Origin of the sequence: Nocardia sp. NBC_00881, assembly GCF_045207455.1 — a bacterium.
GTDB lineage: Bacteria > Actinomycetota > Actinomycetes > Mycobacteriales > Mycobacteriaceae > Nocardia.
In genome coordinates this window covers 1-57,671 of record NZ_CP108798.1, presented here as the reverse complement: position 1 = coordinate 57,671, position 57,671 = coordinate 1, and the positions used below count along the sequence as shown (strand labels likewise).

Sequence of the window (57,671 nt, the reverse complement as noted above, 5' to 3'; positions counted from 1 at the left end):
CTCGACGTGACCAGTCCGCGGCCTGCACGGCAACGCGCTCGTGTCAGCGCCCTGTCATCGAGGCCGCAGCTACCGAATTCGGCCTTCCCGGCGTTGTGTCTTGGTGGACGGTAAGGAGGTCTTCGCCTGCCACGGCGTGACGAGCGTCGACAACTCGCTGCCGGTCGTCGACGAGGAGACCTTGTACCCCGCGCTCCCGCACAAGGTCAGCCGAGGCGCCCCATCATCGGCTACTCGAGACTGACGGTGAAGCCGCTCCCAGCCAGGATTCGGTCCGGACGCCTGGAGTGAGATGGCCCCTCGATGCGGCTGCCCGCCAGTGTGTTCGGTGCGGCTTGCGCCGAGCCGGTCTGCGACGCCCGGACTTGGCCTAAGCATGATCGCAGTGCCCACCCGGCTGCCGGGGCGCACGGGCTACCCGGCGTGCACCGGGGCGGTGCCACCGAGGTTGGTGTCCTTCGTCTCCTCCGCCCACGCCAGGCAAGCGACGAAGCCGACGACGGTCAACGCGGCGCCGATCAGCATGGTCGGACCGACACCGATCTCATCCAGCGAGACCGGCAGCAGGAACGTTCCGACGGCCGCACCGATGCGGCTGATGCCGGTGGAGATTCCGATCGCGGTGGCCCGGACCTCGGTGGGAAACAGTTCGCTCGGGTACGTCCAGTCCAGGACGTTCGGTCCGCCGGAAAACAATGCGTACAGGCAGAAGCAGATCACAATGACGACGATCGGGGCCGTGGGCGCGATGCCGAGCACTGCCAGCGGGATTGCCATCAGGCCGAAGGACCACACGATCAACGGGCGCCGTCCCCAGCTGTCGACCCACCGCAGCGCCGGCACACAGCCGATCAGAAATAGCAGGCTGATCAGCGCGGACCCGACATACGCCATGACACCCTCGTTCAAGCCGAACGCCTGGAGGATCACCGGGCCAAACGTGTAGATCGCGAACAGAGGGGTCACCTGGCACAGGAAGAAGAGGCCGCAGAACGTAATGCGGCGCAGGTTTCGGCCCCGGAATACCGTCCGCAGCGAGGCGCGCTGCTCAGGGTTGCCAGCCGCGATGACCTCCGCTGCGACGGCCGCGTCGGCATCGACGGTGTCGCCGAAAACCTTGCTGATCACCCGACGCGCCGCGTCTTTGCGGTCACGCTGGACCAGCCACCGCGGCGATTCCGGGGTGCCTATCCGCATCAGCAGGACGACCACGCCAGGAATCGCCGAACTGACGAGGATCCACCGCCACAGGTCGTCGCCCCCGAAGTGGATGATGGCCAGTCCCACCACGTAGGCGGCGGTGGCTCCGACGTACCAGAACACGATCAATGCGCCGAGCATGCGGCCGCGGTTGTGTCTGGGCAGCCATTCGGCCAGCAGCGAGGTGGCGATGGGGTAGTCGGCGCCGATGGCTAGACCGATAACGAATCGGAGCACGAGGACCTGCCAACTGGTCGCCGCAAACGCGGACAACAGCGATGCTCCGACGAGCACCACCACGTCCAGGATGTACATGACTTCACGGCCGATCTTGTCGGTGATAGGGCCGAAAACCGCCGCCCCGACCAAGATTCCGACGAGGGCCGCCGCCCCGATCGCGCTGAGCATGAACACGCTCAGGTGTAGATCGTCCGTCATCCCCGCTACGGCGACGCTGACGATGCTCAAGACGTACCCGTCGAGGAACGGCCCGCCCGCACAGCGATACATCAGGCGGCGGTGAAATGAGGTCACCGGCGCATCATCGAGGCTGGTCACGGTGGCTGCCGGAGCGGTCGTCGTCATTGCGAATCCCTTATCGCTAGCGACACTCGGAGAATGAGCGAAGCTGAAGAGTGCCTGTAGAAATGTCTGATGTGCCCGGCTAACACATCAGCGTTCTGTGACTGTATTTCAGTCATTCGGGGCCGGTCAAGGGTGCGCTGAAAAGGATCGGGCACGACCACTGGGGCTTGACCCCACCGCATCTTCGACTTATCTTTTGATATATCAGTTGTCGACATACTGACCTGCGATGCGGTCACATTCACCACAGCGGTGGTGTTCGGCGCTGCTCCGGCCCCGTGACGCTGCGATGTCGTCGTCCGAAACGCGGCAGCCGTAGCTGGGGCACACCTGTGAAATCTAGGAGGACCATCATGGGGTCACCGCGCGTAGTGATCATCGGAGCAGGCATCGTCGGTGCCAACCTGGCTGACGAGCTGACCGCCCGAGGCTGGGATCAGATCACCGTCGTGGACCAGGGGCCGCTGCCCCTGACCGGAGGATCGACCTCCCATGCGCCCGGCTTGGTCTTCCAGACGAACGCATCGAAGACAATGACCGAGTTCGCCCGGTACACAGTCGAGAAGTTCGTCGGCATGGACGTCGACGGCGAATGGTGCTTCAGCAGGCTGGGCGGCCTCGAGGTGGCCACCACCCTCGAACGTCTGGCCGACCTGCACCGCAAGCAAGGCTGGGCGACGTCATGGGGGATCGAGGGGACCGTCCTCGATCCACAGGAATGTGTGAAGCTGCATCCGCTCATCGACGAGAGCCAGATACTCGGGGGACTCTACGTACCGACCGACGGACTCGCGAAGGCGTCGCGTGCCGTTGTCGCTCTTGCCCGGCGCTCAGAGGCTCGGGGTGCGGTTTTCCGGGGGCTGACCAAAGTCACCGGCATCGAACAGGGTAATGGGCGAGTCACCGGAGTGGCCACATCGAACGGAGTCATTCCGGCAGACATCGTCGTTTCGTGCGCGGGCTTCTGGGGGCCGAACATCGGCGCGATGGTCGGCATGAACGTGCCGCTGCTTCCGCTGGCCCACCAGTACGCCAAGACAGATCAGATCCCCGAGCTCGTGGGCCGCAATAGTGAACTCGCCGAGGCCGGCTTCCCGATTCTTCGCCACCAGGACCACGATCTCTACTACCGCGAGCACGGCGATCGTCTCGGAATCGGAACCTACGCCCATCGCCCGATGCCGGTCAGCCTGCGCGATCTCGAGGAAAGCGATGCGGTCTCCGCCTGCGACATGCCCTCGATGCTGCCGTTCACCGGAGAGGACTTCGCCCCGTCGTGGGAGCAGAGCAGGCGTCTTCTTCCCAGTCTCGAGTCCGCCAAGATCGACACCGGTTTCAACGGCGTCTTCTCGTTCACGCCCGATGGCGGACCACTCGTCGGTGAGTCCGCCGACGTGGCGGGATTCTGGATCGCGGAAGCCGTGTGGGTCACGCACTCTGCCGGCGTAGCTCGCGCGGTGGCCCAACTCCTCGTGGACGGGAGAAGCGAGATCGAGCTGCACGGCTGCGACGTGCACCGCTTCGAGGAGATTCAGCTGGCACCCGACTATGTCAGCGAGACCTCGCAGCAGAACTTCGTCGAAATCTATGACGTGCTGCATCCACTGCAGCCACGCGTTTCACCGCGGAACCTGCGCGTGAGCCCCTTCCATGCTCGCCAGAGGGAACTCGGCGCGGTCTTCCTCGAAAGCGGCGGGTGGGAGCGCCCCCACTGGTTCGAGGCCAATGCCAGTCTGCTCGAGTACCTTCCGGAGGAGTGGACGCCCCCCGCTCGCGATGCGTGGTCTGCGAAGTTCCACTCCCCGATCGCCGCAGTCGAGGCTTGGCGTACCCGCACGGCGGTCGCTATGTATGACATGACCCCGCTCAGGCGCCTCGAGATCAGCGGGCGTGGCGCCTCGAGTCTCTTGGATCACCTGACGACCGGAAAGATGGACAAGTCCATCGGGTCGGTGACGTACACGCTGGCGCTCGACCACGCCGGTGGGGTGCGCAGCGACCTCACCGTCACGAGGCTGTCCGCTGACACCTTTCAGGTCGGTGCCAACGGAAACCTCGACCTCGACTATTTCCGTCGCCAGATGCCCGGCGACGGCAGCGTGCAGATCCGCGACATCACCGGCGGCACTTGCTGTATAGGCCTGTGGGGCCCGCGGGCCCGCGATCTGGTGCAGGCGCTCAGTAGTGACGACTTCTCGAACGAGAGTTTCAAGTACTTCCGGTCGAAGAATGCCCGTATCGCCGGCGTCCCGGTCACCGCCATGCGTTTGTCGTACGTCGGCGAGCTGGGCTGGGAGCTGTACACCTCGGCCGACAACGGTCTTCGACTGTGGGACGTGCTCTGGCAGGAAGGCCATCAGTACGGCGTGATCGCCGCAGGCCGAGCAGCATTCAACAGCCTGCGCATGGAGAAGGGTTACCGCGCGTGGGGCACCGATATGACCACCGAACACAACCCCTACGAGGCGGGCCTCGGCTTCGCCGTTCGTCGGCAGAAGGAAGAGTTCGTCGGCCGCATGGCGCTCGAGGGTGTCGGTGACGCGACGGTTACCCGGCGCCTGGCCTGCCTGCGGGTCGATGATGGCCGGTCCGTCGTGCTCGGACAGGAGCCGGTCTTCCTGGACGGCCGCCCGGCCGGCTATGTCACCAGCGCCGCGTTCGGCCACACGGTCGGCGCACCTATCGCCTACGCCTGGCTGCCTGCGTCCGCAGCACCCGGAACACCAGTCGAGATCCAGTATTTCGACCGGCGCGTCGCCGCGACGGTGGTGGCCGAACCGTTGGTCGACCCCGAGATGAAGCGCATCAAAGCCTGACCGCTCGGGTCCCACTCCCAACTGTCAGTTGCTTACCCGATCGCGGCCGGACCGCACGTGTGCGAGGTTCGGCAGGTGCGCCGACAGCTGTGGCGTGACCCAGGCGACCGTTCACAAAGCCCCGCTTTCGACCGTCAGAAGGAAGCCATGAGAGCTCAGCAGATCCCGACGGATCGCCGGTATACCGCCGGCCATAGTTGGTTGGCCCTCGCCCCGGGCGATCACCTCGCCGACTACCCGATTCGCTGCGGCGTAGCCAAGGCCGCAGTAGAGGGCGTCGACGTCGTCGCGTTGGACCTGCCCGCGGTCCGCAGCACAGTGATGATCGGCGCACCATGCGCGCTGATCTGGACCTCGGCGCGAAGCGCGATCACACTGGCCGCACCGATTACCGGCCTGGTCACGTTGGCGAACACCGCGGTCGTCGACGATCCGCGGCTGGTGGCCGCCGATCCGTTCCACGCCGGATGGCTTTTCGCCGTTCTTCCCACACTGACAGCGTCGACCGCGGGGTTACTCACCGCGGCCCAGTACGCCAACGGACTCGGTGCGGCGACATGACCTGCCGGACGCGCACCCGCCCGTGGCCATTCACGCGCCGATCTTCGCTCGGATCGTGACATGACCGTCAGCGGCGGACGCTGTCGCCCGAGGCCGGGTGCCCGACCTCGGGCGCGACAGGCCTCGAGCGCCGATCATCGCGGCCCCCACCGCTCCCCTCACACCACGGCGCGGACGGCCTGTTCGAACCCGAGGACGTGCGCGAGGGCGAGCTCGGAGGCGGCGGCATCGTCGCCGTCGACGATGGCGTGCAGCAGCTCGACGTGCTCACGCACATGCCCGGTGACATCGGGCAGCCGATCGAGGAACAGGCACCAGATCCGGGTGGCGTGGGCGTCCTGGCACACAAGGACGTCCTCGAGGTAAGGATTGCCGGCCGCCCGGTAGATCTCGCGGTGGACGCGTACGTCCTCCCGGAGTACCTGTCGGCGGTCGCCGCCGCGCTCGAGCCGAGCAATCGCTGCGGCGAGTTCCGACAGCCGGGCGCGTGCGTCGGGTGGTGCAGTCCGGGCCGCCCGCGCGGCCGCCACCGGTTCGAGCTGCTTGCGAATCTCGGAGATATGCGCGAGATCGGTGATGTCGACGGTCGTGGCGAACGTTCCGCGGCGCGGGTACGCCACAACCAGCCGGTCACGCTCGAGTCTCTTGAGCGCTTCGCGCACAGGTGTGCGGCCGAAACCGAGCTCGCTGGCCAAGCGGTCGTCGTTGATCGGCTCGCTCGGCCGAATGTCCAGCAGGACCAGTCGCTCGAGGATGAGCTCGTACGCACGGTCTGCATTGGAGGCGAGAGGTTGCCTAACCACCGTCGCCTGCGTTTGGACGCTCACGTTCCTCTTTCTCCGGGCTTGTCGGGATGGGGTTCATGGAGACCCTTGACCTTTGTGTACCAAGAATCATACTCTATCCACCAACTGATATATCAGTTGGCTTCAGCTGAGCGGGCGGAGGCTTCAGTTGGCGGCTGCGCAGCCACTCGGACCGTCCACATATCCGCTCCACCACCTGACGGAGGCCACACGATGAGAACCAAGGCCCCGGGCGCGCACCTGCCCGAGCATCCCGACTTCCTCTGGCGTAACCCTGAGCCGAAACGGTCCTACGATGTCGTGATCGTCGGCGGCGGCGGGCATGGGCTCGCGACCGCCCACTATCTCGCGAAGAACCACGGGATCACGAAGGTGGCGGTCCTGGAGAAGGGCTGGCTCGCGGGCGGCAACATGGCCCGCAACACCACACTGATCCGCTCGAACTACCTGTGGGACGAGAGCGCGCGAATTTACGAACACTCCCTGAAACTGTGGGAGAACCTCGAAGACGACCTCGGCTACCCCATCCTGTTCAGCCAGCGCGGCGTGCTCAACCTGGCGCACAGCCTGCAGGACGTCCGCGACGGCGTCCGCCGGGTGGAGGCCAACAAGCTCAACGGCATCGACGCGCAGTGGGTCGAGCCCGACGAGATCAAGAAACTCTGCTCGATCGTCAATATCTCGTCCGATATCCGCTACCCGGTGCTCGGTGCGACTTACCAACCCCGCGCTGGCATCGCCAAGCACGACTACGTCGCCTGGGGCTTCGCCCGCCGCGCCGATCAGGCGGGCATCGACATCATCCAGGGTTGCGAGGTCACAGGCTTCGTCACCGACGGTGACCGGGTGACCGGCGTGCGGACCTCCCGCGGAGATATCGCCGCCGGGCAGGTCGCGCTCTGCGCGGCCGGCCACACAGCGGTGCTCACCGACATGCTCGGGATCCGAGTTCCGGTGCAGAGCCACCCGCTGCAGGCGCTGGTCTCCGAGCTACTCGAGCCCGTGCATCCCACCATCGTCATGTCCAACGCCATCCACGTCTACGTTTCGCAGGCGCACAAGGGTGAACTCGTGATGGGTGCGGGTATCGACTCGTACAACGGCTATGGCCAGCGGGGCGCATTCCACATCATCGAACGCCAAATGGCGGCGGCCGTCGAACTCTTCCCGGTCTTCGCCCGCGCGCACTTACTGCGAACCTGGGGCGGAATCGTCGACGTCACGCCTGACGCCTCCCCTATCGTCGGCCGAACGCCATACCGCAACGTGTATCTCAACTGCGGCTGGGGCACGGGCGGGTTCAAGGCGACACCCGGCGTCGGCTGGTGCCTGGCCGACACCATTGCCCGCGACGAGATCCACCCCTACACAGCACCGTTCAGCCTGGACCGTTTCATCACGGGTGCACTTGTGGACGAGCATGGCGCCGCCGCCGTGGCGCACTGATCTAGGAGCGGCAATGCAACTCATCGAATGCCCGTGGTGCGGGCCCCGCGAAGAAACCGAGTTCCATTACGGCGGCCAGGCGCATGTCGCCTACCCGCAGGACCCGGCGTCCCTCTCCGACGAAGAATGGGCGCACTACATCTTCTTCCGGGCAAATCCGAAGGGGCCCTTCGCCGAACGGTGGAGCCACACCGCCGGGTGCCGACGCTGGTTCAACGCCGTGCGTGACACCGCCACCTACCGATTCCACGGCGTATACCGCCTGGACGAGCCGAAGCCGACGATCTCGTGAACGCATCGCATCGCACCCCGGCCGGCGGTCGCATCGACCGCGACACCACCTACGAATTCACCTTCGACGGCCGCGCCTACACCGGACACCCGGGTGACACGCTCGCCTCAGCGCTGCTCGCTCACGGCGTGCACAACGTCGCCAGTAGCGTGAACCTCGGTCGCCCCCGGGGAATCGCGGGGGCCTGGGCAGAGGACACCGGCGGCACGGTCCAGATCGAGGAACCGTTCCCCGAACCGATGCTGCTCGCGACCACCATCGAGTTGTTCGACGGCCTGGTCGCCCGCGGCATCCCTGGACAGGGCAGGCTCGCCACCATCCCGGATGTGGCAAAGTACGACGCCCAGCATGTCCATGCCGACCTCTTGGTCGTCGGTGCCGGTCCGGCCGGGCTGACGGCGGCGCTGACCGCCGCCCGGGCGGGCGCCCGGGTCGTCCTGGTCGACGAGCAATCCGAGGCGGGCGGCTCCCTGCTCGGTAGCACCGACACCATCGACGGCGTCCCCGCGCTCGACTGGATCGCATCCGCGGTTTCCGAACTGGCCACCTACCCGGACATGTTGCACCTGCAGCGCACCACCGCATTCGGACATTACGACGACGGCTTCGTGCTCGCGCTCGAGCGACGCACCGATCACCGCGGGTACGAGGCGCCGGCACACGTCTCGCGGCAGCGGGTGTGGCGGATCCGCGCGCGGCACGTACTCCTCGCGGCCGGTGCCCACGAACGGCCCGTCGTGTTCACCGACAACGACCGCCCCGGCATCATGCTGGCGCACAGCGCGCGCACCTTCTTGCACCGCTACGGTGTCAAAGTCGGAGAGCAGGCGGTCGTCTTCACCACCAACGACAGCGCCTATCTCGCCGCGATCGACCTGCACGACGCCGGCGTTCGCATCGACGCCATCATCGAGGCCCGCGACCGGGCGCCGCAACGCTGGCAGCGAGAATGCGACGAGCGGGGGATCACGATCCGCACCGGATCCGTGGTTTGTGGCACCCGCGGTACCAACCGCATCACCCATGCCGTCGTGTCAACGCGCTCCCACCGCGACACCTGGCCCGATCTTCCGCTCGCGTGCGACGTGCTGCTGGTCAGCGGTGGCTGGAACCCGGCGGTACATCTGTTCAGCCAGGCCCGCGGCACACTGCGCTACGACAACGTACTCGGCGCGTTCCTGCCCGATGAGCAACTCCCCGGTGTCTCGGTCGCCGGCTCCGCCAACGGGATCTTCGCCCTGTCGGGATGTTTGCGGGAGGGCCAGAGGACAGCTGCCGCAGCGGTTCTCGAACTCGGATTCTCCCCCACGTCACCGTCGAGCGCGGCGACCGACGAGGATGATGAGGAGCAGACAGCACCCTTGGTGCTCTGGCGCGTCCCCGATGCCGCAGGCGAACAGAGCGCGTTCGTAGACGTGCAGCGTGACGCGACTGTCGCCGACCTCGCTCGGGCGATCGGCGCGGGAATGCGGTCGATGGAGCACATCAAGCGTTACACCACCATCGGCACCGCGCACGACCAAGGCAAGACCTCCGGGGTCATCTCCTCCGGCATCGCCTCCGAACTTCTCGGCGTTCCGATCGAGGAGCTGGGCACCACCACCTTCCGCCCGCCCTACACCCCGGTCCCGTTCGCTGCGCTCGCAGGCCAGGATCGGGGCATGCTGTTCGACCCGGAACGCGTCACCGCCATACACGACTGGCACGTCGCCCGCGGTGCGGTGTTCGAGGACGTCGGGCAGTGGAAGCGGCCGCGGTACTACCCGCGTCCCGGCGAGAACATGGACAACGCCGTTTTGCGCGAGTGCGCGGCCGTGCGCGGCGGAGTCGGCATTCTCGACGGCTCCACCCTCGGCAAGATCGACGTGCAGGGTCCGGATGCCGGCGAGCTGCTGGACATGATCTACACGAACATGATGAGCAGCCTCGCGGTCGGCAGGATCCGGTACGGCGTCATGTGCGGGGTCGACGGCATGGTTATCGACGACGGGACCGTCATGCGCCTGGCCGAGGACCGATTTCTCGTGTTCACGACTACCGGCGGGGCCGCGAAGATCCTCGACTGGATGGAGGAGTGGACCCAGACCGAATGGCCCCATCTGAAGGTCTGCCTGACTTCCGTCACCGAGCACTGGTCGACCTTCCCCGTCGTCGGGCCGCGCTCCCGTGACGTGGTCGGTGCCGTCTTCCCCGACCTCGATGTCTCCAATGAGGCGTTTCCGTTCATGACATGGCGGGACACCAGCCTCGGCGACATCCCGGTCCGGATCGCGCGGATCAGCTTCTCCGGCGAGCTGGCCTTCGAAGTCAATGTCAACAGCTGGTACGCGCTCGCGGTGTGGTCCCGCCTGCTCGAGGCCGGCCGAACCCGAGGAATTACCCCATACGGGACCGAGACCATGCACGTGCTGCGCGCGGAGAAGGGGTACCCGATCGTCGGGCAGGACACCGACGGAACGGTCACCCCACACGATCTGGGCATGGCATGGGCCGTGTCGAAGAAGAAGCCGGACTTCGTCGGCAAGCGCTCGTTCAGCCGCGTCGAGAACAACAACCCGCGACGCAAACAGTTGGTCGGGCTGCTGCCCATCGACCGGCAGACCATGCTGCCCGAGGGCTCGCAGATCATCGAGTTCTGCGAGAACGGGGTCCTTCCACCGCCGCCGGTCCCGATGCTGGGTCACGTCACCTCCAGTTATCGCAGCGCCGAGCTCGATCGGCCCTTCGCCCTCGCGCTGCTCGAGGCCGGGCGCTCCCGTATCGGGGAAACCCTGCACATCCCCGTCCAAGGCGCTCTGGTCCCGGTGCAGGTCACCGGATCCGTCCTGATCGACCCAGAAGGAGCACGCCGCGATGGCTGACACCCTCGCCCCCGTCAGTCCCCTGCAGGGTTGGGAGCACAAGATCTCGGCGCTACCCGAGTCCCTCCGTCTGAGCGAGGAGCCCTTCGTCGCCATGGTCGACCTGCGCATCGATGCGCCCGCCGCGGCCGCGCCGGTGTGCGGGGTCGACCTGCCGACCGTGTCGTCCACCTTCGCGCGCTCCGGCGACACCACCGTGATCTGGCTGGGGCCCAATGAATGGCTGGTCACCGACACCTTCCGCACGGGCCGAGCCCTCGAGGCCGAGCTGCGGGCCGCCGTCGCCCCGCATGGCGGCGCAGCGGTGGACGTGTCAGCACAGCGCACCACGCTGCGGCTGCGCGGTGCGCATGCCCGCGACGTACTGGCCAAGGGCTGTTCGCTGGACCTACACCCGAACGTCTTCACCACCGGCTCGGCCGCGCAAACCACCCTCGCCCGGGCCGGCATCGTCCTCCTCGCCCTCGACGACACCGGCACTGACCACCGCATCCTCGTCCGATCCTCCTTCGCGCGTTACCTCACCGACTGGCTACTCGACGCAGCCATCGAGTTCAGCCTGGACGGGCGGTGACGGTGCAGCGCAATAGTCGGCCGACGCCCTGAGACGCCCGTGCCCGCATCCCCGCCCGATCCGGGCTCGGGTGGGCCTGAGCGCAACCGTGCACACCGATGTACCCTGATGGCTATCTGATATTTCAATGTGTGCAAGAGACGTTTCAGGGGGCATGGTGACACCGTTGCCGCGGCCTTCGAGCAGGGTCCGCACGTCGAACAGCGAGTTGCTCTCCGACCGCGCCTACGTGGCAATCAGAGACAAGCTGATCTCTCTCGATATAGCCCCCGGCGACACCATCGACGAGGAGCGGCTCGCCGCTGAACTGGGCGTCGGCCGAACTCCGGTGCGCGAGGCGATCAAACGCCTTGCCCATCAGAAACTCGTTGTCATCTATCCCCGCCGGGGCAGTTATGCGTCGGAAATCGATGTGGCGGACCTCGAGTCGATCTGCGATATCCGCGAGCGGCTCGAAGGGTTGGCCGCCGAACAGGCCGCGCGCCACGCCCGGTACGAAGAGCGTCAGGAACTCCAGCACCTGCTCGCCGAGTTCAACGGCTGCACGGAGCCGACGGCGCTGCTCGAGCTCGACACCGCGATGCACCGGACGGTGCACCGACTGGCACACAACGAGTATCTGCGTGACATCTTGATGCAGAGTCTCGATCTGTCGCTACGGATATGGAACATGGCGCGCGAGCGGCTGCCACACCTCGAGCATCATGTACACAGTCAGGCCGAGGTGCTGCGGGCGATTCTCGACCGCGATCCGCAGCGGGCAGGTGAGCTCGCCCAGCGGCACGTGCGCGAGTTCGAGGACGAGGTCCGGGAGATGTTCTGAATGGCGTAGCCGGCGCCACAACGGTTGTGGCGCCGATTCCACCGCAACCCTTGACCCCGAAACGCCACCACTCTAACGTATTGATATATCAGTTCTCGACATAAGGCGTTTCAGGTGAGCAGCTTCCGCGACCAGACGACCTCGGAGACCGCATGCCGCACGACGACTTCCAAGAAGGCAGCCGAGACCGAGCCGCGCCACTCGACGGCAAGGGCGCAAACCTCGCTGAGATGACCAACATGGGACTTCCCGCCCCGCTAGGGTTCGCTATCACGACAGACGACCGCGGCATCGTCGGAGTGTCACCATTCGAGTCGCTCGACGTAAGGGGGCTGATGCGCCCCGCCTGCGATGAGGGGCAGCGCGCCCGTCCAGCTCCGTGGGTGCGGCCGAGCACGGTGGCGACAACCCGACAACCCCAGTCCACCCGCGCACCAGCGCGGCCGACGAAGAGCTAGGAGTTCACCATGCCGCAGCAGGTACGCGGGGTCATCGCCCGCGCGAAGGGCGCCCCGGTCGAGACCGTGACCATCACCATCCCGGATCCCGGCCCGGGCGAGGTCGTGGTCGCGATCGCCACGTGCGGGGTGTGCCACACGGACCTCACCTACCGCGAGGGCGGCATCAACGACGAGTACCCCTTCCTGCTCGGCCACGAGGCCGCGGGCGTCGTCGAGAGCGTCGGCCCAGGCGTGGACACGGTCACGGTCGGCGATTTCGTGATCCTCAACTGGCGGGCAGTGTGCGGAAAATGCCGGGCCTGCAAGCGCGGTCGGCCGCAGTACTGCTTCGACACCTACAACGCGACACAGAAGATGGCCCTCGAGGACGGCACCGAGCTGACCCCCGCACTGGGCATCGGCGCGTTCGCGGACAAGACCCTCGTGCACGCCGGACAATGCACGAAGGTCGACCCGTCCGCCGACCCTGCGGTGGCCGGACTGCTGGGCTGCGGGGTGATGGCGGGCCTGGGCGCCGCCGTGAACACGGGAAACGTCACCCGCGGCGACTCGGTGGCGGTCATCGGCTGCGGCGGTGTCGGCGACGCCGCGATCATGGGCTCGCGGCTGGCCGGGGCGAACAAGATCATCGCGATCGATCGCGATCCCCGCAAGCTGGAGTGGGCCATCGAGCTGGGCGCCACCCACACGATCAACGGCGCCGAGGTCGACGTCATCGAAGCTGTGCGGGAGCTGACCGGGGGCTTCGGCGCGGACGTGGTGATCGACGCGGTCGGCCGGCCCGAGACCTGGAAGCAGGCGTTCTACGCGCGCGACCTGGCCGGAACCGTAGTGCTCGTCGGCGTACCGACCCCGGACATGACCCTGGAGATACCGCTGGTGGACTTCTTCTCTCGCGGCGGTGCACTGAAGTCGTCCTGGTACGGCGACTGCCTTCCCGAGCGCGACTTCCCGATGCTCGTCGACCTGTATCAGCAGGGCCGGCTGCCGCTGGAGAAATTCGTCACCGAACGCATCGAGCTCGACCAGGTCGAGGAGGCGTTCGCGACCATGCACCGCAACGACGTGCTGCGCTCGGTGGTGGTCCTGTGAGTCTGCGTATCGAGCGGGTCGTCACCTCCGGCACCTTCAGCCTCGACGGCGGCACCTGGGAGGTCGACAACAACATCTGGCTGATCGGCGACGACACCGACGTGGTGATTGTCGACGCAGCGCATGCCGCGCAACCGATTATCGACGCAGTCGGGGGCCGTCGGGTCACCGCGGTGCTCTGCACCCACGGCCACAACGATCACGTCACTGTGGCGCCCGAACTCGCCGAAAAGCTGGACGCCCCGCTGATGCTGCACCCCGGTGACGACGTGCTGTGGAGGATGACCCATCCCGACGAGCGATACCTGCGTATCGACGACGGGCAGCGGATCGGAGTCGCCGGCACAGAGATCGAAGTCATCCACACCCCCGGTCACTCGCCGGGCTCGGTATGCCTGCACATGCCCGAGGCCGGCATGTTGTTCTCCGGCGACACGCTGTTCCAGGGCGGCCCGGGCGCCACCGGCCGGTCCTACTCGGACTTCCCGACGATCATCGACTCGATCCGCGACCGCCTGTTCGCCCTGCCCGAGGACACACTCGTACACACCGGACATGGCGAGGGCACCACGATCGACGCAGAGGCTCCGCACCTGGCCGCCTGGATCGCGCGAGGACACTGACCTTGATCCGACAACATCCGACTTCTCGGCGACCATCGTCGGTGCGGGCGTCGAATGCTGCGGTCCGGCACACGTGACCGACCGGCGCGTCAACGACCTCGAGCGGATTACAGAGCGCAATACGCACCGTGTTTCTCATTAGGCAACACCAAGTGGCTGTGCCTATAGTTGCGCCATGAAGAACGCCACGGTGAGAACCGCAAACGGGGCGGCGGGAACCGCGACCGGCGTGCAGTCGGTCGACCGTGCGGTGAGTGTGCTCGAGATCCTGGCCCGACGCGGCGAGGCGGGTGTCAGCGAGGTCGCCGCCGACATCGGCGTGCACAAGTCGACGGCGTTCCGGCTGCTCAGCGCGCTCGAGGAGCGCGAGCTCGTCGAACAAACCCACGAGCGCGGCAAGTACCGCCTCAGCTTCGGAATCCTCCGCCTTGCCGGGGCGGTCCCTCGACGGCTGGACATCGCGGAACAGGCAGGCCCGGTGTGCAGAACGCTCGCCGCACAACTCGGCGAAACAGTGAACGTGGCCGTGCTGCGGTCCCATTTCGTGGTCAACCTGTGTCAGGCACGAGGTCCGTCGGCCGTCAGCACACACAACTGGATCGGCGAGTCGACCCCGCTACATGCCACGTCCAGCGGCAAGATTCTCCTCGCGCATATGGATGCCGAGCAGCGCGAAGACCTGTTGTCCGCGGCAGGTCTGGACCAACTCACCCCGCGGACGATCACCTCTTCCGCAACGCTGGAAGAGCAGCTCTCCATCGCCCTGCGCGACGGCTACGCATACACCGTCGAGGAGTTGGAGGAGGGCCTCAACGCCATCGCGGCGCCGATCCGCGATCACACCGGCGAGGTGGTCGCGGCGGTCAGCGTGTCCGGTCCGGTCTACCGGTTCAGCGAGCAGTGGCTGCATGAGATCGCGCGGGACGTGATCGTCGCCGCCGACGCGATCAGCCGCAGGATGGGCTATCTCGACTGATTTCCGTTTCAGGTGCGCAGGGTCGGCCGCTCTCGGTTGCGGCCGCGCCGCTTGCGCCCCGGATGTATCGATCTGTCAATCGGAAATCTTGGTGCGCAACCAGTCGTGGAACGCTCCGATGTGGTGTTCGCTGGGCACCAGCACCCCACCGTCGCGGTAGATCCGCGAACTCATCGCGGGCTGGCACCGCTCGCACGCATCGAAGTCCTGCCGGTTGACCCGATGAAACAGCTCGACCGAACGGCTGAGATCCTTGCCTGCGGCGACCACCTCGGGCAGGTAGAGCCAGTCGCATTCGACGACCGTGTGGTCGGCAGCAAGCGGAAACATCCGGTGCACGATCACGTGGTCGGGCACCAGATTGACGAACACCTGCGGCTTGATGGTGATCGCGTAGTAGCGCCGGTCCTGATCCTCGGCGACACCGGGGATCCGGTCGAGTCCGTGCGAGCCGTCGACCGTGAAACCCTCGATGCTCGCGCCGAATTCGGCGCCGTGACCGACGTAGTACTGCGCTGCGTAGCCGTCCGCGAATTCCGGAAGCACCTCGGTGAGCTCCGGGTGGATCGTGGCGCAGTGGTAGCACTCCATGAAGTTCTCGACAATCAGCTTCCAGTTCGCCTTGACGTCATAGACGATCCGGCGGCCGACACTGAGCTCGGCGATGTCGTAGTGGGCGATGGACTCGAGGTCGCCGAGCCGGTCGCGCACCTCCCGCATCACCGTCTCGTCGAATGACGGCGGCTGGTCGGCGAGACAGACCCAGACGTAGCCGAGCCACTCCCGCACGGCGATGCGCCGCAGGCCGAAATCGACCCGGTCGATGTCCGGCATCTTCGTCAGGTTGGGCGCGGCCACGAGCTTGCCGTCCAGGTCGTAAGTCCAGGCGTGATAGGGACACTGGAACGCGCGCTGGACCTCCCCGCTTTCCTGGGTACACAGGCGCGCGCCACGGTGGCGGCAGACGTTGAAGAACGCCCGTACCTCCCCCGAGCGGGACCGTGCGACGAGCACACTCTCGCGCCCGACCTGCACGGTCTTGAACGCGCCCGGCTTGTCGAGGTCGGCGGCGCGCACGGCGCAGAACCACATTGTCTCGAAGACCTTCTCCTGTTCGATGGTGAAGACCTCGGCGTCGGTGTAGTAGTGGCCTGGCAGCGTGGCGATCAGGCTTTCAGGCAGGCTTGCGGTGGTCACGGCAGGCTCCTTTTCGGTGTCGCTGTTGGTTCGATCTCGCTGGAAGTGTCCGGTTCCCGGTCAGGAGGCGGCGGGCAGGCTTGCGAGCTGGCGCCGCCAGCGGGTGAACAGCCGCGGCCGGTCGATGCCGAGGACCGCTACCGGCATCCCCTCGCGGCGGTACACCGCCAGGAAGCTGGTCTCATCGAGAACGCCATCCTCAACAGTGATCTCGTCGTCAGGGTGGGCGATGCCGGCAAACTGGATTCGCTTGCCGTACTGGTCGGACCAGAAGTAGGGCGGCTTGGCGGACGTTCCTTGATACAGCCCGCCGGCAAGCAGCGTCGAGACAGCGATGGCCGGACGCTCCATAGCCGCAGTCCAGTGCTCGACCCGGTGCCGCCGGCCGAGAAACGGCTCGTGCCAGGACGCGCAGTCCCCGACGGCGACGACCTGCGGGATCGATGTCGCCCCGCCCGCGTCGCAAAGCACGCCGTTGCCCAATTCCACAGGACCGCCGTGCAACCACTCGATGTTCGGGATTGCGCCGACGCCGACGAGTACCACGTCCGCGGTCAGGTGCGTGCCATCGGCGAGCTCGACCCCGGTGGCCCGGTCGCTGCCGGTCAGGCCGGCGACGCCGACCCCACACCGCAGCGTCGTGCCATGCTCGGTGTGCAGACGCGCCACCGCAGCGCCGAGCCGAACTCCGAGCGGCCCGGCCAGCGGGGTGGGCGCGGCCTCGACCACGGTCACCTCGAGACCGAGCTTGCGGGCGGTGGAGGCGACCTCGGCGCCGATGAACCCAGCGCCGATGACCGCGAGCCGGGCGCCGTCGCGGAGCCCGTCCCGCAGTGCGAGCGCGTCATCGAGAGTACGTAGCACGTGCACACCGGCCATCGCCTCCGAGCCGGGCCACCGGCGCGCACGGGCTCCGGTGGCGATCACGACACCGTCGGCGCTGAGTCGGGTACCGTCTTCCAGCTCCACCGCTCCCCCGGCGGCGTCGATTCGGGTGGCATGGGTACCGAGCACCCAACGCGCGCAAAGGTTCTCGTCGTCGAGTTCGAGGGCCAAGGTGTCGGCGTCGATCTGGCCGGCGAGGAACTCCTTCGACAGTGGCGGGCGGTCGTAGGGCCGATGGGCCTCGGCGCCGACGACTGTCAGCTCGCCGTCGAATCCCTGGGCGCGCAGAGCCCGGGCGGCGGAGAGGCCCGCCAGCGAGGCACCGATGACCGCGATGGTCCTCATCGCCCGGCCTTCAGCGCCCGCACGGACACGCTCGGAGGCAGGTTCGGTGGAGCGCTGCTGAGCTCGACGTGGATGACTCCGTCGACGATTTTCACCCGATGGGTACGAACCGGCAGCTTGGCGGGAGGGGCGTCCACCGCGCCGGTACGCAAGTCGAACCGCGAGGCGTGTAGGGGGCATTCGACCTGGCAGCCCTCCAGCCAGCCGTCGGCCAGAGACGCGTCCTGGTGGGTGCAGGTGTCGTCGATGGCGTACAGGTCGCCGTCTTCGGTATGGAACACCGCGATCGGGGTGTCCCCCTCGATACGACGGGTCTCGCCGCGCGGCAGCTCGGATAGCGGGCAGACTTCGAGCATGACTGGGCCTCTCTGTAGCGCCTGGCGAAACTCGATTCGCGATATGCAACAGCGTGCTCGGGATCACACTCGGTTGTCAAGAGCGCGTACGGGATCGCGCATTCGACCTCACGCGGGCATAGCGTCTCGCCCTGCATTACCGCGACACAGAAGAGCGCACGGCACGGGAGAAGGACGCGTCGAATGCGCGCCCAGTGCCGGACTGCTCGAGCCTGCCCAGCACGACAACTCCTACAGCCCAAGCTTTCCCCACGGATACCGCAGCGGATCCGGCTCGCCCTGCGGTCAGACGACGGCGCGTATCGCGCGTTCGAAGCCGGTGACGTGGTCGTGCGCGAGTTCGGCCGCGCGGTCGGCCTCGCCGTCTGCGATCGCCCGCAGCAGCGCCACATGCTCGCTCACATGCTGGGCGACTGTCGGCATACGGTCGAGGAACAGGCAGAAGATCCGAGTGGCCAGGTCGTCGTGTCGGACGAGCACGTCCCGCAAGTGCGGGTTGCCGGTCGCCCGGTAGATCGCTCGGTGCACTGTCAGGTCCCACCGCATGAGCTCTCGGCGATCGATCCCGGCGACGTCGAGCCGGTCGGTACGGTCCGCCAGCTCCCGCAGCTCCGACCGCATCGCCGCGTTCGCCACCTGCGCGGCTCGACGTGCGGCGAGCGGCTCGAGCACCTGCCGGATTTCGGAGATGTGCGCGAGGTCGGTGATATCGACGCCGGTCGCGAAGGTCCCTCGGCGCGGGTACGACACAACCAGCCGGTCCATCTCGAGCCGCTTTAGCGCCTCTCGGACCGGCGTCCGGCCGGCACCGAGGTCCCTCGCCAGCTCGTTCTCGACAATCGCCGCGTTGGGTCGGATGTCGAGCATGATCAATCGGTCCCTGATCGCCGCGTACGCACGCTCGGCCATCGAGTCCGGTACACCCTCGGGAATAGGCGCGACAGTGCTCACATCGAGCATCCTATGCCGTCGGATCGAGGCGCTTGACCCCGTCGACACCCATGCAATATGCTTTGGATCATATTGATATATCAGAATTATCATTCTGATATTCGAACGAAATGTCCGTCCGGTCTATCGATTGAGCAGCCGCGCGACGAAACACCGGCGCCGCTTCCCCAGCGCCGACGCCCAGGAGACCCTGTGACGCACACCTTCACCCTGACACTCAGCTGCCCACAGCGACCCGGCATCGTCCACGCGCTGAGCTCGTTCCTCATTCAGCGCGGGTGCGACATCATCGAGCACCAGCAGTTCGACGACACCAGAGGTGGGTCGCTGTTCCTTCGAACCTGCTTCCGCTCCGGGCGCGAGGTGCAAGCGGAACAGCTCAGCTCAGCGTTCGAATCCGTCGCTGCCGAGTTCGGCATGACATTCGCCCTCGGCGACGAGCGCGTCCCGCGCGTTCTCGTGATGGTCTCCCGCCTCGGCCACTGCCTGAACGACCTGATCTTTCGATGGCGCGCGGGCAACTTGGGCGGCGAGCTCGTCGGCGTGGTCTCCAACCACGAGGATCTGCGGCCGATGTCCGAGGCGGCCGGGCTGCCGTTCTATCACGTCCCCGTCTCCACGACGACCAAGCGGCAAGCCGAGGCGCGCCTACTGGAACTGGTTGACGAATGGCAAGTGGACCTCGTCGTGCTCGCCCGCTATATGCAGGTGCTCTCCGACGAGGCCTGCGAACTGCTGCACGGGCGAGCGATCAACATCCACCATTCGTTCCTGCCCGGTTTCAAGGGCGCCAAGCCGTATCGCCAGGCCTACGACCGGGGCGTCAAGCTCGTCGGCGCCACGGCCCACTACGTCACCCCCGACCTGGACGAGGGGCCGATCATCGAACAAGAGGTCATCCGCATCGACCACACCTTCGACCCGCTGCGCCTGGCCACCGTGGGCCGAGACGCCGAGGCGCTGGCGCTGTCCCGCGCAGTCCGCTGGCACTGCGAGCACCGGGTCCTGCTCAACGGCCACAGCACCATCGTCTTCCAGTAATCGAAAACCCTGCCCCGAGCGAAGTCACCGATTCCGGTTCCGGCTACGCCTCCGCACGCAGGCCTCGCCGAGGAGAAGATCAACGTCTCGGTCGACGTCGTCGAATGCTGACCCGCTGGCGATGGTTCGGCGAACGGAATCGTGCGCCAGGAAGCCGAGTCGACGCCGAGGCCGGGCGTACGGTGCTCGCAGAGGTGAGGCACCGAGCGAAAGGCGTGCCCTGCCGATATGGGCCGAAGACCTTGCCCAGCAATAGATTCGCACTGCACCCACCGACGGGCTTCGGAAACCTGCCTCCCCGTCTCGGTCACTCTCGACTGCACTGGGTTCGCCGACGATGAGAACATGCGGCACCGTCGTCGACATGCGCGTGAGACTCTTCCGGACCGAGCGAATGCCATCGACCGCCCACGGCGCGGTTGGAATGGCGATCCGCGGGTAGTCGCGACCCAGGAGGTGTGAGATGCCCAAGGAATGGAACAGCAAGGAAGAACGGCAGTACGAGCACGTCAAGGACTCGGCGAAGGGCCGAGGCGCGAGCACGGAACGCGCGGAGGAGATCGCCGCGCGCACGGTCAACAAGAACCGGGCGCAGCAGGGCAGGACCAAGACCGCGAGCCGGGCCTCCACCGAGGACAAGTCTCCGCAGCAACGGGGTGGTCAGCGCTCCGGGCGCGGTGGGCCGAAGGGCCCGACACGGGACCAGCTGTACAGCGAAGCGAAGAAGCGCAATATCAACGGCCGCTCCAGGATGACCAAGAGCCAGTTGGAAAAGGCGCTGGGCCGCAGCTGAGCCAGCGCAATTTGATCGGCGTCATACGGCTGGAAGCTGATTCAGCTGGAAAGCAAGGAATTTCGATGCGCAATCGCACTACGGGACCGGCGTGGTCACACGCCGCGCTCGCCACAATGGCCGCCGCCGCAATGGCCGTCGGCGGAGCTGGAACCGCACAGGCCCGTCCCGAACCGCCCGCCGTCGGCGGCGGTTCGGGAATCATCATCGACAGCCGCGCCGAGTGCACGCTCACCACCGTCGGCCACGACCGTGAGGGACGTCTGCTCGGGCTGACGGCTGGTCACTGCGGCGACCAAGGCGCGAAGGTCCGCGCGGAAGCCGATCCCAGCTACGGGGTGGTCGGCCGCTTCGTGTACTCCGATCCCACACTGGACTACGCGGTCATCGAATTCGACCCGGGTCGGATCGCGCCCCTCGCTCGGGTGGGTGCGACGACCATCACCGGGATCGGAGCGCCCGCGCAGTTCCCGACGGTGGTGTGCAAGAAGGGCCGCACCACCGGCACCAGCTGCGGCGTGGCCTGGGGCGACGTGCGCGCGACGAACAACGAAACCTGGACTCAGATGTGCGTCCTGCAAGGCGATTCCGGTGCGCCGGTTCTGGTAGGCACCACCCTGGTCGGCATGGTGAACGCATACCTGGGCATCGGCTGCTTCGGTCCTGAAGTCGGCACGAATATCAGCGCGATCATCGCCGATCTGGAGACGCGCGGCGACGTGGGCGCCGGCTACCACCCGCTACCGGCTGGATGATCAGCCACCCGCGACCGCTCTCGTCGGACCGGACGGAAGAGGTCGCACTGCGGGTAACGCGGAGAGTCGGCCGCCGTCAAGCCCTGATTCGGCGTGTCGGGCGAGGAGGCGGCGGAGGCCGCGCATAGCCCGCTCGATGTTCGTTAGCTCACAATCACGACGAGAATCGCCGGTTCATGGCATGGTTGTCTAGTGAGATCAGGCCGATTGACGTGATCGGCTTGGCTCGTCTACAGAAAAGAATGAAGTAAGCAATGACTCAAGGCAGTGTGAAGTGGTTCAACAGCGAAAAAGGCTTCGGCTTCATCGCGCAAGACGGTGGCGGTCCTGACGTCTTCGTTCATTATTCCGCCGTGTCCGGCTCGGGATTCAAGTCCCTTGAAGAGGGGCAGCGCGTGGAGTTCGAGGTCGGCCAAGGACAGAAGGGCCCGCAGGCCCAGGACGTCCGCGCTATCTGATCGACGCAGCTTGGAAAGCCCCGCGCTACGGCGCGGGGCTTTTGCGCGTTTCGGGCGCGCTTACCCCGCTGTCTGCGGGGTCTTGGGCGTCACCGCGGTCGACGGAACGTAGGGAGCGCCCTCGTTGGTCGTGCCGCTCGCGACAGCCGCATTGTCGAGCGTGCGTAACGGGTCGGGCGCGGTGTCGACGTACAGCCTGATGACATCGCCGGTGGCCGACAGATCCCTTTGTAGCACGGGCAGACTCGCGTTGATCTGCCGTAGGTAGTCGTCGGCGCGGGCAAGATCGCCGCGCTGGTCGACACGGCCCTGGCGCGCGGCGACCGGCGCGGTCGACACGGCGTCGTGTTTGCCCGGGCGCACCCCGCTGAGCCCCGCGCGCGTCGCCCGCGCGCCGAAACTCGTCCCGCCAGAACGCTCATCGGTTGCTGCACGCGCTGCTAGGCTCCTCTGCGACCTCAGCGGTTGCGTCTTGCGCTACCGGAGTGCGCGGGTCCGCTCGTGCAGGACGCAGCTGCGAAATCTCATGACGGAATGGATAAATCATGCAACTCCGCGGCATCACTGCGGCAGCGACACTGGCCATCGGTTCCCTGATTCTCAGCACCGGCGTGGCACACGCCGAGCCGACGACACCCGACATCGTCTACTCGGCCCGACTAGTGGACAAGACGGTGGTCGCCGCGCTCAAAGACGGAACCTTCGAGTTGTTCAAGGCACTTCGGGACCACGTGAGTACCGATGCGAACGCCCGGCTGACCGAGCGGGACGGTGTGCTCGTCGACAGCAACGGCGCCCGCGCCGACATCGCCCAGGTGATCGATGTGGTCGACATCCGGGACCGCGACGGGCGCGTCGCCATGACGTTGCCGCTGGACTTCCGGGTCGCCGACACCGCGATCCCGGTTCGACCGGAGTTGAAAAAAGACGCCACGGTATTGGAGTTGACGCCGACCAGGCCAGAGGGGCTGGCGATCGCCGAACCGCTCGTAGCCCAGCCGGTGGCATCGAGAACCGAAAATCAGCGCGCCCGTGACGAATTCGCCGGCCAGTTCGGGCTGGCCAGCGCCGTCGGCGGCTTCATCGGCACCGCTATCGGCGCCACGATCGGCTGTGTGGCCACGATCGCGGTCGGCTGTGTGGCCGGCCTGCTTACCGGTGCGACCCTCGGCGGCATCCTCGGGACCATCGCGATCGGCGGCCCCACGCTCCTCGCGGCGGGCGTAGACCTGCTCACCACACTGCAAGCGGCCGAGGGCACCACCCACTGGGCCGACAGGCCCGCGCGCTCCACACCGGAACAGCCGAACTGACAACTGGTCCCGGCGGCGCGCACGACGCCGCCGGGACGACCGCGCCGCTACAGCGGCGCGGTCGTCGTGTTCGAGCGCCCCACGCGCTCGTCGTTGATCAAGTGGTAGGCCCAGCCGAGGTCGTCGAGTGCCCGCTCCCATCTGGCTTCTGCGTCACCGCCGCGGGGGTTGCGGCTGAGCAGGAGCAAGGCCTCGGCCGCGTCGGTGGAGCGTGCGGCGGCGTCGAGCAGGACCGGCACCGGATCCACGGTGGTGCCGGCCGCGAGGGCACCGATCCGGTCGTGCAGCCACTGTGCGTCGAAACGGACTTGTTCCGTGGCATTTTCGCCGTCCACCGGTTGCGCGCTGACCGCAGCGGCCTTGGCAGCCTCGTCGTCGGTGGTGGTGATGACCTGCCGCAGCTCGCTGCTCGCCACCCGATGTAGCAATCCGACCAGCATGGCCCGCTCCGCGTTCGGACCGCGTAGACCGGTGTCATTCAGCCGCGCGCCGACCTCGTCCGGGTCGACACGCAGAATCGACAGAACCGCTCGCAACTGCGCAATCGTGACCACTTCGTCCGCCCCTTTTCATCGTCGCGGGCCCACCATCACATCTCGGCGACGGTGTGCCAAGCCCACAGCACGTTAACCACCCGGTAGCCATCTTGCGGGATCGAGCGTGTCGAGACAACCACCACCGACTTCGTGGTGCTTCGCCCTTCCAGACCTGCCCTGCGGTCGAGGTCACGCGAACCGCAGGGTAAACCTGCGAGCAGGTTGGGTACTCCCTCATCTATGGGAGCGATACAGGCGCGGGTCACTGGCGACACGACCACGCCCACAGTGCGCGAGTCCGAACACGGCGATGCGATCGCGAGCACGAAATGGCGTCGGATCAGGGAAGTGATCGCGACCCGCACCATCGCCGACGCGACGCGTGAAGTGTCGATCGAAGTTGGCAAACCGCAGATGGCGCCTGGCGACACCGGTGTGGTGTGCGGATTCCGCATCCAAGACATCGGAGAGCGCTGGGCGCACGGCGCCGATACGATCGAGGCGCTGTACCGCGCCCTTCAGGAGATCGCCGCCGAGCTGCGACAGGCCAACGACCGAGGGGCGCAGTTCGAGGTGACCGAACCGTCCGATCCGCGGTTCCCCGCCGCCCCCGCTCGGCCGTCCCGTGCCGCAGCGACAGCGGATCACGAGCCCCAGGCGCTGATCGCCGCGCGCACTCTGCGCGACGCCGACAGCTCGCTGTCGATCATCATCGGCAGGCCGTACCTCGCGGCCGACGGACGTCATCATCTATGCCGGTTCCACATCAGCGAGCAGGGCTCCTCCGTCGCCACCGGCGTCGACGAGATCCAAGCGCTGCACACCGCGATCAGCATGATCAGCGAACGCCTGGAGCTGCCGCACGATTGGCCGGTCAGCCGCCTGTCCTGAGCCGACGCGCAATAAAGAACCGCCCGCCGCCCAGCCGGTTCGGATTCGGCATCGAATCATGAGGTGGTGGATTGTCATCGACCACGCCGTGCCGCTCCAGCGTCATGAGCAGTGGGCATGCCCGACGCCGACACCTGCCACCCCGAATTCGCACCAGATCGCGGCGAAGCTTCAGCGTCGTCAGGAGGGACTGCCCATGGAATTCATTTCGCCGGTCGACGCCCTATTCCTCATCGCGGAATCACGAGAGCACCCGATGCACGTCGGTTCGCTACAGGTATTCGATCCGATGGAAAGCACCGGATCTGAGTTCGCGCGACGCGCTTACGCGACCATGGCGGCCGACCGGAACTTCCATCGGACCTTCCGCAAGCACCCGGCCCGGCTGTTCGGTTCCCCCCAGCTGGCGTGGACGGTCGACAGCACCGTCGAGCTCGACTATCACCTACAGCGTTGGGCGCTCCCGGAATCCGGGAACCTGGACGCGCTGGTAGAGGTCGCCGCCGGACTGCACAGCACGCTGCTCGACCGCCATCGGCCACTGTGGGAAGTGCATCTGATCGAAGGGCTCGCGGACGACCGGGTCGGCGTGTACAGCAAGATGCACCATGCCCTCATCGATGGCGTCGGCGCTCAGCGACTGCTGCAGCGCACACTCACCAGCGACCCCGACTCCGGCGAAGCGCTGGTGCCCTGGCATCTGCCATCTTCCGGCCGACGCACCGAGAATCCACCGCGCCAACGCTCGCTCGGCGCCATGGCACGCGGGATGCTCGCCGCGGCGGGCACCGCGCCGACGGCGTTGCGCCTTGCCCGCGCTGCGCTGGTCGAACAGCAGCTGACCCTGCCGTTCGCCGCGCCGCGCACCCTGTTCAACGTCCCGATCGGCGGGGCACGCCGCTGCGCCGCCCGCTCTTGGCCGCTCGATCGGGTCCGGCAGGTCAAGAAAGCGACCGACGCGACGGTCAACGACGTGGTGCTGGCCATGTCGGCGGGCGCGCTGCGCTCGTACTTGATCGAGCACCAAGCCCTTCCTGACAAGCCCTTGGTCGCGATGGTGCCGGTATCGCTGCGGCACGACTCCGACGACGGCGACGCCACCGACGGCAACGCGCTGGCGGCGCTGCTGTGCAACCTCGCCACCGATCTCGCCGACCCGGCCGCGCGGCTGGCAGCGATCAGTTCCTCGATGCGGCGCAGCAAGGACATCTACCGTTCGCTCACCCCCGCGCAGGCTGTCTCATTGTCCGCGCTGACGCTGAGCCCGCTCGCGCTGTCACTGCTCGTACCCGCCACGGTCGCGCTGACCAGCCCGCCGTTCAACATCGTCATCTCCAATGTGCCCGGACCACGCGACCACCGGTACTGGAACGGCGCCCGCCTCGACGCCACCTACCCGCTCTCGATCCCGATCGACGGCCAAGCGATCAACATCACCCTCACCAGCAACGCCGACAACCTAGACATCGGCATCGTCGCCTGCCGTCGCAGCGTCCCCCGTGCGTCCATGCTGCTCGACCACCTGGAGTCGGCGCTGGCCGACCTGGAGGAGGCGGTCCGCTGACCACCGGACGCGCCGCCCGACGACCGGCTCCACCGTCTCGGCTCAGAGAATCGGGCGTCCGCCGCAGCATCGCCCGATGCGGGTCGGTCTCTTCCAGCGCGGCCAGCTTCTCCAGCCAAGGTTCGATGTCGTCGTAGCTGTCACCGCGCCGCCGTGGGGTGTCATTTCGGTCGGTCGTGAACTCACGTGTCATCGGATGTTCCTCGTTCCCAACTGAATTCGATGGCGGTCGGATACCCACGCGCATCTGTTTCAAAAGGGTCACGGGACATCGATGTGGAGCTGGTGAGCATCCGGACCAATTCCCAACTGAGCGGATCGCCACTGACCTCGACTTCGCGTTCGGCGATCGCGTCGACCCGGACGACCATCCGGTTCGCGTTGTAGGTGAACGCACAGCCGAGCGACGAGTCCGGCACGGCGTCGAACATCAGCATGGTGGCGATTTCGTTGATCGCCAGCCGGATGTCGGCGGCCGCGGCGAGGGGAAAGTCGGCTACCAAGCACACGGTATCGGTCAGCCCGCGGACCATGGCCAGATGCTGCGCGGCGGCGGGAATGCGGACGGCGACCGTGGTGGTAGCCGCGGCTCGCGCGCCGAACGCGCCGGTGACCATGTTCATCACACGGCTGCGAGCTGCGCCTGCCACATCCAGTGCAGCTGCTCGAGTCGGGCGGCGATGGCCAGGAAGAGATCCTGGGTGACCGGGTCGGCCTTCTCGGTCGCTGCGATACGCTCGCGCAGTCGCTTGATCACCGCAGCGAGGTTGCCGACGATCGCGTCGATGACGTCGGCGTCCTGTTGCCAACCGTCGCCGATTCCGAGAGCACCGGAATCGCCGGCCACCGTCGCGGCACGTCCGTCCGGGCTGATCCCTACGGCGGTGCAACGCTCCGCCGCGGCGTCGGTGAACTCCCTTGCCGCCGTGACCAATTCGTCCAACGCCAGGTGCACCGAACGGAAGTTGGCACCGATCACGTTCCAGTGCGCTTGCTTGGCGATCAGCGACAGATCGATCAGATCGACAACTGTCGCACGTAGTGTCTCGCCCGCAATATGCTGCTGCTCTGGGTCGAGGGTGCTCGTGATGGGTTCGGTCATCGCTCCCGCCTTTCCGCATCGGTCACTGGTCACCGACGGGCTACCCACCTGCGGAACGTTAAACCTCGGCTGGCCCAGCGCACCCGAACGAGCCTCACGTCCACTGTGAGTCGCTGTCGGGCGTGATCGGCACGGCCGAGTCTGTTTGCCAAAATAGCAACGGTATTTGCCAATTTGGCCGATACCGCTGCAAGGTGTGGCATGACTAAGGAAGAGCAGTTCGATGTAGTAGTGATCGGTGGCGGCCCGGCCGGATTGTCGGCGGCGCTGACTCTGGCGCGGGCACGCCGGTCGGTCGTGGTGATAGACGCGCGGGAACCACGCAACGGACCCGCTGACGGCGTGCACGGGTTGCTGAGCCGCGAGGGCATGTCGCCCACCGCGTTGCTGACGGTCGGCGCGCGGGAGGTGGAGCAATACGGCGGGCGCATCGTGTACGCGCAGGCCGAGTCCGCGAGGCGGACATCGGATGGCTTCATGGTCGACACCGACCGGGGTGATCGGTTCCGCGGTCGCCGATTGCTCGTCGCGAGCGGTCTAGTCGACGAACTGCCGCCGATCGTGGGCCTGCGGGAGAGGTGGGGCCGGGAGGTGGTGCACTGCCCGTACTGCCACGGCTGGGAGATCCGCGACCAGCCGATCGGCGTGCTCGGCTCGGTGCACCACGCGCTGCTGTTCCGGCAGTGGAGCGCGCAGGTGACGCTGCTGCGGCACACCTCGCCGGAGCCGACCTCCGAACAGGCCGAGCAGCTCGCGGCCCGCGGCATTCCCGTGGTGGACGGCACGGTCACCGGCCTGGAGATCGTCGACGATCGCCTCACTGGGGCACGACTGGATTCCGGCCGGATCGTGCCGATCACGACGCTGGCAGTCGCGCCGCGGTTGGCCGGCCGAGACGCGGTCCCGGCTGCGCTCGGCACCGAAACAAGTAATCACCCATGGGGATTGGGCACGCACCTCGCCGCGGATGCCAGCGGCCGCACCTCGGTCCCGGGCGTCTGGGCAGCGGGCAACGTCACCGACCTCATCGCCGGGGTGGCGCAGGCCGCGGCGAGCGGTGTGACCGCCGCCGCCGCGGTCAACACGGATCTGGTCGACGAGGACACCCGGGGCGCGGTCGAGCGATGGCGCGCCGAGGCCTTCTCCGCGGAGATGGAGCGGGCGAACTGCGAGCGAGACCTCGGCGATCGGCGGCACGGCCTGCAATCCATCGTTCCGGCACCGCCGAGGTGAGCGTATCGGCCGGCCGCGGAGACGAATGCGAGCCCGGCACCAGGATTCTCGCGTTCGAACTCGCCGGAGAGCGCGATCGTGTCCTGCGTCGCCGAACTGGAGACCATGGCGCCGGTCACCGCGCCACCATCGAGGAGCTGGCGCGTCAGCGCGGGGTGATACGCGCGATCGCGCGGGACTCCGAGCCGACGGCGAACCAGAGATCGAGGGACGAGCCCGCGCGGCGCGCGATGAGCTGGAGGTCGTCGCCGAAGCGCACCGGCTTCGTGTACTCGATGACGGTGCGGTGCGGGCCGGATTTCAGTTCGGCGTGATCGGCGAGGACCTCCTCGACGGCGCTCAGGTAGACCGCGTTGTTCACATGGTCGAGCAGGTCGATATCGGTGACCCGGAGCGGGAACGGACGAGTCTGGACGCCGAGCTCGTCGGCGGGCGGCATCGGGTCGGTGAGCGCGGCCTTCCAACGCAGGCGGTGTTCGGTCGTGCTGGCCAGCATCGGTGCCATGAAGGTGTCGCTCATCCGGGCCGGAACGCCGGATTCGGTGCCGAAATGGATCAGGAAGGCCTCGGTCTCCATCAGCCCGCCCCGGGTTCCGCACACCTGGACGCGCATGTTGCACCAGCGGTTGGACAGGGCCGAGCACCAGCGGCGCAGGGTGACCCGTTCACCGATTTCGATGGGCTTGAGCACGTCGATCACCGTCCGGCGGACCACCCACCCGCGATGGGTGTCCCCTTCCTCGACGGCCTCGAGATGCTCGTATCCGATGTCCTGCAGGTAGCGCGCGACAGCGTCGAGCCGCAGACGCTGGTCGGGGGCGGTGTCGGCAACACGGACCAGCCATCCGGTCTCGAACGGAGTTCCCTCGGTCGGGGGTTCCGGCAGCACGCTGGGAATGACCATGATCGAATGATGCCAGGTATTTGCTATTGCCGCACAATCGGACGCGCTGCGTGACATAAGTACAGTTGGTGAGAATTTCGTTCCGATAGCCGATCATGCGCCACAGAGTCGGCGCGGCAGTCTCGCGAGCCGCCATGGCGCTCATCAATCCCACCGTGGCACGACCTAGCGGCGGTCCGAGCCGATTCCGACGCTGTACTCGTCGACCAGGGCGCACAGGGTCCCGAAGGCAGGTTTTGGAATGTATCTGTCGGTCGTGAGCCCGAATTGATGGAACAGGTCAGGGTTCGCACTATCGGCGTCGCGCAGCGCGAAGTGGGTGTATCCGCTCAGGTGCAGCGCCTCCGCCTCGGCGGCAACGATCCGGACGACAATGTCGACCACCTCGCCCTGCCGCCGCGGCGTCCGGTCGGGTCCGGTGGGCCAGCCGTGTTCGGTGATGTGCAACGGCGGGTGATCCAGGCCCGCCGGGGCCAATACCGCGCAGCGGTGGTGGCGGAGCAGTCCGGCGACGGAATCGGCGAATTCGGCGTCCGAAACGGGGCGGAAGACGCCGGGGAAGAAGTCCAAGCCTACGTAGTCCAGGTCGCGGGCGAACTCCACTCCCCCACACTCGGTCAGCGTCGCCGGAAACGATGCGGCGGGCCCGAACAGCGGGGTGGTGTTGAAACCCACACGCAGATGGTCGAATCCGAGTTCGCGCGCCCGCGCCTTACCCGCGGACACACCGCGCACAATCGCTTGGACGACGTTCGGGTAGTAACCGTCCAGCGTCGGGTTGTCCGTGACATCGGGCTCCTCCGCCACCTGCAGGGTGCTGGTTATCGCACCGTACTGCTCGACGAGTTGGCGCACGAATCGGCAGTAACCGTCGACATTTCCCGATGCGGACCGGTACTGGGCGACGAGATCGAGCGTGCGTCCGTGCACGGCGTACCGTGCCGCGTCGACAGGTGCGGCGGTCTTGTGCCGCGTGTGGACATCGGTCCCGTCATCGAAGGCGGTGTAGGCGCGCACCAGGAACGGGCGGCCCGGCCGCCCTTGCAGCAGGTCGAGCGCAGCGGATATCTCCGCCGGGTCGTCCGGTGGGCCGACCGCCAGTCCACCGCCGCGCCGCCCGGGTACACCCCGAACAGCAGGCCATCGGCGTGTGCTTTCGACATTTGCCGCAGACCTTTCGATTCGAAGTCAGTTCGCCGTCGGCCAGCGCAGTGCACCGGTGCGGATGTCGTCGACGACCGAGTCGATCCAATCCAGCTCGGCGCGGGCCAGGGCAAGCGCGTATTCGGCCTCGATGACGAACAGGCGCGGAACGTCGCCCTTCAGCACCTCGGCGAGCCGCTCGGCGTCCGCGACGGTTCGTTCGCGCAGTCGCGCGCGACGTTCAGTGAGGGCAGCGACGGCGCCGTCCGGGCCGAGGGCGCCGAGGTAGGCGACTGCACCGAGGAAGCGGGAGAACTCACGGCCCGGATCGCGGATCTGGACATCCAACCGCCGCACGAGTTCCCTACTCCCCGCGCCGGTCAGCGCGTAGACCGTTCGCTCCGGTCGGTTGCCGGAGCGCTCCTGGTCCTGGACCGCGATCCATTCGACGTCGGCCAGAGCCCGTACGACGGTGTACAGCGAGCCTCGATTGATCGCGACCGCGTAGTCGTCACCGCGTCGCCGCAAATCGGAAAGCATCTGGTGCGGGTGCGACGGCCGCTCCAGTAGCAGGCCGAGCACCGCGAGCACGATCGGGTTGTCGAGCGTTCGACGAGGCATAGGCGATTTATATCAGTCTAAATAGACTATCTGCAAACGCGGCGCCGCCCAAGCGGACGACACGAGGCCCCGAGGAGCGAACCCCCGAGGCCTCGTGGCAGTGGACTATCTCTTGGAACGATCCCGCTTCTCCCGGACCCGCACCGAGATGCGGACGGGCGAGCCGTCGAAGCCGAACTCCTCGCGCAACCTACGCTCCAGGAAGCGGCGGTAGCCCGCCTCCAGGAAGCCGGTGGTGAACAGCACGAATGTCGGCGGCCGCGTGGTCGCCTGGGTGGCGAAAAGCACACGGGGCAGCCTGCCCCCGCGCATCGGCGGCGGGGTAGCGGCGACCACTTCCTTCAGCCAGGTATTCAGCCTCCCCGTCGAAATCCGCTTGTCCCAGGAGTCCAGCGCGGTTTCCATGGCGGGCACCAACTTCTGCACCGCACGACCGGTGTGCGCGGAGATGTTCACCCGCTGCGCCCACGGCACCCGGATCAGATCCCGCTCGACCTCGCGCTCCAACTGCAGGCGCCGGTCCTCGTCGACCAGGTCCCACTTGTTGAACGCCAGCACCAGCGCGCGTCCCGAGTCGGCAACCATGCTGATCACCCGCAGGTCCTGCTCAGTGATCGGCTGCGAAGCGTCGATCAGCATGATCGCCACCTCGGACGCCTCCAGCGCGGATTTGGTGCGCAGGGACGCGTAGAACTCGGTGCCGCTGGCGTTGGCAACCTTGCGGCGCAACCCGGCGGTGTCGACGAATTTCCAGATTTTGCCGCCCAATTCGACCAGGGAGTCGACCGGATCGACCGTGGTACCCGCGACATCGTGCACGACAGAACGCTCGGCGTCGGCCAGCTTGTTCAGCAGGCTCGACTTACCGACATTGGGCTTGCCGACCAGCGCGACGCGACGCGGTCCGGTGCCGCCGGTTCCCTCCCGCGGCGTCTCCGGGAGCACCTGAAGCACGTCGTCGAGAAGATCGCCGGTGCCGCGGCCGTGCGCCGCGCTGACCATCCGTGGCTCGCCGAGACCGAGGGACCACAACGCCGCGGCTTCGGATTCCACGCGCTCGTCATCCACCTTATTGGCGACCAGGATCACCGGAATCCGGGACCGACGCAGCTTCTTCACCGCGGCCTCGTCCGTGGCGGTAGCGCCGACGACGGCATCGACCACGAGCAGGACCGCGTCGGCGGTCTCCATGGCCAACTCGGCCTGCCTGGCCACCGACTGCTGCAGCCCCTTCGCGTCGGGCTCCCACCCGCCGGTGTCCTGGACGAGAAAACGGCGGCCCGCCCAGTTCGCCTCGTAGGACACCCGGTCGCGGGTCACACCGGGAATGTCCTCGACGACCGCCTCACGGCGGCCCAGGATCCGGTTCACCAGCGTCGACTTACCCACATTCGGACGGCCGACGACCGCAAGCGTCGGCATCGCGACATGCGCCTCGTCCTCGAACTCACCATCGAGATCGGCCAGCTCCCAGTCGGATTCGTCGCTCCAGATACCGTCGCCGGCCAGCACATCCTCGCTCATCGGTCACCTCCTGCCCGGTTCGCCGAAAGCTGCTGCGCGACAACGCGGTACAGCTCGTCGATGACCTCGTCCATGGTCAGTTCGCTGGTGTCGACCAGCACCGCATCCTCGGCGGGACGCAGCGGGGAGACCTTGCGCGTCGAGTCGAGGGTGTCGCGACGCTGCACGTCGGCCAGCACGCCCTGGTAGTCGTCGCCGCGGCCCTCGAGGATGTTCTGCTGGTTGCGCCGATGGGCGCGCGCCTCCGCGGAGGCGGTCAGGTAGATCTTGGCATCTGCCTCGGGCAGCACGACAGTGCCGATGTCGCGGCCCTCCACCACGATTCGCTGCGCGGCCGTGGTGATGTCGCGCTGCAGCGCGACGAGCAGCTCGCGGACCTCGAGCACCGCCGAGACCGCGGAGACCGCCTTCGTGACGGCGTCACCGCGAACTTCCGACGCCACGTCCTCGCCGTCGAGCTGGATTACCTCGCGGCTGGGGTCGGTGCCGATGGACAGCGGCAATTCCTTGACCGCGGCCGCGACGGCGGCCGAGTCGGTGAGCTCGATGCCCGCGCGCAACACACGCAGCGTCGCGACCCGGTACATGGCGCCGGTATCGAGGTAGCGTGCGCCGAGCCGGGTGGCCAGGCGCCGGGAAACGCTGGACTTGCCGGTACCGGACGGCCCGTCCATGGCGACCACCAGCGGGCTACTACCGGACATCCGCGCCGGCGCCTCGACCGGGACCTCCACACCGTTCACAACGACACCGCCTCATAGAGTTTGCCGATTTCATCGCGACCGAGCACGCGTAGCGTGCCCGGCCGTTGATCACCGAGCGCGATCGGACCGATATGGGTGCGCACCAACCGGGTGACCGGATGGCCGACCGCGTCCAGCAGGCGGCGCACGATGTGCTTGCGCCCTTCGTGCAACACCACCTTCACCAGAGAGCGTCCGTCCCCCAGCTCGAGCACCTGGAAACGGTCGACCGTGGCCGGACCGTCCTCCAGCTCGACGCCGTCCTTCAGTCGCTTGCCGACCGCGCGGCTGACCTCACCGTTCACCGTCGCCAGGTAGGTCTTGGAGACCTCGAAGGAGGGGTGCATGAGCCGGTGCGCGAGGTCGCCGTCGTTGGTGAGCAACAGCAGGCCCTCGGTATCGGCGTCGAGTCTGCCGACATGGAACAGACGCTGACCGGCGGCGATCCGCTCGGCCACGATGTCACCGACGCAGGGACGGCCCAGGTCGTCGGACATGGTCGATTGCCAACCCTTGGGTTTGTTCAGCGTGACGTGCACCAACTCCTCACGCACCATGACCCGGGTGCCGTCGACGCGCACCACCGCGTGCTGCGGGTCGATGCGCAAGCCCTGTTCACGCACGATGAGACCATCGACCTCGACGCGGCCCTGCGCGATCATCTCCTCGGCCGCGCGGCGCGAGGCGACACCCGCCTTGGCGAGCACCTTCTGCAGCCGCTCGCCCTCACCCGACGGCAGCTTCGTGTGTGCGGCCTCGGCGGGCTCCACGTTCTGGCGACGGGCGGGCTTGGCGTTGCTCAGCAGCGTGGGCTGCGCGATCTGGCGTTGCGGCTTCGGCTTCTTCTTGCCGGTCGGGGTGGATTGGGCGCCGTACCGTGGCGAGCCCGCGGCCTGGGCTCCACGCTGGGCGGTACCGCGTCCCGCGCCACTACCCTGTTGGGCGCCACGAGTGGTATGCCCTCGTTGCGCTGAACGGGCGTCGCGTGCGCCTGCACCGCCCCGTTCGGGCTCGGCGCCGCGTTTCCTACGATCCGGTGTGCCATCTCGGCGAGCGGGCGTATTCATGTTGTCCTGTCACTGTTCGGTGCCGAGATCCAAATCGGCCTCGGCGGGTTTCCTCAACCTGGTGTACCGGGGGTCGGTCTCCAAGCTCTCGTTGATCTCGTCGATCAGGTCGACGCCCGGAAGCAGGGGCGCCAGTGGCGGCAGGTCGCTCACCGATGCGAGCCCGATCCGTTCCAGGAACAGTTCGGTCGTGCGGTACTGCGTCCCGTTCGTCTCCGGGTCCACGCCTGCCTCGGCGATCAAGCCCCTGGCCAGCAGCGTGCGCATCACCCCATCGACGTTCACGCCGCGCACCGCGCTAACCCTGGTCCGGGTCACCGGCTGACGGTATGCCACCACCGCCAAAGTTTCCAAAGCCGCCCGCGTCAGTTTCGAGCGGGAGCCGTCGAGCAGCATCCGTTCCACATAGTGCGCGTACTCGCTGCGAGTATAGAAGCGCCAACCGTCACCGACGAAACGCAGATCGATTCCGCTGGACCGGGCGGACAGCTCCGCGGACATCACACGCAAGGTGGACTCGACCCGCTCGGCGGTGTCGTTCAGGGCGGCCGCGAGCTGCTCTACCGGGGCCGGAGCGTCCACGACGAGCAACATGGCCTCCAGCGCCGAGCGGAACTCGGCATCGTCCAGCGGTTCCGGGGTGAGTTCCGCCACTGCCGCACTCACAGGCATGCCCCGCTGACGGTGTTGTCGGTCCGCTCGCTCACCCGTAGTCCTCCTCGATAGTCACGGTGTCCACCTGTGCGGCGGCATCGTCGCCGATCCAGCTGACCGACAGCGGGCCGAGTGGGTCGGGCTGGTCGAACTCGATCGTCTTGCCGCGATACAGCTCGAGCAGCGCCAGGAAGCGGGCGACGATCTGGACGGGTACCTCGCAGTCGGCGACCAGTTCACCGAAGGTGGTCCAGCAGCCCGCACCGCGCTGTTTGAGCCGCTCCAGCACGAGCGCCGCCTGTTCGGCAACCGAGATGGCATGCGTATGCAGGTGGTCGAGCCCGACCTTGGGCACCGGGCGGGGCTGGAAGGCCGCCGCGGCGATCTCGGCGAACTCGGCCGCCCCGACACCCAGCCTAACCTCGGGCAGCAGGTCGGCGTAGCGCTCCTCTAGTCCAACCGCGCGCGGATAGCGGCGCAACGCAGCGGCCTCCAACTCGGCGAGCAACTCGGCGACTTGTTTGAACGCCCGATATTGCAGCAGGCGGGCGAACAACAGGTCGCGCGCCTCGAGCAGTTCGAGGTCCTCTGTGTCGGTCATCTCGCCGGACGGCAGCAGTCGTGCCGCCTTCAGGTCGAGCAGAGTGGCCGCGACGACCAAGAACTCGGTGGTCTGATCCAAGATCTTGTCCGCACGCAACGTATTCTGCCGCGCCATGTTCGCGGTCAACGCCTTGGTATATGCGATGAACTCGTCGGTCACCTTGTGCAACGCCACCTCGGTGACATCCAGCTTGCGCGAGCTGATCAGGCTGAGCAGCAGGTCGAAAGGCCCCTCGAAGTTGCTCAGGCGCAGCCGGAACCCGGAGGGCTCCGCTTGCGACGCGTCCTGTGGCACAGCGTTCGGCGAATCCTCCGGAATCGCGTTGGTCGCGCTGTCCGATACAGCGTTCGGCAAGCCCTCTGGCACGGTGCCAGGTGTGCTATCGAGTACGACGTCGAGCGATTCCTCCAGCACAACCTCAGGCACGCCATCCGGGACAGCAGCAGATAGGTTGCCCGGCTCGGCGGCAGCCGCTAGCCGCGAATCATCCTGTTCTGCTGTGGTATCGCGCGCCTCGGTGTTCGGTGCAGGTTCGATCGTCGGCGGTTCCTGAGCCCGGGTGCCCGGCCGCGACGGGGACGGAGGGGTCGCGGCTTCGGTGCCTGATTCGGTCCGTGCGCGGGTGTCGCCGACGATGGCCGCGTTCGCGCGCGGAGTCGATGCGCCCCGGCCCGCGGCAATATACGCGGCCGCTACGTCGCCCAGCGTGGGTGTGTCTCCGGAAGCAGCGCCGTCGCATGGTGGTTCGGTGGGTTCGTCGCCGATGCCCGAAGCACCGGCAGCGCAGGAGCCATCATCCGGCGTGGGGGTCACACCAGCGGCGGAAGACCGCGTGCCGGGTGTGTGGGTGGTTCTCGCGGACTCGGGGTGGGAATAGCCGGTCACCGGCCCGACCGGTGGATGACTTCCCGCGCCATCGCCCGATACGCCTCCGCCCCACCGGATTTCGGTGCCCACGTGGTGATGGGCTCGCCCGCGACGCTGGCGTCCGGAAAACGGACGGTGCGCGAGATGGCGGTGTCGTAGACCAGATCGCCGAAAACTTCGACTACTCGCGCCATGACCTGGCGGGAATGCAACAGCCGGGCGTCGAACATGGTGACCACGATGCCGTACAGGCTCAGCCTCGGGTTCAACCGGTCGCGCACCTTCTCCACGGTGTCGTTGAGCAGCGCGAGCCCGCGCAGCGAGAAGTACTCGCATTCCATCGGAATGATCACGCCGTCCGAGCAGGCCAGGGCGTTGACGGTGAGCAGGCCGAGCGAGGGCTGGCAGTCGATCAGGATGTAGTCGTAGCGGTTGCGCACAGGATGCAGTGCGCGACCGAGCGACTGCTCCCTGCCCACCTCGTTGACAAGCTGGATCTCCGCGGCGGAGAGGTCGATATTGCTCGGCAGCAGGTCCATGTTCTCGACGCGGGTCTTTGTCAGCACGTCGTCGATCGACACCTTGGAGCCGATGAGCAAATTGTGCACAGTCGAGTCGAGGTCGTGGTGGGCCACACCGAGTCCCGCGGACAGCGCGCCCTGCGGGTCCAGGTCGACGAGCAGCACTCGGCGGCCGTATTCGGCCAGTGCGGCGCCGAGGTTGATGGTGGAGGTGGTTTTGCCCACCCCGCCCTTCTGGTTGCACATCGCGACGACCAGGGCATCGCCGTGCCGGTCCAACGGCGGTGGGTCCGGGACCAGGCGCAACGGGCGTCCGGTCGGACCGAGCGTCGCGTCCTCCGACACCGGTTCCGTCGCGCTGCCCCACAGCGTTTCCGCCGTGGCGTCCGAGTACGGGCCCGGTCGCGGGCCCATAAGCGGCTCCGCCCCAGCACCCATCGGCGGCTCTGCCGCTCCGGCTGTCGTCACGATCCGCTGCTCCTTATACGTTCCTGCCCGTTGCCTCGCCGAGCGTAGCGAGGCCGATCAGGGCCCGACCTCGCTTTCGTACGGTCCAGCTCTCGATAGACGCTACAGCTTGACGGCACTCGAGTGCCGCGCCTGCGCGCGGCGTGTTCGCCACGCGCTGGTCAGCGCCATTGCGAGCCTCCGTCGAAATGGACGCCGCGCCCGTTGTGTTCGTCGTCGATGCTGCCGGTCCGCCTCCCCGTGCGATCCGGCCGAGTTGCCGGAAGTGCTCGCAGCGGACGATACCCGCTGTGTGCACCGCCGAGAACTCGGCGGGGCCGTCCGCCACATCGCACGGCGCCCGGCAGGACGATCAGTCGGGCCAACCAGCACAACGGACTTCGCAGACATGGCTCGTCCTCGCAGACGAGTAGCAGTCGGGTCCACCGCGCGAGATGTGAGCAGGTTTGTGACATCAACCTCGCACGTCAACGGGCACGGGGATGGGCGGTTGCCCAGACTTCGCGCAGGGTGTGGACCGTGACGAGGGTGTAGATCTGAGTCGTGGTCACCGACGCATGGCCGAGAAGTTCCTGCACGACGCGAACGTCGGCACCACCGTCGAGCAGGTGGGTGGCGAAAGAGTGACGCAGGGTATGCGGCGACACCGCCGCTGCGATGCCCGCGCGTTCGGCGGCGCTCTGCAAGACCTGCCAGGCGCTCTGACGGGACAAGCGTCCGCCGCGGACGTTCAGGAACAGGGCTCCTGCGCTGCTCTTTCCCTGGGCGGCGAGCGTCGGCCGCCCACGCACCAGGTAAGCGTCCACGGCGGCGAGGGCGGGGCGGCCGATCGGAACCATGCGCTGTTTGCCGCCCTTGCCGCGCAGCACGACCGCGCGCTCCTCGATGTCGAGATCGTCGACATCCAACCCGACCGTCTCGGAGATCCGGGCCCCGGTCGAATACAGCAGTTCCAGCAGCGCGCGGTCCCGCAGCCCGCGCGGTCCGCCATCCACACCCGCTGGGCCGTCCGGATTGTCCACGGGCGCACCCCCCGCGGCCTCCAGCAGCTCGAGCACTTGGTCGTAAGGCAGCGCCTTGGGCAGCCTGCGGCCTGGCGTGGGCGGCTTTACGGCATGCGCGACGTCGGTGCCGGTCAGTCCTTCCGCCGCGGCAAAGCGATGCAGCCCGCGCACGGCGATCAGTGCGCGGGCCACCGAACTCGCCGCGAGCGGTGGATGGCTGCTTCCGCCGGTGCGCAGCGCCATGGTGAACTGGGCGACGTCGGATTCGGCGACCTGATCCAGCGAGCCGATGCCGCGCCCGGTCAGGAAGTCGAAGTAGCGGCCGAGATCGCGCCGGTAGGCGCCGAGGGTGTTGCGTGCGACGCCGCGCTCGACCGCGAGATGATCGAGATACGTATCGAGCTCCCGCGCGAGCACCGTCGATCAGTCTTCGGACTTCTGCGTCGCCTTGCGGCGAAGGAACGCGGTGGGCTGCCCGGCCCAGGGCGCGTCCGCCGCCCGCAGCTCGATGCCGCCTGCCCGCGCGGCCGCCAGCGCGAGTACGCCGGAGACCGCGGTGGCGTTGACGATCTCGCCGGCCAGCGCCGCACGGACGGCCGCGTCGACCGGCATCCGGACCACCTCGAGGTCGGCCTCCTCCAGCTCCGGCTCGGGGCGGTGGGTCTCGTGCAGGCCGAGGGCCAGGTAGACCCGGAGCGCCTCGTCGGTGAAGCCGGGCGAGAGCACCACATCCACCAGCACCGCCCATTCCCGCGCGGCCAGCCCCGTCTCCTCGGCCAGCTCACGCTGCGCTGCGACGAGCGGATCCTCGCCGGGGAGGTCGAGCAGACCGGCGGGCAGCTCCAGCAACCTTCTGCCGATCGGGTGGCGGTACTGGTTGATCAGCACCACGTTGTCGTCATCGTCGATCGCGGCGACGGCGACGGCCCCGTGGTGCTCGATCACCTCACGTTCGACGATCCGCCCGCCCGGCATCGACACCTGGTCGAGCCGCAGCCCCAGGATGGCGCCGCTGTAGACGGTCTCGGTGGATACGGTCTCGAAGTCGTGGCTGCCTGGTCCGGCAGCTCCCCCGTCGGTCATGCCGCTATCCCTGTTCCGTCGCGCCCGCGAGTTCTTCGCCCGGAATATCAACCGGGAGCTGTTCGGCCGCTTTGTATTTCAGCGCCGCCGAGACCAGCGCCGCGAATAGCGGGTGTGGGCGGGTCGGACGACTCTTCAACTCGGGGTGGGCCTGGGTGGCGACGAAGAACGGGTGCACGTCAGCGGGCAGCTCGACGAACTCGACCAGATGCCCGTCGGGCGATGTGCCGCTGAACTCCAGGCCGCTCTCGGCGATCTTGTCGCGGTAGGCGTTGTTCACCTCGAAGCGGTGCCGGTGGCGCTCGGAGACGTGCTCGCTGCCGTAGGCGCGCGCGACGACCGAGCCCTTCACCAAGGTCGCGGGGTAGGCGCCGAGCCGCATAGTACCGCCGAGATCGGCCTCACCGGCCACGGCCTGCTCCTGGTCGGCCATGGTGGAAATGACGGGATGGGGTGTGTCGGGCTCGAATTCGGCCGAATTGGCCTCGGCCAGGCCGACGGAGCGGGCCGCTTCGATCACGATGCATTGCAGGCCGAGACACAGGCCGAGCAGCGGAATACCGCGGGTGCGCGCGTACCGGATGGCGCCGACCTTGCCCTCGATGCCACGGATGCCGAAGCCGCCGGGGATGAGCACGGCGTCCACGTCGCGCAGTGCATGCTGCGCGCCCGCCGGGGTCTCGCACTCGTCGGAGGGCACCCAGCGAATGTTGACCTTGGCGCGCGAGGCGAACCCGCCCGCGCGCAGCGCCTCGGTGACCGAAAGGTAGGCGTCGGGCAGGTCGACGTACTTGCCGACGAGCGCGACCTCGACCGTCTCCCGCGGCGAGTGCACCCGATCGAGCAGGTCGCCCCACACGGTCCAGTCCACATCGCGGAACGGCAGCCCGAGTCGGCGCACCACGTAGGCGTCCAATCCTTCACGGTGCAGCACGCGGGGGATGTCGTAGATGGAAGGAGCGTCCGGGGTGGAGATGCAGGCGTCCACCTCGACGTCGCACATCAGCGCGATCTTGCTCTTCAGTGCCTGCGGGACCTCGCGGTCGCAGCGCAGGATCAGCGCGTCGGGCTGGATACCGATGTTGCGCAGCGCCGCCACCGAGTGCTGCGTCGGCTTGGTCTTGAGCTCGCCGGAGGGAGCGAGGTAGGGCACCAGCGAGACGTGCAGGAAGAAGACGTTGTCCCGACCGACGTCGTGGCGGATCTGGCGAGCCGCCTCCAGGAACGGCTGCGACTCGATGTCGCCGACGGTGCCGCCGATCTCGGTGATCACCACGTCCGGGGCGTGCCCCTGCAGATCCGGGCCGCTCATCGCGACGATGCGGCTCTTGATCTCGTCGGTGATGTGCGGGATCACCTGCACCGTGTCGCCGAGATATTCGCCGCGGCGCTCCTTGGCGATGACCGACGAATATATTTGCCCGGTAGTCACATTCGCGTCCCGGGACAGGTCCCGATCGAGGAACCGCTCGTAGTGGCCGACATCCAGATCGGTCTCGGCGCCGTCCTCCGTCACGAAGACCTCGCCATGTTGGAAGGGGTTCATCGTGCCGGGATCGACGTTCAAGTACGGGTCGAGTTTCTGCATCGTGACGCGCAGCCCACGCGCCGTCAGCAGCTGACCGAGGCTGGAGGCGGTAAGACCTTTACCCAATGAGGAGGCGACTCCACCGCTGACGAAGATGTGCTTCGTGGCCGTTCGCGCCTGAATCCGTGTTTGACCCACGGAGCTTCACGGTAACACGAATCCGACCATCCGTTCGACGCCACGCATGTTTGCCACCCGATCGCCATGGCGTCCTTCAGAGCTGGGCAACCCTGCCGTGAGCGGGGTCGCCGGTCTCTCTGATCCAAACTGAATGTCATCCGGAGAAGCCGCTGGTTCAGCCGGGCAGGGCGGCCAGGGTGAGGGAGGTGGCTGTGCTGCCGGTGCCGTAGCGGCCCGCGCCGCCGTTGAGTTGTTCACCGAGGCCGAGGACGGTGGTGACGCGGCCGATTTCGCGGTCGAGATTGTCGACGGTGGTGACTTGGGCGGCGAGGGCCGCGTCGGTGCGGACGACGGCGATCGGACCGAGACCTTCCGCGGTACCGGTGCGGCCCGCCAAGACCACGCCCGAACCACGGCCGCGCAGGGCCCCCGCGAAGCGGGCGATGTCGGAGCCACGACCGTTCTCGATCGACTCGGCGCCGTTTCCGGTGATCACAACAGCGAGCTGTGCGGGACGGACCGGCGTGTCCCCGTAAGCGAGGAAACCGCCGCCGCGCAGGGTCTCCACGACCAGGCCGAGTTCCTCCGGAGTGCTGCGGGCTTGCCCGTCGGCCGGATCGAGCAGCAGGACCAGGCCGAGAAGATCGCCCGCCATGCTCCCCTGATCGACCGCGCCGGTACGCAACTGAGCGCCGGCGGGAATTACGTTGGTGACGGCGGTGCGCATCCGGTCCCCCTCGGCGGCGTCGACGAAGGCGTCGGTGAGCGCGATCCGTCCGGTCACCGCGACCCCGGACGTCTCCAGCGCCTTGGTCACTCCCTCGACGTCGCCGGTATCGGCATCCGGCGTTGTGAACACCACGACGCTGCGGTCGGCGAGGGTGCCGGCCAGGATACGGCCGGACGATCCGGCGATGAAGCGATCGGCGGAGGTCAGTTCATCGGTGAGCTGCCGATTGTGTTCGGCGAGCACGTCCACTTGTTGCCGGAGATCGGTCTTGTCCGCGCGCAACCCCGCCAGCAGGTCCGCCGCCAATGTCTGCGATCCGAGCACCACTCCGATCGCCAAGGCGAGAAAGATCCCCACGATCGAGATGGCATGTTGCCGCATCGAAACCATCGTTCTCCTCAGGTTATTTGTCGCCGACGAGCCCGTGTACCCAGAGCGCGAACCAGTTCCAGGTCTCGATGGCCCAGTCCGTGACGTCCCCGCCGCTGTCGGCCGCGAGCAGCACGACGATCACCGCGACCAGCGCGGCGAGCACCACCAGCGCGACGGCGATCCCGGAGACCCGGTTGCGGTAGAGCGTGGCGACTGCCTTCGCGTCGGTCAGCTTGGTGCCGACCTTCAGCCGGGTGAGGAAGGTCGCCGGATTGCTGCCGCGGCGGCCGCGGTCGAAGAAGTCGTCGAGCGATGCGGCGGCGCCCACGGTGACGATGAGCGAGGCGCCGTGGTGGTCGGCCAGCAGCAGCGCCAGGTCGGCGGGCGAACCCGACGAAGGGAACGTCGTCGCGCCGATGCCTAGATCCTGGATGCGTTCGAGTCCCTTGGCGTGACCGTCCGTGTCGGCAGGCAGGATAACCTCGGCTCCGCACTTCATCGTCGAGGAGGTGATCTCGTCCGGGTCGCCGACGATGAGGTCCGGTCGGTAGCCCCGCTTCACGAGGGTGTCCGCGCCACGGCCGACGCCGATCATGATCGGCGTGTACTCCTTGATGAACGGCTTGAGCCGCGCGAGATCGTCGGCGTGATCCGGGCCGTCCGCCACGACCACGACGTGCCGGTGCTTCATGACCAGCTCGAGCTCCGGAACCCCGATGCCGTCGATGAGCAGCGGGCTTTCGGTGCGGATGAACTCGATGGTATTGCCCGCGAAAGCCTCCAGATGATCGGCCAGCCCATTGCGTGCCTCGATCATCCGCTCGGCGACGGCCGAGTCGGTGAGTTCGATGCCCTCGACCAGGACCTCGGGCTCCTTCTTGATCATCTTGTCGGCGTATACGACACCTCCGTCGATCCGGACCTTGCTACCGTCCTTGATCTTGCCGAACGCGTCCGAACTCACTGTGTCCAGCAGCAGAATCCCGTTCGCCACCAGCACTTCCGGGCCGAGGTTCGGATAGCGGCCGGAAATAGACGGCGAGGTGTTGATCACCGCCACCACACCGGCCTCGATCAGCCGGTCGGCGGTCAACCGGTCGATGTCCATCTCGTCGAGAACGACGATGTCACCCGGTCCCACCCGCTTCAGCAGACGCCGAGTGTTGCGATCCACCCGGGCTGTCCCGGTCAGACCGGGCGGCGTTTCGGTGTTCTTCGACAACAGCGCCAGCATCCTCATGTCGCCGATGATGGTGGCAAACCCTCAACCATTGATGGAGGCGCGCCGCATCATCTATTACATCCGTCACGTGATAGGCCCACATGCCACACCGTTCCGGCACCTCTTCGACGTTGGTCCACCGGCCGGATTCAGGACAGGGCGCGCCATAAAAGGCCGCCTTGCACCACATTTACTGTTCAGCTGCCCTGAGTGAACCAGCGGCACCGCGGAACCGCAGACAGGGATTACCTTCATAGCCATCAGGGGGAGACCGAACCGACACCACGCGCCCGGCACCTCCCCAAGGCAGCCTTCCGTTCGAATTCGCCTATCCAGCGAACGAGTCGCTATTCATCTGATCCGGTATGAATTGCCGACTGTCGATCCCGATTCAGGTCACGTGGATCTCAACCGATGGGCGGGTTTCCCTTGATTCCGCGAAGAGTTCAGAATCAGAGCACCGACCCGTCTGAGACGATGCCCGCCCCAGGCCGGGCGCATCAGCCATCCTGACGCGCTCACAACCGGCTGTGATGCGGACAACACGATCAGCGAGCATGGCAAGACATACCTATATGCTGCCCGTCACAGATAACTCGAAGAGGAGGCCCCATGGCCAGCACCACCGTCGACGCCGTCATCGCCGCGCCGCGCGATGTCGTATACCGGCTCTTCGCCGACCGCGAAAGCATCAGCCCCTTCCTTCCGGTCCAGGTCAAGCTGACCAAGCCCGGCCTGACCGAACGTGAGGGCGTCGGCGCCCAGCATATGTTCGGACTCGGTCCGCTCGGCATCACCGAGGAGATCACCAAGCTGGTGCCGGGCGAGCGGATGGAATACAAGATCGTCAAGGGCGCGCCGGTGAAACGCCACGTCGGAATCGTCACCTTCGCCGACACCGACAACGGCACCCTGGTCTCCTACACGATGGAGTCCGACCCCAAGCTCCCCGTGCCCGCCAAGGTGCTGGAGTTCGGCCTGAAGAACCTGATCGACCAGTTCATCAAGGGCGCGCAGAAGGCTGTGCGCTGACCGACGCGGTCACCGCGTCGCCACCTCGGCGCCCGTCTTCTCGGCACGCGCCGTAGCCAGCAGCTCCTCCGCGTGCGCCCGGCCGGTCTCGGTGTCGTCGAGACCGGCAAGCATGCGGGCCAATTCGATGACGCGCTCATCCTTGGTGAGCGCACGAACGCCGCTGTCGACATTGCCCTTGCCGTTGTCGGACTTGTCGACCACCAGGTGGGTGTCGGCGAACGCCGCGACCTGCGGGAGGTGGGTGACCACGATGACCTGATGCGTGCGGGCGAGCCGGGCCAACCTGCGACCGATCTCGACTGCGGCACGGCCGCCGACACCAGCGTCGACCTCGTCGAACACCATGGTCGCGCCGTGATCGGAGACGGCGAGCACGACCTCGAGTGCCAGCATCACGCGCGACAACTCACCACCGGAGGCGCTCTTGCTCAACGGCAGCGACTGTGCGCCCGAATGCGCCGACAGGCGGAACTCGACCTCATCGATACCAGACGAACCGGCGTGCAGTTCCTGCCCACCGACGGTGAGCGGCGCGGAGTCCTGCGGGCTCGCGGGCAGCGGCCGAACCTCGACCTCCAAGCGTGCCTTGGCCATCGCGAGACCACCCAGTTCGGCACTGACGGCGACCCCCAGTTTGCCCGCCGCCTCGGTTCGCGCGGCGCTCAGCTTCGTCGCCGCCTCCCGTACCCGCTCGGCCGCGACGTCCACCTCCGCGGCCAACTTGGTCAGCGCCTCCTCGGACACGTCGAGCGAGCCGAGCCTGGTACGCGCCTCGTCGGCCCAGGCGATCACACCGTCGATGTCGGGGGCGTACTTGCGCGTCAGCGTCTTCAACTCGGCCTGCCGGGTGAGGAGGGCGTCCAGCGCGCCCGGATCCGAAGGCAGGTCCGAGAGGTAGCCGCTCAGCTCGGTGGTCAGATCGACTACCACGGCAATGGCCTCGGCCAGGCGTGGTGCGAGGGCGATCAGCGCGGGATCATCGGCCGATTCGATGCGGGCGCGCGCGGCACCGAGCAATTCCAGTGCGCCGGAACCGACTTCGGGAGCGTCGGCCGGCCCGGCCAGCGCGTCGCGCGCGGTGGCCGCCGCCTCACGTAGCGAGTCCAAGTCGCTGAGCCTGCGGACCTCATCGACGATGCGCACGTCCTCGCCGAGCTCGGGTGCGATGGCATCGATGTCGTTCAGCGAGTGTTTGAGCCGGTCCGCCTCGAGCACCAGTTCCCTGCTGCGCGCGGTCCGTTCGAGCAGTTCGTTCCTGGCTTCCAGCCAGGAACGGCGCTGGACTTGGTATTTCCGCAGCAGCGGACCCACGGTGTCGGCGGCGAACTGGTCAAGCGCGGACAACTGCTGATCGGGACGCTGCAAGCGCAGCTGGTCGTTTTGGCCGTGCACCGTCAACAGGGGCGCGGTGAAATCGGCCAGCACCGAGGCGGGGATGCCGCGACCGCCGAGGTGCGCGCGCGACCGCCCGTCGCTGCCGACCGTGCGGATGGCGATGATGCTACCGTCGTCGTCCTGTTCGGCCGCCGCCGCTTCCAGAACTCGCGCGACCTCGGCCCGGGCCGCGTCGTTGACGTCCTCGACGGTGAACCGGCCCTCTACCACGGCACGGGACGCGCCGAGCCGGACCCGACCCGCATCGGCCCGCGCACCACTGAGCAGATGCAGGCTGGTCACCACCATGGTCTTGCCCGCTCCGGTCTCACCGGTCAGACAGGTCAGCCCCTCGTGGAACTGCGCGGTGGCTGTGGAAATGACGCCGAGGCCGTCAATCCTGATCTCTGTCAGCACTTGTGCTCTCCGTTCGCCGTCGGCCACGCCAGCCTGTCACGGGCAATTGGAACTTGCGCACCATCCGGTCGGCGAACGGCGCGGAGTCCAGCCGTACCCAGCGCACCGGCTCGGCGCCGCGGACCGCTTCCACCCGGCCGCCATTCGGTAGTGCGAGCGTGCGCCTGCCATCCAGGAAAACTATCGCATCGTGACCGGTCGCCACCGATTCGACCGCGATCCGCGACTCCGGGCTGGTCACCAACGGCCGCGCGAACAGTGCATGGGCATTGCTCGGAATCACCAACAGCGCTTCGAGTTCCGGCCATACCACCGGCCCGCCCGCGGAGAAGGCGTAGGCGGTCGATCCGGTCGGCGTGGCGATCAGGATGCCGTCGCAGCCGAACGCGGACACCGGGCGACCGTCGACCTCCAGCACCACTTCGAGCACACCCATGCGCGAGGCGTTTTCGATGCTCGCCTCGTTCAACGCCCAGCCGCTCTCGACCACCTCGTCCTCGACCCGGACCGTGACGTCGATGGTCATCCGGTGCTCGATCGTGTAGTCGCGCCGGACCACCTGGGCCAGCGCTTCGTCCAGGTGCTCGGCCTCGGCCTCGGTGAGAAACCCGATGCGGCCGAGGTTGATTCCGAGCACGGGCACCGCGGCCGGACGCACCAGCTCGGCGGCGCGCAGGAACGTTCCGTCGCCACCGAGTACGAGCACCATCTCGCAGCCGACCGCTGCCTGGGGACCGTGCTCGACTACGCGCACCGGGTAGCCGCACGGCTCGGCCTCGAATCGGGTGCTGTCCGCCTCGTCCGCGAGCACCCGCAGGCAGATGCCCGCGTCCGCGAAGATCTTCGCCACCCGGTGGGCGGTCTCGATGATCTCCGCCCGGCCCGGATGTGACACCAGTAGGATCTCCCGGCCTCCGGCCCGTGCCAGCGCATTCACTGTGGACCCTCCTCAACCGCACGTTCAACGAGGACCGCGACCTGCTCGCCGTCGTCTTCGAACTGCCCATCCTTGCGCAGCCACAAGAAGTATTCGACATTGCCCGACGGCCCTGGCAAGGGGCTCGCCACTACGCCGACGGTACGCATGCCTAGTTCCGCCGCCGCGGCGGCGACCCTGCGGACCGCTTCGGCCCGCAGGGCGGGATCACGCACCACGCCGCCGGAGCCCACACGGTCCTTACCCACCTCGAACTGCGGCTTCACCATCGGCAACAGGTCGGCGCCTGGCGCCGCGCAGGCCGCCAGCGCGGGCAGCACCACACCGAGCGAGATGAACGACAGGTCGCCTACCACAAGTTCGACGGCGCCGCCGATCGCTTCGGGAGTCAGGTGGCGCACGTTGGTGCGGTCGAACACCCGCACCCGCTCGTCGTTCTGTAGGCGCCAGACCAGCTGGCCGTATCCGACATCGACCGCGATGACCTCACGCGCCTCACGTGACAGCAGGACGTCGGTGAAGCCGCCGGTCGACGCGCCGGCGTCCAAGCATCGCTTATCCGCGACCGAGAGCCCCTGTGGTTCGAACAGCTGCAACGCGCCGAGCAGTTTGTGCGCCCCGCGCGACGCCCAGGAAACCTCGTCGGGTTCCGCACGCACCACCAACGGCGTGCCCGATTCCACGGCGGTCGCCGCCTTGACAGCGACCGCTCCAGCTATCAGGACGCGGCCCGCACCGATCAGCTCGACCGCGTGCTCTCGCGATCTCGCCAATCCGCGCCGAACCAGTTCCGCGTCCACTCGCGAGCGCCGGGCCACTTCAGATCTTGTCCACCGTGGCCAGCGCCTGAACGAGCACGTCGTGTGCCTGCTCGAGGATTCGGGCGCGACGGGTGATATCCGCGCCGGACTCGGCGCTGTCGGCCGCCGCATTTGCTGCGGCCCAACCAGGGCGTGAGTCGAGTTCTGCGAGCAGGCTGTCGACACCTCCGCGAATCCGATCCGGGTCGGCGGGCTCCGCGCGCCCTTGCACACCCGGCAAATGCTGACCGGGCAACGGGACTCCGGGGCGGGGGCCGTTCGGCCCGGCGGCGTGCATTCCGGGGCCGTTGGAACGGGGCATAGGAGTAGTCATCGTGGCGTCAACGCTATCGGATTTCCGAACTGGACGCGCGAACCGTCACCGCTCGCCCAGGGTTACGTCGCAGGACCTCACCCAGGTCGCTGTCGGACGGGAGATCAACGGGCGGATAGTTGAGGGCGTCCAGGGAGTCGGAGACATAGGTGGGAATCTGGTCGGCAGCGGCGTCGCGCAGCTCGTCCACGGTGCTCACGCCGGTCAGCACCAGCAGCGAATCGAGACCGACGCGGTTGGCGCCTTCGATGTCGGTGTCGAGACGGTCGCCGACCACCAGTGCGCCGCGAGTGTTCGCGCGGACGAGAGCGTCCTCCAGCAGGGGCGCGTACGGCTTGCCCACCACGATCGGCTCCCGGCCGGACGCTGCGCGCAGCGCTGCGACCATCGCGCCGTTGCCCGGAGCGAGGCCACGTTCGTTCGGCAGGGTCTTGTCGGTGTTCGCGGCGACCCACAGTGCGTCCGCGCGCAAGGCGTAAGCAGCCTCGGCCAAGTCCGGCCACGCCGTGTGAGGGGAATGTCCTTGCACCACAGCCGCGGGGGCGGCACCGTCGAAGCGCCGCATCGAGAGGAGACCGACCGCGTCCACCTCGGCCGCCAGATCATCGGTGCCGACGATCAGTACCCGCGCGCCCTGGTCGAGGCGCTCGGCCAGCAGACGGGCGGCCGCCTGCGCGCTGGTCACCACGTCGTCGGTCGTCGCAGAAAAGCCGAGCTCGGTCAGATGCCCGGCCACGACGTCCGGGCCCCGGCTGGCATTGTTCGTGACGTACACGAGCCGCTGAGCACCCTTGCCCCCGTCGGCCAATGCCTGTGGGGCACCCTCGATCACCGCGTGACCGCGATACAGTGTGCCGTCCAAATCCAGCAGCAGGGCTTGGTAGCGATCCCGTAGTCGCTTCACACCACTCTCACTCCGTGTCACCCGATCGGCGACTTGCCGACTCACACCGCCGGGCCCTCCGGCGGTACAGCCATCTCGGCAAGTCCGAGCCATTCGAACACTACGCCAGGCGAGAGACAGGAAGAGCCTGGCGTCAGCCACTGGTGGCTTGGATCGTCGGTGCCGCGCGGCGGTTCCGGGCACACTCGTCAGTGCTGATCAAGTACCGTCCCGGCTCATCCGAATCCGTTCCGGCACTACTCGTCACGCTGTGCGACCTATCCGGTACGCGCCTCAGCAGCAGCAACGTGAGGAGCGCAGATTCGCGGAATCGAGCACCCACCGCACACGGAGTGGGTGCTGTCCCGCATATTGGGAGAAGCCGGTTACTTGCGGGGCCAGCCGCTAGCGGAGCAACTACGTGGAGACGGGATCGAATCCGTCGGGGTGTATTTCAGCAAAACCCGCCGTCGGGCGGGTCCTCATCAGAGTGGCGAAGCGACAAGGCAGGATCGGCCTGCTGCACTTCAATCTGAGAATCTTCCGATCCGGCGTGACTGTCGGTGCCTGAGCTGCTGCAGGAACTTCGCCGTCGGCGCTGCTGCCTTTCGCCGACCAGGCCGGGCACCCTTTCCGGGTCTGTCCGGTTGGGTCGCCCACACTCGGCTAAAGGTCGATGTCACCCGTGAGTTCGGCGGCACGTTCTTCCGCATCGGTTTCGCCGTCGAGGTCGGCGGAGGCGGCGTTGAGGAACCAGGTGAGGCCCTCGTCGGTGCGACCTGCGGCGACCAGTGCGTCGGCGTAGGCGTAGAAGAGGCGGGCCGCGGCCGAACCGGTGCGGGACAGATCGAGATCCGCCGTCTGCAGGGTCACGACGGCTTGGTCGTACTGACCGAGGTCCATCCGGGCTCCCGCGACGACGATGCGCAATTCGGTGGCCTCGTCTCCGCGTAAGGCGCGGGCCTCGTCGCTGCGACCGAGCTCGATCGCGCGTTCGGGGCGGCCGAGGCCACGTTCACAGTCGGCCATCACGGCCAGCAGGCCGGACCCGCCGGACATCCGGCGGGCGGTTCGCAGCTCCGAGAGGGCTTCGGCCCATTCGCCCGCGTGATAGGCGGCGACGCCTGCCGTTTCGCGCACCACGGCGATCCGACCGGCGCGCTGGCGCGCTGCCCTGGCATGCACGAGAGCCAGATCCGGATCGTCATCGATGAGCCGCACGGCCATCACGAGATGACGGGCGACCGTCTCCGCATTGCCCTTGTCGAGGCTGAGGAGATCGCGGCGGACGGCAGGGTCGAGATCGGTAGGCTGGACATCGTCCGGCAGATCCGGTTCTTCCGGACGCGGCGGACGACGGTCCGCCGAACGGCCACCACCGCCGCCCTCGCCGCCGCGACGGCGATCCTGCGGCGCATCACCGCGCGCGGCCCACTCGGCGCGGTCCGAGTCACCGCGACGGTCGCCTCGGTCGGACCCACGACGCTCACCGGCATCACGGCTTTCGTTCGAGCCACGGCGATCCTCGGCATCACCACGGCGCTCGAAGCCGGAGTCGCCCCGCCGACCGCCACCGCTGTGGTCAGCCGAATCGCCGCGACGGGTGAACCCGCCGCGCTCCCCTGAGGCACCGCGCCGGGCATCGCTTCGATCCCCTGAATCGTCACCGCGACGGTGGAAACCGCCACGCGAATCCGTACCCCCGCTGGCGCCGCCACGCGCGCCGGAATCGCCACGCCGGTCGAAACCGCCACGTGACTCACTGCGGCGCTCACCGGAATCACCGCGCCGGTCGACCTCCCCAGGCCTACCGGAGTCGCCACGGCGATCGGACCCGCCACGCTCGCTGGAGCTGCCGCGACGGTTGAACCTCCCGCGCTCACCAGAATCGCTGCCGCGCTCGAACCCGCCACGTTTGGCCGCATCGCCTCCGCGATGGAAGCCACCGGAGCCACCACCACGGTCGGCGCTACCCCGATCGCCGGAGGAGTCCTGCCGCCTGAAGCCACTTCGCTCGGAGGAGGTGTCGCGCTGGCCGGAGCCGCCGTGCTCACCCGACTCGCCACGATTCGACCCGCCGTCGGATTCTCCGCGGCGCTTGAAGCCACCGCGCTCCGATGAGTCATCGCGTGGACCAGAGCCGCCGGACACACCGCGTCGCTTGAAGCCACCGCGTTCACCGGAGTCGTCGCGGCGCTTGAAGCCACCGCTACGCTGGCCCGAGCCGGAGCGTTCGCCGCTCTCACGGCTGTCGCCGCGCCGACCGGACCCGGACTCGGCAGCGCCGCGCCGGAAGGGCTTCCGATCGTCGTTCTCTTCCGGCACGGTGCTCCCTTTCTAGATTTCGCAAGAAGTAAGTAGGGCCCCACAAATTCAATCACGCGCCGACGGTGGGGCGGGGGCACGGCGAAGTAGTCCGGGCACAGTCAGGTGCTCAAACGCCGATAGGGGACCCAAATTTGGGTCCCCTATCGTGAAAGGATGTTCCGGCGGTGTCCTACTCTCCCACACCCTGTCGAGTGCAGTACCATCGGCGCTGGCAGGCTTAGCTTCCGGGTTCGGAATGGGACCGGGCGTTTCCCTGCCGCTATGGCCGCCGTAACTCTGTGAAACTGTCACACGCCACACTGTTCACCTTGTTGGGGTGGGTGGTGTGGTGTTTGTGTGTTGTTTCAGATACTGCACAGTGGACGCGTAGCTTCTTTGTTGGTAAGTCCTCGGCCTATTAGTACCAGTCACCTCCACACGTTGCCGTGCTTCCAGTTCTGGCCTATCAACCCTATGGTCTGTAGGGGGCCTTAACCACTCGATGGTGGTGAGAAACCTCATCTTGGAACAGGCTTCCCGCTTAGATGCTTTCAGCGGTTATCCCTTCCGAACGTAGCTAACCAGCGGTGCCCTTGGCAGGACAACTGGCACACCAGAGGTTCGTCCGTCCCGGTCCTCTCGTACTAGGGACAGCCTTCCTCAAGTTTCTGACGCGCGCGGCGGATAGAGACCGAACTGTCTCACGACGTTCTAAACCCAGCTCGCGTGCCGCTTTAATGGGCGAACAGCCCAACCCTTGGGACCTACTCCAGCCCCAGGATGCGACGAGCCGACATCGAGGTGCCAAACCATCCCGTCGATATGGACTCTTGGGGAAGATCAGCCTGTTATCCCCGGGGTACCTTTTATCCGTTGAGCGACACCGCTTCCACTTGCCGGTGCCGGATCACTAGTCCCGACTTTCGTCCCTGCTCGACATGTCTGTCTCACAGTCAAGCTCCCTTGTGCACTTGCACTCGACACCTGATTGCCAACCAGGCTGAGGGAACCTTTGGGCGCCTCCGTTACATTTTAGGAGGCAACCGCCCCAGTTAAACTACCCACCAGGCACTGTCCCTGAACCAGATCATGGTCCGAGGTTAGAAGTCCAATACGATCAGAGTGGTATTTCAACGATGACTCCACGAACACTGGCGTGCCCGCTTCGTAGTCTCCCACCTATCCTACACAAACCGTACCGAACACCAATACCAAGCTATAGTGAAGGTCCCGGGGTCTTTTCGTCCTGCCGCGCGTAACGAGCATCTTTACTCGTAATGCAATTTCGCCGAGTCTGTGGTTGAGACAGCAGAGAAGTCGTTACGCCATTCGTGCAGGTCGGAACTTACCCGACAAGGAATTTCGCTACCTTAGGATGGTTATAGTTACCACCGCCGTTTACCGGGGCTTAAATTCTCAGCTTCGCACCCCGAAGGGCGCTAACCGGTCCTCTTAACCTTCCGGCACCGGGCAGGCGTCAGTCCGTATACATCGTCTTACGACTTCGCACGGACCTGTGTTTTTAGTAAACAGTCGCTTCTCTCTGGTCTCTGCGACCACACCCAGCTCGGACCGCGAGGGTCGTCACCAGACGTGGTCCCCCTTCTCCCGAAGTTACGGGGGCATTTTGCCGAGTTCCTTAACCACAGTTCTCTCGATCGCCTCGGTATTCTCTACCTGACCACCTGTGTCGGTTTGGGGTACGGGCCGTGTATCAACTCACTAGAGGCTTTTCTCGGCAGCATAGGATCACTGAATTCACCTCAATCGGCTACGCATCACCTCTCAGGCACGTGTTGTGCGGATTTGCCTACACAACGCCCTACAGGCTTACACCAGTACAACCACTGACTGGCCCAGCTACCTTCCTGCGTCACCCCATCGCTTGACTACTACCAGCCGGGGTCGTGTGCAGCCCCTCACTCGAGACCCGAAGGTCTTCTCGGAGGTTTTGGACACTTAGCACAACTGATTCATCATGGGCGCGGATACACGGGTACGGGAATATCAACCCGTTGTCCATCGACTACGCCTGTCGGCCTCGCCTTAGGTCCCGACTCACCCTGGGCGGATTAACCTGGCCCAGGAACCCTTGGTCATTCGGCGGACGAGTTTCTCACTCGTCTTTCGCTACTCATGCCTGCATTCTCACTCCCACACCCTCCACCACTGGATCACTCCGTGGCTTCCCTGGATGCAGGACGCTCCCCTACCCACCCGAACCACTGCACACCCAACCGGAGTCGGATGCGGATGTATTGTTCGAGTGCCGCGGCTTCGGCGGTGTACTTGAGCCCCGCTACATTGTCGGCGCAGGATCACTTGACCAGTGAGCTATTACGCACTCTTTCAAGGGTGGCTGCTTCTAAGCCAACCTCCTGGTTGTCTTCGCGACCCCACATCCTTTTCCACTTAGTACACGCTTAGGGGCCTTAGCCGGCGATCTGGGCTGTTTCCCTCTCGACTACGAAGCTTATCCCCCGCAGTCTCACTGCCACGCTCTCACACACCGGCATTCGGAGTTTGGCTGATTTCGGTAAGCTTGTAGGCCCCCTAGACCATCCAGTAGCTCTACCTCCGGCGTGAAACACGTGACGCTGCACCTAAATGCATTTCGGGGAGAACCAGCTATCACGGAGTTTGATTGGCCTTTCACCCCTACCCACAACTCATCCCCTCAGTTTTCAACCTAAGTGGGTTCGGGCCTCCACGACGTCTTACCGTCGCTTCACCCTGGCCATGGGTAGATCACTCCGCTTCGGGTCTAGAACACGCGACTGGAACGCCCTATTCGGACTCGCTTTCGCTACGGCTACCCCACACGGGTTAACCTCGCCACATGCCACTAACTCGCAGGCTCATTCTTCAAAAGGCACGCCATCACCCCCGGCAGACTCAACTGCCCAAAGGCTTTGACGGATTGTAAGCGCACGGTTTCAGGTACTATTTCACTCCCCTCCCGGGGTACTTTTCACCTTTCCCTCACGGTACTAGTCCGCTATCGGTCACCAGGGAGTATTCAGGCTTACCGGGTGGTCCCGGCAGATTCACAGCAGATTTCACGGGCCCGCTGCTACTCGGGCACCCACTACAACAGGGCACGTGTTTTCGTCTACGGGACTCTCACCCTCTACGACAGGCCGTTCCAGACCACTTCGACTAACACGAACCTTTCTGACTGTTGCTCGCCACGGCAGTGACAAGAAAGTGAGCCCCACAACACCACACGGACAACCCCTGCCGGGTATCACATCCGCATGGTTTAGCCTCATCCGCTTTCGCTCGCCACTACTCACGGAATCACAATTGTTTTCTCTTCCTGCGGGTACTGAGATGTTTCACTTCCCCGCGTTCCCTCCACACACCCTATATATTCAGGTGCGGGTAACACGACATCACTCGTGCTGGGTTTCCCCATTCGGACATCCTCGGATCTCAGCTCGGTTGACAGCTCCCCGAGGCTTATCGCAGCCTCCTACGTCCTTCATCGGCTCCTGGTGCCAAGGCATCCACCGTACGCTCTTAAACACTTACAAACAAAGATGCTCGCGTCCACTGTGCAGTTCTCAAACAACACACCCGACTCGAACGAACCCACCACCACGACCACCCCGAAGAGTGCGGTCTGCGTAGCATCCGAACCGGATCATGTATTCGCCTAGAAAGAAACACTCGCGTGTTCTCTCAGGACCCAACAGTGTGTCGATATATCCCACCGCCAACCAGTCACGAAACCAGTTGATACCGCGGAGGAAAGTGTCAGCGTTCCACCCATGAGCATCCGCAGTCCCACAGACGAGGACTCAACGGTCTCTGGCACCAGCGTTTACCATCCCCGACTCTTCGGGGTGCCGTGCAGAAGTGCTCCTTAGAAAGGAGGTGATCCAGCCGCACCTTCCGGTACGGCTACCTTGTTACGACTTCGTCCCAATCGCCAATCCCACCTTCGACGGCTCCCTCCCACAAGGGGTTAGGCCACCGGCTTCGGGTGTTACCGACTTTCATGACGTGACGGGCGGTGTGTACAAGGCCCGGGAACGTATTCACCGCAGCGTTGCTGATCTGCGATTACTAGCGACTCCAACTTCACGGGGTCGAGTTGCAGACCCCGATCCGAACTGAGACCGGCTTTAAGGGATTCGCTCCACCTCACGGTCTCGCAGCCCTCTGTACCGGCCATTGTAGCATGTGTGAAGCCCTGGACATAAGGGGCATGATGACTTGACGTCGTCCCCACCTTCCTCCGAGTTGACCCCGGCAGTCTCTCACGAGTCCCCGCCATTACGCGCTGGCAACATAAGATAAGGGTTGCGCTCGTTGCGGGACTTAACCCAACATCTCACGACACGAGCTGACGACAGCCATGCACCACCTGTACACCGACCACAAGGGGGCCTACATCTCTGCAGGTTTCCGGTGTATGTCAAACCCAGGTAAGGTTCTTCGCGTTGCATCGAATTAATCCACATGCTCCGCCGCTTGTGCGGGCCCCCGTCAATTCCTTTGAGTTTTAGCCTTGCGGCCGTACTCCCCAGGCGGGGTACTTAATGCGTTAGCTACGGCACGGATCCCGTGGAAGGAAACCCACACCTAGTACCCACCGTTTACGGCGTGGACTACCAGGGTATCTAATCCTGTTCGCTACCCACGCTTTCGCTTCTCAGCGTCAGTTACTTCCCAGAGACCCGCCTTCGCCACCGGTGTTCCTCCTGATATCTGCGCATTTCACCGCTACACCAGGAATTCCAGTCTCCCCTGAAGTACTCAAGTCTGCCCGTATCGCCTGCAAGCTCACAGTTGAGCTGTGAGTTTTCACAGACGACGCGACAAACCGCCTACAAGCTCTTTACGCCCAGTAATTCCGGACAACGCTCGCACCCTACGTATTACCGCGGCTGCTGGCACGTAGTTGGCCGGTGCTTCTTCTACAGGTACCGTCAGTTTCCCTTCGTCCCTGTCGAAAGAGGTTTACAACCCGAAGGCCGTCATCCCTCACGCGGCGTCGCTGCATCAGGCTTTCGCCCATTGTGCAATATTCCCCACTGCTGCCTCCCGTAGGAGTCTGGGCCGTGTCTCAGTCCCAGTGTGGCCGGTCACCCTCTCAGGTCGGCTACCCGTCGTCGCCTTGGTGAGCCGTTACCCCACCAACAAGCTGATAGGCCGCGGGCCCATCTCGCACCGATAAATCTTTCCACCCACCAGCATGCACCAGCAGGTCCTATCCGGTATTAGACCCAGTTTCCCAGGCTTATCCCGAAGTACGAGGCAGATCACCCACGTGTTACTCACCCGTTCGCCGCTCGTGTACCCCGAAGGGCCTTACCGCTCGACTTGCATGTGTTAAGCACGCCGCCAGCGTTCGTCCTGAGCCAGGATCAAACTCTCCGTTGAAGACTCACAACCACACCCCCGAAGAGGTGCAATCAAAAGTATGAACCAGAGTCCGAAAACCCAGCAAAACAAAACGCCAACAAAATGTTGACTAAAATGTCCAACCTTCCAACCGGGGGGAAAGAAAGGCCGGAACCAATATAAAAATTGGCACTGACATTCATCGACACACTATTGAGTTCTCAAAGAACACACGCACACACATCCAGTCTAGACGAACCAGACCTTCTGCGAGGCAACCGTTCCAGCCTAACTAGATTCTGGAGCGAAGTCAAGCTCGATCCTGATCCTTTTGGCTGCCAGGCGCTCCTCGTCCTACCTCGTTTCCCAGTCCTTCCGCTCAGCGTCTCCGCTGGGCTTCTCGGCTCCGGGTCGGTGTCCGTGTCGCTCTGACCTGGAATAAGTTACGCGGCGGAAAACGC

General features: G+C 66.3%; 50 protein-coding genes, 3 rRNA genes and 1 pseudogene. 21 read left to right on the top strand and 33 right to left on the bottom strand.

What is annotated here, in order from left to right; all coding sequences use genetic code 11:
• Nucleotides 1–103: 103 nt before the first annotated feature.
• Nucleotides 104–244, top strand: a complete 141-nt coding sequence (locus tag OH799_RS00270) for a hypothetical protein (protein ID WP_406273977.1) — start codon at nt 104–106, stop codon at nt 242–244.
• Nucleotides 245–414: 170 nt separating this feature from the next.
• Here OH799_RS00270 and OH799_RS00265 read toward each other — a convergent pair whose 3' ends face one another.
• Nucleotides 415–1,785 carry an MFS transporter gene (locus OH799_RS00265; protein ID WP_406273974.1) on the bottom strand — a complete coding sequence of 457 codons (1,371 nt, stop codon included), beginning with the start codon at nt 1,783–1,785 and terminating at the stop codon, nt 415–417.
• A gap of 353 nt (nt 1,786–2,138) precedes the next feature.
• Here OH799_RS00265 and OH799_RS00260 point away from each other — a divergent pair, with 353 nt between their 5' ends.
• Both OH799_RS00260 and OH799_RS00255 read left to right on the top strand, forming a co-directional pair.
• Entirely contained in the window at nt 2,139–4,601 is a 2,463-nt protein-coding gene (locus OH799_RS00260) for an FAD-dependent oxidoreductase (protein ID WP_406273971.1), read from the top strand.
• A 147-nt stretch (nt 4,602–4,748) separates the two neighbouring features.
• Nucleotides 4,749–5,162: a glycine cleavage system protein H gene (locus tag OH799_RS00255; protein WP_406273968.1), complete on the top strand. Its 414-nt coding sequence runs from the start codon at nt 4,749–4,751 to the stop codon at nt 5,160–5,162.
• A 158-nt stretch (nt 5,163–5,320) separates the two neighbouring features.
• Here OH799_RS00255 and OH799_RS00250 read toward each other — a convergent pair whose 3' ends face one another.
• Nucleotides 5,321–5,989 (bottom strand): GntR family transcriptional regulator, encoded by a 669-nt coding sequence (locus tag OH799_RS00250; RefSeq protein ID WP_406273965.1) that lies wholly within the window; start codon nt 5,987–5,989, stop codon nt 5,321–5,323.
• A 192-nt stretch (nt 5,990–6,181) separates the two neighbouring features.
• Here OH799_RS00250 and OH799_RS00245 point away from each other — a divergent pair, with 192 nt between their 5' ends.
• The 8 genes from OH799_RS00245 to OH799_RS00210 all read left to right on the top strand — a co-directional run bounded on the left by OH799_RS00245 (nt 6,182) and on the right by OH799_RS00210 (nt 15,116).
• Nucleotides 6,182–7,414, top strand: a complete 1,233-nt coding sequence (locus OH799_RS00245) for a sarcosine oxidase subunit beta family protein (RefSeq protein WP_406273962.1) — start codon at nt 6,182–6,184, stop codon at nt 7,412–7,414.
• 13 nt (nt 7,415–7,427) lie between these two features.
• Entirely contained in the window at nt 7,428–7,706 is a 279-nt protein-coding gene (locus OH799_RS00240; protein ID WP_406273960.1) for a sarcosine oxidase subunit delta, read from the top strand.
• Nucleotides 7,703–10,567 (top strand): 2Fe-2S iron-sulfur cluster-binding protein, encoded by a 2,865-nt coding sequence (locus tag OH799_RS00235; RefSeq protein ID WP_406273957.1) that lies wholly within the window; start codon nt 7,703–7,705, stop codon nt 10,565–10,567. Before OH799_RS00240 ends, OH799_RS00235 begins: the two co-directional genes overlap by 4 nt.
• The gene (locus OH799_RS00230; RefSeq protein ID WP_406273954.1) at nt 10,560–11,141 is read left to right on the top strand and encodes a sarcosine oxidase subunit gamma; all 582 of its coding nucleotides are present in this window, start codon (nt 10,560–10,562) and stop codon (nt 11,139–11,141) included. Before OH799_RS00235 ends, OH799_RS00230 begins: the two co-directional genes overlap by 8 nt.
• Before the next feature lie 154 nt (nt 11,142–11,295).
• Nucleotides 11,296–11,964 carry a GntR family transcriptional regulator gene (locus tag OH799_RS00225; protein WP_406273951.1) on the top strand — a complete coding sequence of 223 codons (669 nt, stop codon included), beginning with the start codon at nt 11,296–11,298 and terminating at the stop codon, nt 11,962–11,964.
• A gap of 467 nt (nt 11,965–12,431) precedes the next feature.
• Nucleotides 12,432–13,517, top strand: coding sequence for an S-(hydroxymethyl)mycothiol dehydrogenase (locus OH799_RS00220; protein ID WP_406273948.1), 1,086 nt, complete (start codon nt 12,432–12,434; stop codon nt 13,515–13,517).
• Nucleotides 13,514–14,140, top strand: coding sequence for an MBL fold metallo-hydrolase (locus tag OH799_RS00215; RefSeq protein WP_406273945.1), 627 nt, complete (start codon nt 13,514–13,516; stop codon nt 14,138–14,140). Before OH799_RS00220 ends, OH799_RS00215 begins: the two co-directional genes overlap by 4 nt.
• A gap of 175 nt (nt 14,141–14,315) precedes the next feature.
• Nucleotides 14,316–15,116 carry an IclR family transcriptional regulator gene (locus OH799_RS00210; RefSeq protein ID WP_406273942.1) on the top strand — a complete coding sequence of 267 codons (801 nt, stop codon included), beginning with the start codon at nt 14,316–14,318 and terminating at the stop codon, nt 15,114–15,116.
• A 75-nt stretch (nt 15,117–15,191) separates the two neighbouring features.
• Here the strand turns inward: OH799_RS00210 and OH799_RS00205 are convergent, their stop codons facing one another.
• The 4 genes from OH799_RS00205 to OH799_RS00190 form a co-directional block, all read right to left on the bottom strand.
• Complete coding sequence (locus tag OH799_RS00205) at nt 15,192–16,313, bottom strand: aromatic ring-hydroxylating dioxygenase subunit alpha (protein WP_406273939.1); 1,122 nt, start codon at nt 16,311–16,313, stop codon at nt 15,192–15,194.
• A gap of 60 nt (nt 16,314–16,373) precedes the next feature.
• Nucleotides 16,374–17,543, bottom strand: coding sequence for an NAD(P)/FAD-dependent oxidoreductase (locus OH799_RS00200; RefSeq protein ID WP_406273937.1), 1,170 nt, complete (start codon nt 17,541–17,543; stop codon nt 16,374–16,376).
• Nucleotides 17,540–17,899 carry a bifunctional 3-phenylpropionate/cinnamic acid dioxygenase ferredoxin subunit gene (locus OH799_RS00195; protein ID WP_406273934.1) on the bottom strand — a complete coding sequence of 120 codons (360 nt, stop codon included), beginning with the start codon at nt 17,897–17,899 and terminating at the stop codon, nt 17,540–17,542. The genes OH799_RS00200 and OH799_RS00195 overlap by 4 nt, the downstream gene beginning before the upstream one ends.
• 285 nt (nt 17,900–18,184) lie before the next feature.
• Complete coding sequence (locus OH799_RS00190) at nt 18,185–18,859, bottom strand: GntR family transcriptional regulator (RefSeq protein ID WP_406273931.1); 675 nt, start codon at nt 18,857–18,859, stop codon at nt 18,185–18,187.
• 183 nt (nt 18,860–19,042) lie between these two features.
• On the opposite strand from OH799_RS00190, the gene purU reads away from it, so the two are divergent.
• The 4 genes from purU to OH799_RS00170 all read left to right on the top strand — a co-directional run bounded on the left by purU (nt 19,043) and on the right by OH799_RS00170 (nt 21,897).
• Nucleotides 19,043–19,891: a formyltetrahydrofolate deformylase gene (gene purU / locus OH799_RS00185; RefSeq protein WP_406273928.1), complete on the top strand. Its 849-nt coding sequence runs from the start codon at nt 19,043–19,045 to the stop codon at nt 19,889–19,891.
• A 463-nt stretch (nt 19,892–20,354) separates the two neighbouring features.
• The gene (locus tag OH799_RS00180; protein ID WP_406273925.1) at nt 20,355–20,684 is read left to right on the top strand and encodes a plasmid stabilization protein; all 330 of its coding nucleotides are present in this window, start codon (nt 20,355–20,357) and stop codon (nt 20,682–20,684) included.
• A 65-nt stretch (nt 20,685–20,749) separates the two neighbouring features.
• Nucleotides 20,750–21,439, top strand: coding sequence for a S1 family peptidase (locus tag OH799_RS00175; protein WP_406273922.1), 690 nt, complete (start codon nt 20,750–20,752; stop codon nt 21,437–21,439).
• A gap of 254 nt (nt 21,440–21,693) precedes the next feature.
• A complete protein-coding gene (locus OH799_RS00170; RefSeq protein WP_327114982.1) occupies nt 21,694–21,897 on the top strand; it encodes a cold-shock protein in 204 nt (67 codons plus the stop codon).
• A gap of 60 nt (nt 21,898–21,957) precedes the next feature.
• Here OH799_RS00170 and OH799_RS00165 read toward each other — a convergent pair whose 3' ends face one another.
• A complete protein-coding gene (locus OH799_RS00165) occupies nt 21,958–22,260 on the bottom strand; it encodes an MCE family protein (protein ID WP_406273919.1) in 303 nt (100 codons plus the stop codon).
• Nucleotides 22,261–22,442: 182 nt separating this feature from the next.
• Here OH799_RS00165 and OH799_RS00160 point away from each other — a divergent pair, with 182 nt between their 5' ends.
• Nucleotides 22,443–23,210, top strand: a complete 768-nt coding sequence (locus tag OH799_RS00160) for a hypothetical protein (protein WP_406273916.1) — start codon at nt 22,443–22,445, stop codon at nt 23,208–23,210.
• Between the two features lie 47 nt (nt 23,211–23,257).
• Here the strand turns inward: OH799_RS00160 and OH799_RS00155 are convergent, their stop codons facing one another.
• Entirely contained in the window at nt 23,258–23,746 is a 489-nt protein-coding gene (locus tag OH799_RS00155; protein ID WP_406273914.1) for a hypothetical protein, read from the bottom strand.
• A gap of 240 nt (nt 23,747–23,986) precedes the next feature.
• Between OH799_RS00155 and OH799_RS00150 the strand changes: the two genes are divergently transcribed.
• Nucleotides 23,987–24,637: a DUF6968 family protein gene (locus OH799_RS00150; protein WP_357271847.1), complete on the top strand. Its 651-nt coding sequence runs from the start codon at nt 23,987–23,989 to the stop codon at nt 24,635–24,637.
• 196 nt (nt 24,638–24,833) lie between these two features.
• Complete coding sequence (locus OH799_RS00145; RefSeq protein ID WP_406281684.1) at nt 24,834–26,201, top strand: WS/DGAT/MGAT family O-acyltransferase; 1,368 nt, start codon at nt 24,834–24,836, stop codon at nt 26,199–26,201.
• Between the two features lie 182 nt (nt 26,202–26,383).
• Here the strand turns inward: OH799_RS00145 and OH799_RS00140 are convergent, their stop codons facing one another.
• Complete coding sequence (locus tag OH799_RS00140) at nt 26,384–26,824, bottom strand: anti-sigma factor (RefSeq protein WP_406273911.1); 441 nt, start codon at nt 26,822–26,824, stop codon at nt 26,384–26,386.
• Nucleotides 26,824–27,303, bottom strand: a complete 480-nt coding sequence (locus OH799_RS00135; protein ID WP_406273909.1) for a Dps family protein — start codon at nt 27,301–27,303, stop codon at nt 26,824–26,826. The genes OH799_RS00140 and OH799_RS00135 overlap by 1 nt, the downstream gene beginning before the upstream one ends.
• A 201-nt stretch (nt 27,304–27,504) precedes the next feature.
• Here OH799_RS00135 and OH799_RS00130 point away from each other — a divergent pair, with 201 nt between their 5' ends.
• The gene (locus tag OH799_RS00130; protein ID WP_406273906.1) at nt 27,505–28,536 is read left to right on the top strand and encodes an NAD(P)/FAD-dependent oxidoreductase; all 1,032 of its coding nucleotides are present in this window, start codon (nt 27,505–27,507) and stop codon (nt 28,534–28,536) included.
• Nucleotides 28,537–28,681: 145 nt separating this feature from the next.
• Here OH799_RS00130 and OH799_RS00125 read toward each other — a convergent pair whose 3' ends face one another.
• From OH799_RS00125 to steA, 14 genes are all read right to left on the bottom strand, one after another.
• Nucleotides 28,682–29,440: an acyl-[acyl-carrier-protein] thioesterase gene (locus tag OH799_RS00125; protein ID WP_406273903.1), complete on the bottom strand. Its 759-nt coding sequence runs from the start codon at nt 29,438–29,440 to the stop codon at nt 28,682–28,684.
• Between the two features lie 165 nt (nt 29,441–29,605).
• On the bottom strand, nt 29,606–30,457 hold the full coding sequence (locus tag OH799_RS00120; protein ID WP_406273901.1) for a hypothetical protein: 852 nt from the start codon (nt 30,455–30,457) through the stop codon (nt 29,606–29,608).
• A 171-nt stretch (nt 30,458–30,628) separates the two neighbouring features.
• Nucleotides 30,629–31,204, bottom strand: a complete 576-nt coding sequence (locus OH799_RS00115; RefSeq protein WP_406273898.1) for a PadR family transcriptional regulator — start codon at nt 31,202–31,204, stop codon at nt 30,629–30,631.
• A 105-nt stretch (nt 31,205–31,309) separates the two neighbouring features.
• Nucleotides 31,310–32,728 (bottom strand): ribosome biogenesis GTPase Der, encoded by a 1,419-nt coding sequence (gene der, locus OH799_RS00110; protein ID WP_406273895.1) that lies wholly within the window; start codon nt 32,726–32,728, stop codon nt 31,310–31,312.
• The gene (gene cmk, locus OH799_RS00105) at nt 32,725–33,432 is read right to left on the bottom strand and encodes a (d)CMP kinase (protein ID WP_406281680.1); all 708 of its coding nucleotides are present in this window, start codon (nt 33,430–33,432) and stop codon (nt 32,725–32,727) included. Before cmk ends, der begins: the two co-directional genes overlap by 4 nt.
• Nucleotides 33,433–33,467: 35 nt before the next feature.
• A complete protein-coding gene (locus OH799_RS00100) occupies nt 33,468–34,538 on the bottom strand; it encodes a pseudouridine synthase (RefSeq protein ID WP_406273892.1) in 1,071 nt (356 codons plus the stop codon).
• 9 nt (nt 34,539–34,547) lie between these two features.
• Nucleotides 34,548–35,210, bottom strand: a complete 663-nt coding sequence (gene scpB, locus OH799_RS00095) for an SMC-Scp complex subunit ScpB (protein ID WP_406273889.1) — start codon at nt 35,208–35,210, stop codon at nt 34,548–34,550.
• A gap of 31 nt (nt 35,211–35,241) precedes the next feature.
• A complete protein-coding gene (locus OH799_RS00090) occupies nt 35,242–36,114 on the bottom strand; it encodes a segregation and condensation protein A (RefSeq protein WP_406281677.1) in 873 nt (290 codons plus the stop codon).
• 563 nt (nt 36,115–36,677) lie between these two features.
• On the bottom strand, nt 36,678–37,622 hold the full coding sequence (locus tag OH799_RS00085; protein WP_406281674.1) for a ParA family protein: 945 nt from the start codon (nt 37,620–37,622) through the stop codon (nt 36,678–36,680).
• A 497-nt stretch (nt 37,623–38,119) separates the two neighbouring features.
• Nucleotides 38,120–39,073, bottom strand: coding sequence for a site-specific tyrosine recombinase XerD (gene xerD / locus OH799_RS00080; RefSeq protein ID WP_406273886.1), 954 nt, complete (start codon nt 39,071–39,073; stop codon nt 38,120–38,122).
• Between the two features lie 6 nt (nt 39,074–39,079).
• A complete protein-coding gene (locus OH799_RS00075) occupies nt 39,080–39,739 on the bottom strand; it encodes an NUDIX domain-containing protein (RefSeq protein WP_406273883.1) in 660 nt (219 codons plus the stop codon).
• 4 nt (nt 39,740–39,743) lie between these two features.
• Nucleotides 39,744–41,465, bottom strand: a complete 1,722-nt coding sequence (locus tag OH799_RS00070; RefSeq protein ID WP_357271885.1) for a CTP synthase — start codon at nt 41,463–41,465, stop codon at nt 39,744–39,746.
• Between the two features lie 157 nt (nt 41,466–41,622).
• A complete protein-coding gene (locus tag OH799_RS00065; protein WP_406273879.1) occupies nt 41,623–42,567 on the bottom strand; it encodes a copper transporter in 945 nt (314 codons plus the stop codon).
• Between the two features lie 13 nt (nt 42,568–42,580).
• Entirely contained in the window at nt 42,581–43,789 is a 1,209-nt protein-coding gene (gene steA / locus OH799_RS00060) for a putative cytokinetic ring protein SteA (protein WP_406273876.1), read from the bottom strand.
• 594 nt (nt 43,790–44,383) lie between these two features.
• Between steA and OH799_RS00055 the strand changes: the two genes are divergently transcribed.
• Nucleotides 44,384–44,803, top strand: coding sequence for an SRPBCC family protein (locus OH799_RS00055; RefSeq protein WP_357271892.1), 420 nt, complete (start codon nt 44,384–44,386; stop codon nt 44,801–44,803).
• 9 nt (nt 44,804–44,812) lie between these two features.
• Here the strand turns inward: OH799_RS00055 and recN are convergent, their stop codons facing one another.
• The 6 genes and pseudogenes from recN to OH799_RS00025 all read right to left on the bottom strand — a co-directional run.
• Nucleotides 44,813–46,597, bottom strand: coding sequence for a DNA repair protein RecN (recN, locus tag OH799_RS00050; protein ID WP_406273872.1), 1,785 nt, complete (start codon nt 46,595–46,597; stop codon nt 44,813–44,815).
• Nucleotides 46,575–47,534, bottom strand: a complete 960-nt coding sequence (locus OH799_RS00045; protein WP_406273869.1) for an NAD kinase — start codon at nt 47,532–47,534, stop codon at nt 46,575–46,577. Before OH799_RS00045 ends, recN begins: the two co-directional genes overlap by 23 nt.
• Complete coding sequence (locus tag OH799_RS00040) at nt 47,531–48,352, bottom strand: TlyA family RNA methyltransferase (RefSeq protein ID WP_406273866.1); 822 nt, start codon at nt 48,350–48,352, stop codon at nt 47,531–47,533. Before OH799_RS00040 ends, OH799_RS00045 begins: the two co-directional genes overlap by 4 nt.
• Nucleotide 48,353: 1 nt before the next feature.
• A complete protein-coding gene (locus OH799_RS00035; protein WP_406273863.1) occupies nt 48,354–48,668 on the bottom strand; it encodes a hypothetical protein in 315 nt (104 codons plus the stop codon).
• Between the two features lie 13 nt (nt 48,669–48,681).
• Nucleotides 48,682–49,572 carry an HAD-IIA family hydrolase gene (locus tag OH799_RS00030; RefSeq protein WP_406273860.1) on the bottom strand — a complete coding sequence of 297 codons (891 nt, stop codon included), beginning with the start codon at nt 49,570–49,572 and terminating at the stop codon, nt 48,682–48,684.
• Between the two features lie 645 nt (nt 49,573–50,217).
• Nucleotides 50,218–51,138, bottom strand: a pseudogene (locus OH799_RS00025) (tetratricopeptide repeat protein); the annotation flags it as partial.
• Between the two features lie 348 nt (nt 51,139–51,486).
• Here OH799_RS00025 and OH799_RS00020 point away from each other — a divergent pair.
• Nucleotides 51,487–51,672 carry a hypothetical protein gene (locus OH799_RS00020; protein WP_406282935.1) on the top strand — a complete coding sequence of 62 codons (186 nt, stop codon included), beginning with the start codon at nt 51,487–51,489 and terminating at the stop codon, nt 51,670–51,672.
• Nucleotides 51,673–52,035: 363 nt separating this feature from the next.
• Here the strand turns inward: OH799_RS00020 and rrf are convergent.
• The 3 genes from rrf to OH799_RS00005 form a co-directional block, all read right to left on the bottom strand.
• Nucleotides 52,036–52,152: ribosomal RNA gene (gene rrf, locus OH799_RS00015) — 5S ribosomal RNA — on the bottom strand.
• Nucleotides 52,153–52,256: 104 nt separating this feature from the next.
• Nucleotides 52,257–55,394, bottom strand: a 23S ribosomal RNA gene (locus tag OH799_RS00010).
• 336 nt (nt 55,395–55,730) lie between these two features.
• Nucleotides 55,731–57,249 (bottom strand): 16S ribosomal RNA (locus tag OH799_RS00005).
• The 16S, 23S and 5S rRNA genes sit together here, the layout of an rRNA operon.
• Nucleotides 57,250–57,671: the final 422 nt, after the last annotated feature.

What these genes read in the sequence shown, in the direction of transcription:
- OH799_RS00190 (WP_406273931.1), bottom strand. Translation starts at nt 18,859, where the DNA reads ATGCTCGATGTGAGCACTGTCGCGCCTATTCCCGAGGGTGTACCGGAC.
- OH799_RS00130 (WP_406273906.1), top strand. Translation starts at nt 27,505, where the DNA reads ATGACTAAGGAAGAGCAGTTCGATGTAGTAGTGATCGGTGGCGGCCCG.
- OH799_RS00180 (WP_406273925.1), top strand. Translation starts at nt 20,355, where the DNA reads ATGCCCAAGGAATGGAACAGCAAGGAAGAACGGCAGTACGAGCACGTC.
- OH799_RS00220 (WP_406273948.1), top strand. Translation starts at nt 12,432, where the DNA reads ATGCCGCAGCAGGTACGCGGGGTCATCGCCCGCGCGAAGGGCGCCCCG.
- OH799_RS00240 (WP_406273960.1), top strand. Translation starts at nt 7,428, where the DNA reads ATGCAACTCATCGAATGCCCGTGGTGCGGGCCCCGCGAAGAAACCGAG.
- steA (WP_406273876.1), bottom strand. Translation starts at nt 43,789, where the DNA reads ATGAGGATGCTGGCGCTGTTGTCGAAGAACACCGAAACGCCGCCCGGT.
- OH799_RS00195 (WP_406273934.1), bottom strand. Translation starts at nt 17,899, where the DNA reads ATGCTCGAAGTCTGCCCGCTATCCGAGCTGCCGCGCGGCGAGACCCGT.
- OH799_RS00115 (WP_406273898.1), bottom strand. Translation starts at nt 31,204, where the DNA reads ATGCCTCGTCGAACGCTCGACAACCCGATCGTGCTCGCGGTGCTCGGC.
- OH799_RS00160 (WP_406273916.1), top strand. Translation starts at nt 22,443, where the DNA reads ATGCAACTCCGCGGCATCACTGCGGCAGCGACACTGGCCATCGGTTCC.
- OH799_RS00150 (WP_357271847.1), top strand. Translation starts at nt 23,987, where the DNA reads ATGGGAGCGATACAGGCGCGGGTCACTGGCGACACGACCACGCCCACA.
- OH799_RS00230 (WP_406273954.1), top strand. Translation starts at nt 10,560, where the DNA reads ATGGCTGACACCCTCGCCCCCGTCAGTCCCCTGCAGGGTTGGGAGCAC.
- OH799_RS00140 (WP_406273911.1), bottom strand. Translation starts at nt 26,824, where the DNA reads ATGAACATGGTCACCGGCGCGTTCGGCGCGCGAGCCGCGGCTACCACC.
- OH799_RS00255 (WP_406273968.1), top strand. Translation starts at nt 4,749, where the DNA reads ATGAGAGCTCAGCAGATCCCGACGGATCGCCGGTATACCGCCGGCCAT.
- OH799_RS00260 (WP_406273971.1), top strand. Translation starts at nt 2,139, where the DNA reads ATGGGGTCACCGCGCGTAGTGATCATCGGAGCAGGCATCGTCGGTGCC.
- OH799_RS00100 (WP_406273892.1), bottom strand. Translation starts at nt 34,538, where the DNA reads ATGAATACGCCCGCTCGCCGAGATGGCACACCGGATCGTAGGAAACGC.
- OH799_RS00085 (WP_406281674.1), bottom strand. Translation starts at nt 37,622, where the DNA reads ATGGGTGCTGGGGCGGAGCCGCTTATGGGCCCGCGACCGGGCCCGTAC.
- OH799_RS00210 (WP_406273942.1), top strand. Translation starts at nt 14,316, where the DNA reads ATGAAGAACGCCACGGTGAGAACCGCAAACGGGGCGGCGGGAACCGCG.
- OH799_RS00175 (WP_406273922.1), top strand. Translation starts at nt 20,750, where the DNA reads ATGCGCAATCGCACTACGGGACCGGCGTGGTCACACGCCGCGCTCGCC.
- OH799_RS00055 (WP_357271892.1), top strand. Translation starts at nt 44,384, where the DNA reads ATGGCCAGCACCACCGTCGACGCCGTCATCGCCGCGCCGCGCGATGTC.
- OH799_RS00075 (WP_406273883.1), bottom strand. Translation starts at nt 39,739, where the DNA reads ATGACCGACGGGGGAGCTGCCGGACCAGGCAGCCACGACTTCGAGACC.
- OH799_RS00145 (WP_406281684.1), top strand. Translation starts at nt 24,834, where the DNA reads ATGGAATTCATTTCGCCGGTCGACGCCCTATTCCTCATCGCGGAATCA.
- OH799_RS00170 (WP_327114982.1), top strand. Translation starts at nt 21,694, where the DNA reads ATGACTCAAGGCAGTGTGAAGTGGTTCAACAGCGAAAAAGGCTTCGGC.
- scpB (WP_406273889.1), bottom strand. Translation starts at nt 35,210, where the DNA reads ATGCCTGTGAGTGCGGCAGTGGCGGAACTCACCCCGGAACCGCTGGAC.
- OH799_RS00225 (WP_406273951.1), top strand. Translation starts at nt 11,296, where the DNA reads ATGGTGACACCGTTGCCGCGGCCTTCGAGCAGGGTCCGCACGTCGAAC.
- OH799_RS00125 (WP_406273903.1), bottom strand. Translation starts at nt 29,440, where the DNA reads ATGGTCATTCCCAGCGTGCTGCCGGAACCCCCGACCGAGGGAACTCCG.
- OH799_RS00245 (WP_406273962.1), top strand. Translation starts at nt 6,182, where the DNA reads ATGAGAACCAAGGCCCCGGGCGCGCACCTGCCCGAGCATCCCGACTTC.
- OH799_RS00135 (WP_406273909.1), bottom strand. Translation starts at nt 27,303, where the DNA reads ATGACCGAACCCATCACGAGCACCCTCGACCCAGAGCAGCAGCATATT.
- der (WP_406273895.1), bottom strand. Translation starts at nt 32,728, where the DNA reads ATGAGCGAGGATGTGCTGGCCGGCGACGGTATCTGGAGCGACGAATCC.
- OH799_RS00065 (WP_406273879.1), bottom strand. Translation starts at nt 42,567, where the DNA reads ATGGTTTCGATGCGGCAACATGCCATCTCGATCGTGGGGATCTTTCTC.
- cmk (WP_406281680.1), bottom strand. Translation starts at nt 33,432, where the DNA reads ATGTCCGGTAGTAGCCCGCTGGTGGTCGCCATGGACGGGCCGTCCGGT.
- OH799_RS00035 (WP_406273863.1), bottom strand. Translation starts at nt 48,668, where the DNA reads ATGACTACTCCTATGCCCCGTTCCAACGGCCCCGGAATGCACGCCGCC.
- OH799_RS00265 (WP_406273974.1), bottom strand. Translation starts at nt 1,785, where the DNA reads ATGACGACGACCGCTCCGGCAGCCACCGTGACCAGCCTCGATGATGCG.
- OH799_RS00020 (WP_406282935.1), top strand. Translation starts at nt 51,487, where the DNA reads ATGGAAGCCACCGGAGCCACCACCACGGTCGGCGCTACCCCGATCGCC.
- OH799_RS00200 (WP_406273937.1), bottom strand. Translation starts at nt 17,543, where the DNA reads ATGAGGACCATCGCGGTCATCGGTGCCTCGCTGGCGGGCCTCTCCGCC.